Here is a 57,539-nt window from a genome sequence, read left to right as displayed (position 1 = left end):
CCCTGGAATCGCGCTTTTCTACCGCGGCCCAGCAGACCCCGCAGCCGCCGCTCAACCTGCGCGGCGACCGCACGACCAAGATGCGCACGATCAACGAGATCACCAAGATCGCGCAGAGTCAGGGCATGCTGGACGTCGGTTTCGTTGCGACCAAAGAGAAGGGGAACTGAGCCATGGCCTTCAGTTCAGGTGGTGGCCGTGGTCCCATGGCCGACATCAACGTCACGCCGCTGGTCGACGTGATGCTGGTGCTGCTGATCATCTTCATCGTGACCGCGCCGATCATGACCTATCCGATCGACGTGGATCTGCCGCAGCGGGTGATCAACCCGCCGCCGCAGTTGCGCGAACCGCCGCCGCCGATCGATCTGCGCATCGATGCGTCGAACCAGATCTTCTGGAACAACAGCCCGGTGGCGGTGACCGCGCTTCAGCAGATGATGGAAAACGAAGTACAGCGCGATCCGAGCAACCAGCCGGAACTGCGCATCGATGCCAATCCGGATTCCGAATACGAAGTGATGGCCAAGGTGCTGGCCGCCGCCAAGAATTCGGACATGAAGAAGATCGGCTTCGTGCAATAACGCGATACCGCAATACCTCAGTCATGACGCGACTGCGAACGCCACCGGAAACGGTGGCGTTTTTTTTGCTCCGGCGTCGCGCGCGACGGCAGAGCCGAGCGTGGTTCCGATCCGGTTCCGGAAGTATCTTCCTGTCGCTGCTGCCGCGGCGCACGCCCGGATCGTCCAAGCGGATGCCCTACCTAATTACCCGCCTACCTGGCCGCGGCAAGGATCGCCAGATAGGCCCGGACCGTGGCGTCGAGGCCGGCGTACAGCGCCTCGCCGATCAGCGCGTGGCCGATCGAGACCTCCAGCACCTGCGGGACCGCGTCCAGGAACGCGGGCAGGTTGGCCTGCGACAGATCGTGGCCGGCATTGACCCCGAGGCCGGCGGCGCGGGCGCGGCGCGCGGCGTCGGCGAAGGCTGCCGGGGCCGCGGCAGCGCCGCGGTCGAAGGCTTCCGCATACGGCCCGGTGTATAGCTCGACCCGGTCGGCGCCGAGTTCGGCCGCGCGCGCCAGGTCCGGATTGCCGGCGTCGACGAACAGGCTGACCCGGCAGCCCAACGCCTTTAGTTCGGCGACCAGCGGACGCAGGCGCTCGCCGTCGCGGGCGAAGTCGAAGCCGTGGTCGGAGGTCAGCTGGCCGTCGCCGTCGGGCACCAGCGTGGCCTGCGCCGGACGCACCTGCGCGCACAGCGGGATCAGGCCCGGATAGCCGGGCCGCGGCGGCGCGAACGGGTTGCCTTCGATGTTGAACTCCACGCCGTGTTCGCCGGTCAGCGCGGCCAGCGCGAGCACGTCCTCGGCGTGGATGTGGCGCCGGTCCGGGCGCGGGTGCACGGTGATGCCGTGCGCGCCGGCCTGCAGGCACGCGCGCGCCGCATCGAGCACGCTGGGCAGGTCGCCGCCGCGCGAATTGCGCAGCACGGCGATCTTGTTGACGTTGACGCTGAGCCGGGTCATCGGGCGCGCTGCGTCAGGACGAGATCGCGTCGTCGCCCGGCGCGGTCTCGCTCGCCTGGCGCCGCGCGGCGGCCTGTTCGCGCAGGCGGCGCAGTTCCGCCGGGTCGATCAGCGGTGCCGCGTCGCGCTGCGGCGCATCGCCGATCTTGGCCACGTACCAGCCGCGCGCCCAGGCCAGCAGGAACACCAGCGCGGCGAGCAGGGCCAGCACCAGCAGCGACATGTGCGGCGTGGTGAATGCCAGAACGAAGGCGCCCAGCGCGAGCGGCAGAAAGAGCCAGTACATGGACGATCTCCCCAGGAATCGCCGCAGTGTAGCGCTGCCGGGGCCGCCGGTTCCACGGCGAACCGGCCCGGGCGGCGCCCTGCGCGCGCGCCTGCGGCCGCTGAGGTCGGCAGCCGAGTGCTGGGGCGTGCCGCGCAGCTGGGTCATCGACCGCGCGCCGTCGATTGCAGCGTCGCCGCTGCGGCGATCGGGCTGTAAGAGCCTGAAGCCCCTCTCCCACCGGGAGAGGGGTTGGGGTGAGGGTACGACCGCACTGGACATCGCCCAGCGCCCATCCCCAAAGCCCTCCCCGGCAGCTCGCTCCGCTCCGTCGCACCCTCATCCGGCGCTACGCGCCACCTTCTCCCGATGGGAGAAGGGAAAGGCATCCGCTGACGGCGTGGCAGCCAGCGCAGCACCAGGCGATGCGCTAGGGCGCAGGAAGCCGGCGGCGGCCCCGCCTTCGCATCGCCGTCGGGCGCCGGGGAGACCCGGTTGGGGCGCGTAGCGCTGCCTACAGCAGCGGCGAGGTCAGCCGCGCCATCGCTTCCGGCAGGCGATAGCGCCACAGCGAGCGCTTGCGGTCGTCGCGCACGCGCACCGCCTCGGCCATCTCGCCGGCCATCAGCGTGGCCAGCTCGCCGGTCAGGCCGCGGTCGCGGAACATCGCCGAGACCTCGAAATTCAGGCGGAAACTGCGGTTGTCGAAGTTGGCGCTGCCGACGATGCACAGGTCCTCGTCGGTGATCAGCGCCTTGATGTGCAGCATGCGCGGGCCGTACTCGTAGATCTTCACCCCGGCCTGGAGCAGCTCGTCGAAGTACGATCTGGCCGCCAGCGTGACCAGCCGCGAATCGCTGCGCTTGGGCACCAGCAGGCGCACGTCCAGCCCGCCCAGCGCGGCCGAGGTCAGCGCCATGCGCCCCGCTTCGCCGGGCACGAAATACGGGGTGATCAGCCATACCCGCTGCCTGGCCTCGTGGATCGCCGCCACGTGCATGCGGTGGATGCTCTCCCACGACGAGTCCGGGCCGGAGGCCAGCACCTGCGCGTCGATCGTGCCGTCGGCGCGGCCGGGCATGTCGTGCGGCCAGATCTGCGCCATGTCGAAGGTCTCGCGGCCCTGGCCGGTGGCGTACAGCCAGTCCTCGACGAACACCAGCTGCAGGCTGCGCACCACGTGGCCCTCGATGCGGATGTGCAGGTCGCGGTAGGCGTCTGCGCGCAGCCGCTCGTTCTCCTCGTCGGTGACGTTGATGCCGCCGGTGAAGCCGACGCGGCCGTCGACCACCACGATCTTGCGGTGGGTGCGCAGGTTCACCCACGGCCGCTTGAACTTGAACGGGCGCAGCAGCTGCGCCGGATGGAACCACGCCACCTCGCCGCCGGCCTCCAGCAGCGGCCGCAGGAACCGCCGGGGCACCTGCGAGGAGCCGACCGCGTCGAGCAGCAGGCGCACCCGGACGCCAGCGCGCGCGCGCTCGACCAGTGCGTCGCGGATCCGCGTGCCGGTGCGGTCCGGGTTGAAGATGTAGTACTCCAGGTGCACGTGGTGCCGCGCGGCGGCGATGTCCTCGACGATCGCGTCGTAGGTCGCCGCTCCGTCCACCAGCCAGCGCGCCTGCGTCGCCGAACTCGGCGGCAGGCCGGTGGTGGCCTGGGCGATCTTGGCCAGTTCGGTGCAGTCGGCATCGGGCGGGCAGACGCTGCTGTAGTGCTCCATGCCCGAGCGCGATCGGCCGCGGCGCAGGCGCTGCCGCTTCACCTTCTGCGGCCCGAGCAGGTAGTAGATGACGAAGCCGATGTACGGCAGCGCCGCCAGCGACAGCACCCAGCTCAGCGTCGCCGCCGGCTCGCGCTTCTGCAGCACGATCCAGGCGCTCAGCCACAGGATGTACAGCAGGTAGGCGGCGGTCATGTACGCGCCGAAATGCGGGATGCCGGTCAGCCAGTCCCAGGTGTTCTGCAGGGTCGCGAATACGAACATCGGCGGATTCTACGGGCAGCGGGGTGACAGCGCTAAGCGCGTTCGCCGCCGCGGCGCAAGCGCCGGCGGTGAAAGGTTCAGCGCGGCCGCCGCACCCGTCGCTGCGGCTGAGACCGCGGCGGCGTAGCCTATGCCGATGAGTACGCCGATCAAGGGCCGCGGCGCCGGCAGCCACCTGCCCGGGCGCTTCGAACGCACCGTCAGCGAAGCGGTGGACGATGGCTGGCAGCCGGAGGACGGCGAGGAATTCGCCGCCCCGCGGCTTCGCACCGAGGTGCGCGAGGAAATCGCGCGCAGCATCATCAGCCGCAACCAGTCGCCCGACGTGGGCTTCTCGCAGTCGGTCAATCCGTACCGCGGCTGCGAGCACGGCTGCAGCTACTGCTTCGCCCGGCCCAGCCACGCCTACCTGAACCTGTCGCCGGGGCTGGACTTCGAGACCCGGCTGTTCGCCAAGACCAACGCGCCGGAGCTGCTGCGCCGCGAACTGGGCAAGCCCGGCTACGTGCCCAGCCCGATCGCGCTGGGCATCAACACCGATGCCTACCAGCCGATCGAGCGCAAGCTGCAGCTGACCCGCCGGCTGATCGAAGTGCTGTGGGACGCGCGCCATCCGTTCACGCTGATCACCAAGAACGCGCTGGTCGAGCGCGACCTGGACCTGCTCGCGCCGCTGGCGCGCGAGAACCTGGTCAGCGTGCACTTCTCGGTGACCTCGCTGGACCCGCGGCTGTCGGCGCGGCTGGAACCGCGCGCCTCGGCGCCGCACGCGCGGCTGCGCGCGATGCGCACGCTGCACGAGGCCGGGGTCCCGGTGGGCGTGATGGTGGCGCCGGTGATCCCGTGGATCAACGACCACGAACTGGAGGCGGTGCTGGAGGCGGCGCGCGATGCCGGCGCCGATTCGGCCGGCTACGTGCTGCTGCGCCTGCCGCACGAGGTGGCGCCGCTGTTCCGCGACTGGCTGCAGGCGCACCACCCCGACCGCGCCGCGCACGTGATGAGCACCGTGCAGCAGCTGCGCGGCGGCAAGGACTACGACAGCACCTTCGGCAAGCGCATGCGCGGCGAAGGCGTCTATGCCGACCTGCTGACGCGGCGCTTCGCGCTGGCGCACAAGCGGCTGGGCTACGCGCAGCGGCGTCCCCCGGAACTGGACTGCAGCCGCTTCGTCAGGCCGGTGCCGCCGCGCGCGGCTTCGCCGCAGGGCGAGTTGTTCTGAACTGCGGTCAGGCCGTGCCGGAGGCAGTAGCGCCGATCCACCGGCGCAGGTGCGCGGCGTAGTCGTCGGCGATGCGCTGCGCGGCGGCGGCATCCAGGTCCGTCGCGCGGTAGGCGATGAACGGATCCGACCACGACAGTGCGCAGCGATGGGCGGTGGCGTGCAGCGGGCGCAGCAGTTCCGGCAAGGGGAACAGGTTGATTCCGCTCGGCGTATAGGCTTCCGGCGTGTTGCCGGCAGTGACGCCCAGCAGCAGCGGCGTGCCCTGCAGCCGGCGGCCTTCTTCTTCGTAGCGGATATAGAACATGCGCGTCAGCACTTCGTCCTGCCACGCCTTGAGTAGCGGCGGCGTGGAGTACCACTGCACCGGAAACTGCAGCACGACGCGATCGGCGCGCAGCAACTGCGCCACTTCGTGGTCCAGATCGAAGCGGCCATCGGGATGGCGAGCGTACATGTCCACCACCGCGCAACCGGATATCGCGACAGCGGCCCGGGCCATTGCCGCGTTGGCGTGCGAGGTGGACAGATCGGGGTGGAACAACAAGATCAAGGTATTCATGGAGCGCTCCTCGGCGGACCAGGGAAGCCTGGCCGCCCCGCCCTCATCCGTCCAACGGATATTTGCTATGTTGGATCATGGATCTGAGGAATATGCGCTCGGTCGATATGAACCTGCTGGTGGTGCTCGACGCACTGCTGGACGAAGCGCATGTATCGCGGGCGGCGCAACGGCTGGGGCTGTCGCAACCGGCCGCGTCCAATGCGCTGGAACGCTGCCGTGCGCTGTTCGGCGACCGGCTGCTGGAACGCGCGCGCGGCGGCATGCGCCTGACCCCGCGCGCCGAGGCCTTGCGCGGGCCGCTACGCGAACTGCTCGACGGCGCCCGACGCCTGCTCAGCCCTGCGCAGTCGGCCGACCTGCGCACGCTGCGCCAACCTGTACACATTGCGATGGCGGATCCTCCGGCGGGTTTGCTGGGACCACCGCTGCTGCAGCGGCTGCAGGCGAGCGCGCCGGGCATCGACCTGGTCCTGCACCCGTGGCGCAGCGCCGATGCGGCGTGGCACGCGCTGGCCGCCGGCGAGATCGACCTGGCGCTGTCGGTGCTGCCGCAGGCGGACGTGGACTTCCAACGTGTCCCCCTGTTCGATGAGCGTTACCGGGTACTGATGCGGCGCGGGCATCCGGCCGCGCGCGGCTTCGACCTGGAGCGATGGTTGGCGTACCCGCATTTGCTGGTTTCGGCACGCGGCGCCTCGCGTGGGCCGCTGGACGAGGCGTTGCAGCGCATCGGCAGGGCGCGTCGGGTGGGGATGGTGGTGCCCAGCTTCACGATGGCGGTGTCGATGCTGGAGCGATCGGACCTGATTGCGCTGCTGCCCAGCCTGTGCCTGCCGCCGCAGCGCGACCGGCGCTTCGTCGCATTCGATCCACCGTTGCCGATGGAAGGCTTTCCCCTGCATCTGGCCTGGCACCGGCGCCGCCATGGCGATGTCGGCGTACAGCACGTGGCTGCGCTGCTGCAGGGCCTGGTCGCAGCACTGCGGCAGCGCCGCGCGGCGCCGCGACTGACCCGGGCGTCCGCTCAGCCGGCGCCGTAGAGCTGCTGCGCCGTCTGGAACAGCACCCAGCTGGTGGCGATGAACTTGTCGCCGCCCTGTGGACGGTTGCCGCGGTGGGTGTGGGTGAAGGCGGTCGGCGCGATCAGCAGGCTGCCGGCAAGTGGGGCGATCTTGCGCTGCTGGAACAGGAACTCGGTCTCGCCGGCATCGAAGTCGTCGTTGAGATACAGCGTCCACAGCAGGTGCCGGTGCAGCGTTTCGGCGCCGGGATCGCGCGGATACAGTTCGCAATGCCAGTACGGGTAGCCGCCCTGGCCGGCGTCGTACCACTGCAGGTTGATCGCGCCCGGGCGCAGGCAGGTGCGCGCCAGGTTGGACAGCGCCGCGTCGTCGAGCAGCGAGAAATCCTCGGCGCCGAGCCGATGCGGCTGGCCGTCGGGCCCGGGCACCTGCAGCATCAGCGGCGACAACAAGGCCTGCGGATACTTGCGCAGGTAGCCGAGCACGCCGGAGAACACCGCCTGCTGCAGGCGCTGTTCCACATCGCGCCAGGCGTCCAGCCCGCTGATGCGCAGGTCGCGGCTGCGCTTGAGCTCGGGGAACACGCCGCTGCCGACCTGACCGGGCTGCAGCTGCTCGCTCCCGCGCAGGCGCCGCACGATGGCCGCGCACTCCTCGCGCGCGAGCGCGTTGTCGAAGACTTCGATGAAATCGTGATCGGGCATGCCGCGACCTTACCAGCGATCCCGCGCAGTCGCAGCCGTTGTGGCTGGCATGGACAACCGCGCTCGGCAACGCGCCTGCGGCGATCCGCGCACTATCCTCCACCCGGCGTTGCGCATCTGCCGGCCGCGTCCGGTGCGCTCCAGGTCTCGCACTACGCGCGGCCGCCGGTGAAACGCCGGCTAGCGACCGGCGATGAACGCGCGCTGCAGGAACCGCAGGCTCGACAGGATCTGCTCGACCCGCCGCTGCGAGAGCGTGCCGACGCAGTCGCCGAACTGCGCTCTGTCGACCGAGCAAATCTGCGATGCCAGCACGACGCTACGTCGCGCGAGCCCACCCTCTCCCGCGTCGAGAAGCACCGTGCCGGGCTCGGAGGCGCGCGTGAGGTTGGAGGTGATACCGCACACCACGATGGTGGCCACTCTCGACGCATTGAACAGGTCGTCCTGGACGACGACGTGCGGATGCCGGATGGACGGAACCGACCCATGCGGTCCGTCGGGGGCGAGCCAATAGATATCGCCGCGGCGGACGCCCCGATTCGGCAGCGTCTCCGGCTGGGCGTCCGCGGCGCCCGGCGGCGACTTGACCATGAACGCAGACGACGCAGGGCACAGCCCGGAAAACTGGGCGGTGCCGGCGATTGCGGCCGGCGCCTGGTCGCGCGCCAGCGGACGGTAGCCGCGACGCTCGAAGAACGCCGACGCCGTGGTGGTGAGCAGGTAGACGGCACGGACGCCCTGAGCGGCGGCATGGCGCTCGGCATGCGCCACCAGAGCCTCGCCGAGTCCGTTGCCGCGCGTGGCGTCGGCCACGGCCAGCGACCTCAGCAATGCGACGGGCCCATACAGTTCCAATCCGACCACGCCGAGCGTTTGCGCACCCGACACGCAGCCGAACAGCACCACCTCGGAACCGTCTTGGAGATCGGAAACGGGCAGGCGGTTCGCTTCCAGCAGCGCCTGCACGCTCGCATTCGGTTGCAGCGGCTGGATGGAATGCTTCATGGGTCCAATGCCTGCGCAGCGGCGCCAGCCGAGCCGGCTTGGCTAGCGCTTTCCGGGGGACGACGCGCCGCCACGCACCGAGTAGCCGAGCAGGACCAGCCAGGCGGCCAACGCCAGCAGCGTCGGCAACTGGAACTTGCTGGACGTGCCGATGGTGAAGCTCCTGGCGGCAAAGAAGATCAGGACCCACAGCGCCAGGTTGACCGCCACGATCAACCGGCGCGACTTGTGCCGGGTGAACAGGGAAATGACGCTCGGCATCAGCGCGATCGGCCCGGTCGCGAAGAAGAACATGAGAAAGACCATCTGGTTCATAGCGTTCCGTTTTTCTCCTCGGTTCCTTCGGACGGACCAACGCTTGGACCATGCCGGCATGCGGAGCGGCATCGGTTCGATCGGCGCGAACGGCGTCGCCCACGCACCGAGCTTAGCGCGCCGCGAACCGGTTGCCCAATGAGGCGATGCCACACGCCGCGAGCCACGCGAGCGCCAGCCAGAACACGACCAGAAAAACCCAGCCGCGCACGGATGGCGCGCACCAGCCCCAGCCGCACATGCCCTCGTGCTCGAGCAGGCCGGGAACGCCGGCCTGGTCGAACACGTAGATCGACAGGCCAGGAACGACCAGGAGCAGTCCCGCTGGCGACTCGGCGTAAGGTGGCCAGAGGAAGCAGGGAATGACCAGCAGACCGTAGCCCAGCAACAGGCCCATCAGGATCTTGAGGGTGCGTGGCTCGAGCATTGGGTGGAAGCTTGCTGTCGGTCAGGGTTCGTCATGGATGGAACCGGATTGGAGCACCCGCCAGGGCAACGTCCTAGCACTGGAGGAAGAAGGACGCGAACGCCAGCGCCAGGCCACCGACCCACACCACAAGCATGCCGGCAACCCCGAGAACGACAACGGCGCAACGCAACGCCCAGCGCATGCCCCGCGATCGCCTGACGAGCCAGGCGAAAAGCAGCACGCCGACCACGATGCCCACGGCGACGACCAGCCAGCCGAGCATGTCGACGAGCGGATCCTTCGGACCGAACTCGGGCGGGCATTGGCGCGTCGCCCAGGCCGGTGCGGAGAACGCGAGCAGTGCGGCAAGAAGCCCGCCGCTTTCCGAAGAACGTCGCCGAAATGCCATGCGCTGGCGGCGGGTTTCGCCGGACCGCCAAGCGGCGTCGGCTCGAACGTCGTCAGGCCCCAGCCCATCCCGTGGCGCACCGGACCGGCACCCTGCCGCGATCATGCAGAAACCGAAACAGGTGGCAACGACGTGGCGAACCCACCTACGAAGTGCCAGGCAGGCAGCGGCGGAACGCGCAAGCAACCGGGTCTTCCACGCGCAGTACCGGTGGCAACACAGGGCCGCGCGCTGTCGCGGGCTCGGCCCGAATCCATCGCTTGAACGAACGTCCCTTGCTGCAGCATCAGCGCGTTGCCGCCGGGGACCCGGCTGGCGAAGACGTGGGCGCTGCGCTCTTCTGCTTCGGCGCTGCGTTCAAGTTGTCCATGTCGGAAAAGATCAGCCAGGGTCCGCCGGGAGTGCGACGCAAAGTAAGGGTGAACTTGCCCGCGTCGCCGGGCGTATTGCCGTAGCCGTACGCACCGATGATGTAGCCGGTCGTGTCCGTGCTGGAAAAGGCGAGTGCGCGTAGCCGCAATGGACCGCCCCCTTCGCCCGCATAGGCGGCCCGGATGGCCGGGCGGCCGCGGACGGGGGGGCGATTGCTTTGCAGCACGAATCCATCCTCCGCAAAAAGCGCGGCGAGCGCCGCCGCATCGCCCGCGCGCCATGCGCGCTCGTAGTCGCGAAGCACCCGGTCCAGCTCAGGTGGCAATGGGACGTCGGGCAACGCCGGGGATGGGACTGGCTCTTTTGCGGCGTCCTGCGCAAAGATGGAGCCCGCCACCAGCATGAAGCCCAGGACGACGATAGCCAGGATGCAACGGTCCATATGTCTCGATCCCACTGAAGTCCGGAGGCCGCTGCCTAAGCTACACCACGCACGCATCGGCATCGGCTCGAATGAACCGTCAGGTGCCGGTGTGAGCACTCGTGTCCCACTCGCCCCAGCGCCGAATGATCCTGCCATCGCGAACCTCGACGATCTCTATGCCACGCAGTTCGGTCAGCTTACCCGTGGGGCCCACGCCCAGGAACGATCGTGCGTTGGTACCCCGGCTGGTCCACCGCACCGCCACCGTCCGCCGTTCAACATCGACCACAAGGTCGTCCACTACCGTTTCGAGGTCAGGGAACGCTTCCGTCATGGCCTTCAGGCCGGCCGCGAAACCGGCCTTCGTCGCAGGTCGTCCTGCCGCCGCCAAGTCCTGAAAGTCGTCGGCGTGCAGTGCCTCGAACAGCGCCCAGTCCACCGGACATGTCCATAGGCTGATCCACTGCCTTGTCAGCTCTTCAAGCGATTTGCGATCTTTCATAGGCTTCTAATCCTGAGTTAAGTTGAAGACGACACAGGAAGAAGGACATGTACTCAAACACTTGAATCAAGCCACTCTCGAACGGATTCGGCTCGAAGAACTATTAGGGCTCGAGTTTGCGATCTCGCGAGCCTTTGAACAAGAACCAGCCGAAGGTCATGAATACTCCGGTGCAGGCGAGCGTGACGAGGAGGACCAGCATTGCAGCAATAGGCTCTTCCGAGAAGGCGAACCATGCTTTTGGCCCATGCCTGCCAATACCAACGGTTCCATGAACGATTGCGAGGTAGATGATCAAGGCCGCGCCAACTACACCATGGAGGGCCACATATCCACCGAAAAGCATGCCCGCAAGTCGCCCTCTTTCCTCCCGTGACCTGTCAAAGAAGAGAGGAATGATGAGAGGCAGAATGCATCCCGCTAGAAGAGCGAACCAAGCGACCATTCATGGGCCTACGTCTGAATTAAGCCGAGCCGCGAAGCGGGTACGGCTTGAATGAATTGTCAGGCAACATTGCAGCATCCACCGCCGGCTCCTCGCCCGCACGCAGCGCCCTGACTCGCCGCGCAGTCAATGCATATCGTCCAGGGAGCACGCAACAAATTTTTACCCGCACTACCGCCGTGAGCATTCCAGGTTAACCGCTAAGCAGTACACTGCGAGAAGAGCGGTTGAGTTCAGTTCCATTGCAAGCTTCCGAGCAAGTACACATCTTTTTGAGCTGCCACATTAGCCAATTACCATGGACCGCCCAACGTGGCATAACGCCATCCTTCCCGACGACCGCAGGTTCTTCAATTCCCATCGATAGTTGAATCAACAAGCACCTTGAGAAGCCAAACCCGTTCGAGAAGAAGCTTACCCTAAGGTGTAACGATTACACCCGCCCGAAGGCGGGTGCACGGAAGACGCTCGCTCGTCGAAAAAGCGTGCAGAAACTCAGCCGTTCGCCTCGTCGTAGTCCACGTGATACCGCACCGCCTGCGCCACTTCGTTCTTCGAGCCGAGGAACACCGGCACGCGCTGGTGCAGCTGGTCGGGCTGGATGTCGAGGATGCGTTCGCGGCCGGTGCTGGCGGCGCCGCCGGCCTGTTCCACCAGCAGGCCCATCGGGTTGGCTTCGTACATCAGGCGCAGCTTGCCGGCCTTGCCCGGGTCCTTCTTGTCCCACGGATAGATGAAGATGCCGCCGCGGGTGAGGATGCGGTGCACGTCGGCGACCATGCTGGCGATCCAGCGCATGTTGAAGTCCTTGCCGCGCGCGCCTTCGCTGCCGGCGAGCAGGTCGGCCACGTAGCGCTGCATCGGCGCTTCCCAGTGGCGCTGGTTGGACATGTTGATCGCGAACTCGGCGGTGTCCTCGGGAATGCGCATGTCGGCCTGGGTCAGCAGGAAGCTGCCCTCCTCGCGCTCGAGGGTGAAGGCGTGGGTGCCGTGGCCCAGGGTCAGCACCAGCATCGTGCTCGGGCCGTAGATGCAGTAGCCGGCGGCGACCTGGCGGGTGCCCGGCTGCAGGAAGTGTTCGTCGCCCGGCTTCTGCGTGCCGGCCGGCGCGCGCAGCACCGAGAAGATGGTGCCGACGGAGACGTTGACGTCGATGTTGGAGCTGCCGTCCAGCGGATCGAACAGCAGCAGGAAGTCGCCGCTGGGGTACTGGTCGGGCACCGGCTGGCTGTGGTCCATTTCCTCGGACGCGCACGCGGCCAGGTGGCCGCCCCAGGCGTTGGCTTCGAGCAGGATGTCGTTGCTGAGCACGTCCAGCTTCTTCTGCGCCTCGCCCTGCACGTTGCCGGTGCCGGCGTCGCCGAGCACGCCGCCCAGCGCGCCCTTGCTGACCGCGATGGAGATGCGCTTGCACGCGCGGGACACGATCGTGATGAGCTGGCGCAGTTCCGGGCCGATGCGGCCGGCGTGCTGCTCTTCGATCAGGAAACGGGTAAGCGAGGTTCGCGTCATGCGCAGCGGTTGCCTTGCGTGGGAGGGGGCGCCATTGTCGCATCGGGACGTTGCGCGGTCATGCGCGGGTCTCAAGGGACATCGCCTGCGTACAGCCATGGCCGGATGACGCGCTCGTCGGTACAACGGCGACATTCATCGGCGAGCCGGGTTCGCACGACGTCAGGTCGGCAAGGCCGGGTTGAAGTCCTTCCGCGGCACGCGGCGCATATCTGCCGCTGGGCGTGGCGGTCGTGCGCCGACAGGATGGACAAGCTGCGTCCGCTGGCCGAGCCGCCCGGCGCGCAGCGGGCGGTCGGGCAGCGCCGGAACGACCGGCAGGCATGGCCAACGCATGCAATAAAAAACCCCGGCGTCGTCACGACACCGGGGTTCTGCGTTGGCGCCCTGACGCGGCCTCGGGCGGCTCAGCCCTTGGCTACCGTCGCCACCGCGCTGGCCACGTAGTCCAGATTGTTGCGGCTCAGCGCGGCCACGCAGATGCGGCCGGTGCCGACGGCGTAGATGCCGAACTCGTCGCGCAGGCGATCGACCTGCGGCTTGCTCAGGCCCGAGTACGAGAACATGCCCGCCTGCTGCTGGATGAAGCCGAACTCCGGCGCGCCCAGGTCGGCCAGCTTCTGCACCAGGCCGGCGCGCAGCGCGTGGATGCGCTCGCGCATCTCGGTCAGCTCCTGCTCCCACATCGCGCGCAGCTCGGGGCTGCCCAGCACGCCGGCGACCAGCGCCGCGCCGTGCGTGGACGGGCTGGAGTAAATGGTGCGGATGATGCGCTTGACCTGCGACTGCACCGCCTTGGTCTCGGCCGCGGTGGCCGACACCACCGACAGCGCGCCCACGCGCTCGCCGTACAGCGAGAACGACTTGGAGTAGGAACTGGCGACGACGTAGGCGTCCACGCCGGCCTCGGCCAGCAGGCGCACCGCGTAGGCGTCCTCGTCGATGCCCTTGTCGAAGCCCTGGTAGGCGATGTCGACGAACGGGAACAGGTTGCGTTCCTTCAGCAGCGCGGCGACGGTGCGCCACTGTTCCTGGGTCAGGTCGGCGCCGGTCGGGTTGTGGCAGCAGGCGTGCAGCAGCACCACGGTGCCCGGCTCGAGCTTGTTCAGGTCGGCGAGCATGCCGTCGAAGTCCAGGCCGTGCGTGGCCGGGTCGAAATAGGTGTAGTCCACCACGTCGAAGCCGGCGGCCGAGAACACCGCGCGGTGGTTCTCCCAGCTCGGGTTGCTGATCGCGATGGTCGAGGTGGACAGCAGCTTCTTCAGCAGGTCCGCGCCCACGCGCAGCGCGCCGCTGCCGCCGATGGTCTGCGAGGTGGCGACGCGGCCGGCGGCCAGCAGCGGCGAGTCGGCGCCGAACAGCAGTTTCTGCGTGGCCAGGTCGTACGCGGCCAGGCCGTCGATCGGCAGGTAGCCGCGCGGCTTGGCGTCCTGCGCCAGCTGCTGCTCGATCTGGTAGACGGCGCGCAGCAGCGGGATGCGGCCGTTTTCGTCGTAGTAGATGCCCACGCCCAGGTTGACCTTGGTCGGGCGGGTGTCGGCGTTGTAGGCCTCGGTCAGGCCCAGGATCGGATCGCCTGGAACCTGTTCCACGTTTGCAAAGAAGGACACGGCGGTACTCGTTGTTGACGAAGGTGGGGGGCCGGACGCAGGTTCGCCGGCGGGGTCAAACGCCCCATCGTAACAAAGCCAAGCGCCTTGCGTGGCACGGCTTTCCGTACCGGGCAGTGCGGTGGCGCGGCAGTTGCGCGATGATGCGCGCATGCCCAATCGCCATCCCCTCGCCCTGCTCTGCGGCCTGTTCGCCCTGGGCCTGGCCCCCGTCGTCCGCGCGGCCGAGGCCGCTGCCGATCCCGCCACCCTGCCCGCGGTCCAGGTCCAGGCCGCGCGCGTGAGCGGCGTGGACGATTTCGACCTGCCGGCCTCGCTGACCCGGGTGCAGCTCGGCGACAGCGCCCGCACCGGGGTGCAGGTGTCCGAAGCGGTCGCCGGCGTTCCCGGGCTGCTGGCGCGCGACCGGCAGAACTACGCGCAGGACACGCAGCTGTCGATCCGCGGCTTCGGCGCGCGCTCGGCGTTCGGCGTGCGCGGCGTGCGCCTGTTGCTGGACGGCATCCCGGCGACCATGCCCGATGGCCAGGGCCAGCTGTCGCACTTCAACCTGCTCGGCGCCGAGCGCATCGAGGTGCTGCGCGGCCCGTTCTCGGCGCTGTACGGCAATTCCTCCGGCGGCGTGGTGCAGCTGTGGAGCGCCGACGGCGAACCCGGCGACCCGTGGCGGCTGCGCACCACCGTCGGCAGCAACGGCAGCTACAGCGTCGGCGCGCAGCTGCAGGGCCAGGAAGGCAGCGTCCACTACAACGTGGCCGCCACCCATTTCCGCACCGATGGCTACCGCGACCACAGCCGCGCGCGGCGCGAGTCGGTGAACGCCAAGTTCGGCTTCGACCTGGCCCCCGGGCGGCGCCTGGACCTGGTACTGAACCACCTGGACGCCCCGCACGCGCAGGATCCGCTGGGCCTGACCCGCGCCCAGTTCGCCGCCGATCCGCAGCAGGCCACGTCGGCGGCGGCCCAGTTCAACACGCGCAAGTCGGCGCGGCAGTCGCAGGCCGGGGCGATCTTCACCCAGGACGTGGGGCAGCAGACCCTCCGCCTGATGGCCTATGGCGGCCATCGCGACGTGGAGCAGTTCCTGTCGGTACCGGTGGCGGTGCAGGCCAATCCGCTGCACGCCGGCGGGGTGATCGACCTGGACGGCGACTACGGCGGCGTGGACGCGCGCTGGGCCTGGCACGGGCAACTGGCCGGGCGCCCGCTGGAACTGACCGTCGGCGCCAACGCCGACCGCCAGAAGCAGCACCGCACCGGTTACGAGAACTTCGCCGGCGGCACGCTCGGGGTCAAGGGCGCGTTGCGCCGCGACCAGCAGGACCGGGTGGAGAACGTGGACCAGTTCGCCCAGGCGTGGTGGCAGTTCGGCGAGCGCTGGTCGGTGCTGGCCGGGCTGCGCCACAGCCAGGTGCGGTTCCGTTCCGAGGACGCGTACGTGGCCGGGCGCAATCCCGACGACAGCGGCCGCACCGACTATTCGGCGACCACGCCGGTGGCCGGGGTGGTGTTCCGCGCCAGCGACGCGCTGCGCCTGTACGCATCGGCCGGGCGCGGCTTCGAGACGCCCACCTTCAACGAACTGGGCTACCGCAACGACGGCGGCGCCGGGCTGGCGTTGAACCTGGACGCGGCCAGGAGCGAGAACCTGGAGATCGGCGCCAAATGGCGCGACCAGGCCGGCGCGTCGTGGGAAGCGGCGCTGTTCCGCGCCAGCACCGACGACGAACTGGCGGTGGCCAGCAACACCAACGGCCGCAGCACCTACCGCAATATCGGCCGCACCCGCCGCCAGGGCGCCGAGGCCAGCTACCTGCTGCCGCTGGGCGAGACCGCGCAGTTGCAGCTGGCCTACACCTGGCTCGACGCCACCGTGCGCCAGGCCTACCTCACCTGCGCCAGCAGCGGCTGCGCCACGCCCAGCGCGGTGGTCGCGGCCGGATCGCGGCTGCCGGGCGTGCCGCGGCAGCTGTTCTTCGCGCGCTGGCAATGGCAGCCGCGCGCCTGGCAGTTCGCGCTGGAAGGCGTGGCCGCCGGCGATACCGTGGCCAACGACCTGGCCACGGAGAAAGCGCCCGGCTATGCGCTGCTGAACCTGGAAGCCTCGCGCCGCTGGACCACCGCGCACGGCGCGCTGCGCACCTTCGCCCGCATCGACAACGCGCTGGACCACGACTACATCGGCTCGGTGATCGTCAACGACGGCAACGGCCGCTACTACGAGCCGGGACCGGACCGCAGCTATACGGTCGGATTGCAGTGGGATTTCGCGCGGTGAGCGTGGCGCACGGCCGCGCGCCGTCGCCGCATGCGCCGCGCCGGTGCGCAGCGCGCGGCGCGCAATGCGGCCGGCGGCGTGCGTCGCCGACACGCGCATCCCTGGCGCGGACGGTGCTGCCGCTCCTGCTGCTGGCGGCCACATGGGCGCCGGGCAGCGCATGGGCCGACGCGGTCACCGGCACGCTGGTCGGCGGCGGCGGCACGGACGACATGCGGATCGTCGTGCGCCCGGCTTCCGGCCAGGACGTGGACGCGTATTGCGTGAGCCGATGCGGCGACTGGTTCGAGGCCCAAAGCGAGCAGACCGACGTGATCGTGCTGAAGAAGGCGATGATCGGCAGGCGCGTCGTGGTCGAGTACGCCACCGAAGCCAACGGCGAGCGTATCGCCGGACCGGGGCCGGACGATCGGCTGCGGTTCGTGAAGAAGGTCCGCTTGCTGCCCTGAGCGCCATGCGTGCGTCGGGGCACTCCAGATAGCCGGACAAGAAGCAGCGCGCCGCGGTCGCGGCGCCACGGCCATCAGGACGCGGAGGCGACGTCGATCCGCGCTGCACAACAGTTCGCTTGGCCAGCGGCAACCAGTTGGGTTGAACTTCGTTCTCCCCTTGCCCGCCCGCGCCTGTTATCGCGTTGGGCGAAGCCGGCAGCGCCTGCTACATTCCGGCGCCGCCCCAAGGAAGAACCTTCATGCCCCTCGGAGAGATCGTCGAAGCCACGTTGGGCGGCGCGCTGCGCTGGTTCGGCCGCGTGGTGGTCGAGCTCGTGTTCGAAATCGCGATCCAGGGCAGCGGCCACCTCGTGCTCAAGGCGCTGCGGCCGCACCGCGAACCAGGCGAGACCGCCGCGGCGATCGTCGGCCTGCTGGTCTGGTTGGTGCTGGGCGCCGGTGCGTTCTGGCTGTACCGCATCGCCGCCTGACGTCGTCGCATCGGGATCGCTGCGCTGCGCTGCTGCCACCGAGCGAGCGGGGTACGAGCCGGCGGCTCGCCACACGAGCCCGACGCAAAGGCGGCCGAATCGCTTGGGAGCGACGCCAGGCGACGTTGGCTGATCCGCCGCGACGGCTGGGTGCTGTCGCCATCGGTAGCCGTGCCCCCCTCGAGTCGTTGCCGACATCCCAGCTCCGAGCACCGGAACCGATTGCCCTGACAAGCCTGCCGCGAGGGTGCGAAAAACGCTTCGAGGCGCAGCGACGCCTCAGCCTTTTTTGCCCAGCCCCAGCTTGCGATACAGCGTGCTGCGGCTGACGCCGAGCTGGCGCGCGGCGCGGGCGACGTTGCCGCCGCAGGCGTCCACGGCGCGGCGCATCGCGCCCAGGGTCAGGCTGTCCAGGTCGGTGGCCTGCGGCAGCGCTTCGGCAGGCACTGGCGCATGTCCGGCATGCGCGGCCGGTCCCGCGCGCAGCCCGCGCGCGCCCGGCAGGTACGCCGGCAGCGCGTCGGTATCCACCTGCGCGTCGCGCTCGCTCAGCGCCACCAGCGTGCGCAGGCAGGCGCCGAGCTGGCGCAGGTTGCCGGGCCATGGGTAGTCCGCCAGCGCGGCGAGCGCGGCGTCGGTGAGCCGGCGCCCCTGCCCCACCCTCGCCCACAGTTCCTGCACCAGCGCGCGGCGGTCGCCGTGCTCGCGCAGCGACGGGATCAGCACGCCGTGGTGGGCGATGCGGTAGTACAGGTCCGGGCGGAAGCGCTGCTCGGCCATCGCCGCGTCCAGGTCGCGGTGGGTGGCGCAGATCAGCGCGAAATCCAGCTTGACCGGCTTGCCGCCGCCCAGCGGCAGCAGTTCGCGTTCCTGCAGCACGCGCAGCAGGCGCGGCTGCAGCGCCAGCGGCATGTCGCCGATCTCGTCGAGGAACAGCACGCCGCCGTCGGCCTGGCGCAGCAGGCCGGGATTGCCGTGCCTGCGTGCGCCGGTGAAGGCGCCGTCCTCGTAGCCGAACAGTTCGGCCTCGATCAGGCCCTCGGGCAGCGCGGCGCAGTTCACCGCGACGAACGGCTTGCCGGCGCGCGCGCTGCGCCGGTGCAGTTCGCGCGCGAACACTTCCTTGCCGGTGCCGGTCTCGCCCTGCACCAGCACCGGCAACTGCGCGTCGAGCACGCGGCGCGCGCGTTCCAGCGCCTGCTCCATCGCCGCATCGAACAGCGGCGCGTCGGCGTGCGCGTGCCGCACCGCGGCCGACACGGTGATCGGCGGGCGCGCCGGGCGCCGCCGCGGGCGGTCGTCGCGGGCTTCGTCGATGCGGCCGTGCAGCGCGCGGCCCTGCAGGTCGAACACGCTGCCGTCCTGGCGCAGCCGCGACAAGGGCTCCTCGAACAGCGCCTCGTACGGGGCGCGGCCGAGTTCGCAGCGGTCCAGGCCGAACAGCCGCAGTCCGGCCTGGTTGGCGGCGACCAGCTTGCCGTTTCGGAATGCGAGCAGGCCCTCGCGCGCGGTGCCCAGCAGCGCCGGATCGTGGTGCAGGCGCAGCAGTTCGCAGCCGGGAATGCCGTCGTCGAAATAGCGGTGCTCGATGTTGGCCACCGCCATCCGCGCCAGCGCCAGCGCATGCACGTGCGGCACGCCGGCGTCGCCGGAGATGTCGAGCACCCCGGCCAGCTGGCCGTAGGGATCGAAGATCGGCGCGGCGGCGCAGCTGAGGATCTGGTGCGGGGCGAAGTAATGCTCGCCGCCGCGCACTTCAATCGAGCGGCTCTCGACGATGGCGGTGCCGATCGCGTTGGTGCCGACCAGGGTCTCGCTCCAGCACGCGCCGGGCATCAGCGCCACGCGCCCGGCCTTGTCCAGGAAGCGCGGGCTGCCTTCGGCATCCAGGATCCAGCCGGCCTCGTCGGTCAGCAGCACGATGCTGCCGGTGGCGGCGACGTCGGCGGCCAGGCCTTCCAGTTCGGCGCGCGCCAGCCGCCACAGGCGTTCGTGCCCGTCGCGCAGTTCGCGCAGGCGCGGCGCGCTGACCGGCTCGATCGGCGGCGTGGCCTGCGCGGCCAGGCCCAGGCGCTGGCAGCGCTGCCACGAATGCAGGATCGCATCGGGCACCTGTCCGACCGGCGCGCCGCCGCGTTCGAAGAACGCCCGGCGCGCCTGGCCTAGGCGGTGTTGCGAGGGCAGTTGGGTCACGGCCGTGCTCCTGTGTCGCAAATTGCGACACCTGTTCGTGCGAGTGTTCCGATAAACACCACATCACCGCCCGCGGCGCAATCGCTGTCCATGTTGCTGCGCAACAGGAAGCGGCAGCACATGCCGGCGCAGCGGGGTGCGACCGCTTGACGCAGCGCAGCACCGAAAACCTGGCACGCGACCTGCGCCCATCGGCTACCCGGACGCTCGTCCGCGACACCTTTTCGCCAGGAGACACCGATGAACGCCGTCACCACCGCCAAGCCGCACGCCACCGATCCGCAGTCCATCTTCAAGTCGCGCTACGGCAACTTCATCGGCGGCCAGTGGGTGGAACCCAGCAGCGGCCAGTACTTCGAGAACAGCACGCCGATCACCGGCAAGGTGTTCACTTCGGTGGCACGCTCCAACGCGCAGGACATCGAGGCCGCGCTCGACGCCGCGCACGCGGCCAAGGACGCCTGGGGCAAGACCTCGGCCACCGAGCGCAGCAACGCGCTGCTGAAGATCGCCGACCGCATCGAGCAGAACCTGGAATTGCTGGCCTATGCCGAGACCTGGGACAACGGCAAGCCGGTGCGCGAGACGCTCAACGCCGACGTGCCGCTGTGCGCGGACCACTTCCGCTACTTCGCCGGCGCCATCCGCGCGCAGGAAGGCGGCATCTCCGAGATCGACCACGACACCATCGCCTACCACTTCCACGAGCCGCTCGGCGTGGTCGGGCAGATCATCCCGTGGAACTTCCCGCTGCTGATGGCGTGCTGGAAGCTGGCCCCGGCCATCGCCGCCGGCAATTGCGTGGTGATGAAGCCGGCCGAGCAGACCCCGGCCAGCATCCTGGTGCTGATGGAGGTGATCGGCGACCTGCTGCCGCCCGGCGTGCTCAACGTGGTCAACGGCTTCGGCCTGGAGGCGGGCAAGCCGCTGGCGTCGAGCCCGCGCATCGCCAAGATCGCCTTCACCGGCGAGACCACCACCGGCCGGCTGATCATGCAATACGCCAGCCAAAACCTGATCCCGGTGACGCTGGAACTGGGCGGCAAGTCGCCGAACATCTTCTTCGCCGACGTGATGGCCGAGGACGACGACTTCCTCGACAAGGCGATCGAGGGCTTCGTGCTGTTTGCCTTCAACCAGGGCGAGGTGTGCACCTGCCCGTCGCGCGCGCTGATCCAGGAATCGATCTACGACAGGTTCATGGAAAAGGCGCTCGCGCGCGTAGCCGCGATCAAGCAGGGCAATCCGCTGGATCCCAATACCATGGTCGGCGCGCAGGCCTCCAGCGAGCAACTGGAGAAGATCCTGTCCTACATCGACATCGGCCGCCAGGAAGGTGCCGAGGTGCTGATCGGCGGCGAGCGCAACACGCTGGACGGCGAATTGGCCGGCGGCTTCTACGTCAAGCCGACGGTGTTCAAGGGCCACAACAAGATGCGCGTGTTCCAGGAGGAGATCTTCGGCCCGGTGGTGTCGGTGACCACGTTCAAGGACGAGGCCGAGGCGCTGTCCATCGCCAACGACACGCTGTACGGCCTGGGCGCCGGCGTGTGGAGCCGCGATGCGGCGCGGCTGTACCGCATGGGCCGCGCGATCCAGGCCGGGCGGGTGTGGACCAACTGCTACCACGCCTATCCGGCGCATGCCGCGTTCGGCGGCTACAAGCAGTCGGGCATCGGCCGCGAGAACCACAAGATGATGCTCGACCACTACCAGCAGACCAAGAACCTGCTGGTCAGCTATTCGCCCAAGGCCCTGGGCTTCTTCTGAGTCACCGCTGCAGCGGGGCTGGCGGTTCCGCTCGCGGCGCCGCGGGCACGCCCATGCTCACGCCGGGCGCCGCGGCATAGGCGCACGGTGGCGCATGGCGATGCCGTGCGCCTACGCCCGCGCGCCGCGCGCGGCCGGCCATGGCATGCGCCGGTCCGCGACCGGTTTCTGATCTGGATCAAAGCGCGCCACCGCCGGATCAGCGATGGTGCTGTCACCCGTTCTCCAGGAGTGTTCGATGAACAAGACGATGAAAGCCGCCGTGGTGCGCGAATTCGGCAAACCGCTGACGATCGAGGAAGTGGAGGTGCCGAGGCCGCAGGCCGGCGACATCCTGGTCAAGATCGAGGCCTGCGGCGTGTGCCACACCGACCTGCACGCGGCCGAGGGCGACTGGCCGGTGAAGCCGAATCCGCCGTTCATTCCCGGCCACGAGGGCGTGGGCCACGTGGTCGCGGTCGGCGCCGGGGTCGACCACGTCAGGGAAGGCGACCGGGTCGGCATCCCGTGGCTGTACTCGGCCTGCGGCCATTGCGAGCATTGCCTGGGCGGCTGGGAGACGCTGTGCGAGGCGCAGCAGAACTCCGGCTACTCGGTCAACGGCGGCTTCGCCGAATACGCGCTGGCCAACGCCGACTACGTCGGCCACCTGCCGAAGAACATCGGCTTCGTCGAGATCGCGCCGATCCTGTGCGCCGGCGTCACCGTGTACAAGGGCCTGAAGGTCACCGACACCAAGCCCGGCAACTGGGTGGTGATCTCCGGCATCGGCGGGCTCGGGCACATGGCGGTGCAGTACGCCAAGGCGATGGGCCTGAACGTGGCCGCGGTGGACGTGGACGAGGGCAAGCTGGCGCTGGCCAGGCGCCTGGGCGCCACGGTGACGGTGAACGCGCGCACCACCGACCCGGTGGCCTACCTGAAGAAGGAGATCGGCGGCGCGCACGGCGCGCTGGTCACCGCGGTGTCGCCGAAGGCGTTCGAGCAGGCCATCGGCATGGTCCGCCGCGGCGGCACGGTGTCGCTCAACGGCCTGCCGCCGGGCCAGTTCCCGCTGGACATCTTCGGCATGGTGCTCAACGGCGTCACCGTGCGCGGTTCCATCGTCGGCACCCGCCTGGACCTGCAGGAATCGCTGGATTTCGCCGCGCAGGGCAAGGTCGCCGCGACCGTGGCCACCGACACGCTGGACAACATCAACGACGTGTTCGCGCGCATGCACGCCGGCACCATCGAAGGCCGCATCGTGCTGGACATGGCGGCCTGATGGACGCGGCCGCGCCCGTGTCCGGCGTGCCGCTGCAGGTGCTGGCGACGCTGCCGGCGCTGCAGCTGATCGAGCGGCTGCGCGCGCGGCACGGGCCGCTGCTGTTCCACCAGTCCGGCGGTTGCTGCGACGGCTCCTCGCCGATGTGCTATCCGCAGGACGACTTCATCGTCGGCGACCGCGACGTGCAGCTGGGCGAGATCGGCGGCGCGCCGTTCTACATCAGCGCCCCGCAGTTCGAGTACTGGAAGCACACCCAGCTGATCATCGACGTGGTGCCCGGCCGCGGCGGCATGTTCTCGCTGGAGAACGGCGAGGGCGTGCGCTTCCTGGTGCGCTCGCGGCTGTTCGGCGACGCCGAGTACCTGGCGTTGCAGGCGGCGGGGAAGGTGTAGCGGCAGACGGTGGCAGCACATGCACGCGCTGCCGAGTTCGGGGGCGATTCGTCGGATGGCACGGGTATGAACGCTTCTTGTGGGAGCGACTTCAGTCGCGACGGGCTTTACCTATGAGGCCGGTCGCGACTGAAGCCGCTCCCACACAGTTGCGGCGGTCGCCACGGTTTCCTGGAGACTCGCAGTGTCGCCTTTGTAGGAGCGGCTTCAACCGCGACCGGGATGTTTCGGCTACCTGTCGCGGCTGAAGCCGCTCCTACAGACGGCGGCACCAGCACAACGGCCGGCCGCCGCCTACGGTGCCTTGGACGGCACGAACGGCGACACCGGGTCGCTGGCCGGAAAGGTCTCTTCCAGCGCTTCGTCCTGGTTCTCGTCGGCCCGGCGCTGCGCATCGGCGGCGTCCGGCGCCGCGGCGCCTTCCGGCGCGGCGCGGTCGGCGCCGGTGCGCGGGGCTTGCTCGACGATGGTTTGCGGCGTGTCGCCGGCGCCGCGGTCCTCGAAATCCTGGGCGTCGTGCTTGCCGCGTTGCTCGCCGCGCTGGGGTTTGTCGCTGCGCAAAGGGTCGCGTGTCATGGCGTGCTCTCCGGCTCGAGGGGAAGCGGCATGATGGCGCAAGCGCGGTGAGGAAATCGCGAATCGCGCCATCTAGACGCGTTTGTCACCGATGGCTAACGCGACCGGCGCTACTGCTGGCGGCCCTGCCCCCGCAAGCCGCCCGGAGCCGTGCCATGTGCCCCAGCGCCCGCCGTCCCGATCCGCTGCTGTTCAACGCCCACCTGGACCCGCTGCCGCCGCGCCGCCGCCGCCGGCACGACGCCGAGCCACGGCCCCACGATGCGCTGGACTACCGCCAGTACAGCCTGGCCGACTATCGCCAGCGCCGCGCCCGCCACGGCCTGCCGTGGCGCGACCTGTGTCCGGCGTACGCGTTCGCGCTGACCACCCACGCCGGCGGCTGGCCGCGCGGCCCGGTCGCTGATACCGAGGGCGAGATGGCCGCGCACTGGGAGCAGATGCGCGGCGAGTCGCGGCTGGAGTGGCGCCAGGCGCGCGGGGTGATCGAAGACGCCTGGCAGGCGCTCGACCACCTGCCGGCGTCGGCGGTGCCGCAGGCGGCGCACTGATGGCCGGCGTTCTGCGAGTGCAGCGACTGCCCGGCGAGGCGCCGGCACGGCGCGCGGCGGAGTAGGGCATGTCGTTGCGCGACTATGTCCGCAAGCGCCGCTTCGACGACGGCACCCCGGAGCCGGCCGGCGACGAGGCCGCCACGGCAGGCCCGTCGCGGCGCCCGATCTTCGTGGTGCAGCTGCACCACGCCAGTTCGCGCCACTACGACTTCCGCCTGGAGGCCGACGGCGTGCTGAAGAGCTGGGCGGTGCCGAAGGGGCCGTCGCTGCGTGCCGGCGAGAAACGCCTGGCGGTGGAGGTGGAAGACCATCCGCTGTCCTATGCCGGCTTCGCCGGCGACATCCCGCAAGGCCACTACGGCGCCGGCCATGTCGAGGTGTTCGACCATGGCACCTGGGACTGCGCCGGCGACCCGCTGCAGGCGCTGGACGCCGGCAAGCTGGAGTTCGCGCTGCACGGCGAACGCCTCCACGGCGCGTGGACGCTGGTGCGCACCGCGATGCGCGGCAAGCAGCGGCAGTGGCTGCTGATCAAGCGCGACGACGCGCACGCCGCCGACCGGGAGGCCGACGACCTGGTCCGGGGCGCGGCCGCCGCGGCGCCGGCCAGGCGTACGCCACCCCGCGCCAGGGCCGCCGCCGCGAGCGCGGCGCCGGCGGCGCGCAAGGTCGCGCGCCGCGGCAGCTCCACGCCTGCGCGTCCGCCACGCAAGCGGCGCGACGCCGACGCGGCATGGCGCCAGCGCGCGCTGGCGCTGCCGGGCGCGGTGGACCGGCCGTATCCGGCCGGGTTCCAGCCGCAGCTGACCGCCAGCCGCGAGGCCGCGCCGAGCGGCGAGCAGTGGCTGCACGAGATCAAGTGGGACGGCTACCGCCTGCTCGCCGACCTGGTGGACGGCACCGCCACGCTGCGCTCGCGCAGCGGGGTGAACTGGACCGAGACCTTCCCCGACGTGACCCGCGCGGTGCAGGCGCTGCCGGTGACCGACGCGCGCCTGGACGGCGAGCTGGTGGTGCTCGACCGCCAAGGGCGCAGCGACTTCACCGCCTTGCAGAAGGCGATCGACGGCAGCGCCCCGCAGCCGCTGCGCTACGTGGTATTCGACCTGCCCGGCGTCGCCGGCGTGGACATCTCGCAGGCGCCGCTGCTGGAGCGCAAGCAGCTGCTCAAGGCGCTGGTCGGCGATACGCCCGGCATCGTCGCCTACAGCGACCATGTGCTCGGCCGCGGTCCGGAGGTGTTCGCGGCCAGCGGCGAGAAGGGGTTCGAGGGCATCGTCAGCAAGCGCATCGATGCGCCCTACACGCCCACGCGCGCGCCGGCCTGGGCCAAGATCAAGCATGAGAACACCGACGACTTCGTGGTGGTCGGCTATACCGGGCCCAAGGGCGCGCGCACCGGCTTCGGCTCGCTGCTGCTGGCGCAGCCGCAGGCCGGCGGCGGCTGGCGCTACGTGGGCCGGGTCGGCACCGGGTTCGACCAGGCGATGCTGGCGCAGCTGCTCGAGCACATGCGCCCGCTGGAAGCCGCGCGCGCGGCGCTGAGCCTGCCGGCGCACGTGCCGTTCGCCGCGCGCAGCGTGCGCTGGATCGAGCCGAAGCTGGTGGCGGAGGTCGCGTTCCGCGGCTGGGCCAAGGAAGGACTGCTGCGCCAGGCCGCGTTCAAGCGGCTGCGCGACGACAAGCCGCTGCAGGAACTGGTGCCGGCCGCGGCCGCGACGGCACCGGCGCCGGCCGCGCCCACGCCCAGGCCGACCGCCAGCGCGACGAAGGCCAAGCGCGCCTCGCGCGCGGCGCCGAAACCGCGTGCCGCTGCCAAGGCCGCGCGCCCGGACCGCCCGGCGCCGGCCGCCGCCGCCGACGCGGTGACCATCACCCATCCCGAACGCGTGGTGTACCCGCAGGCCGGCGTCACCAAGGGCCAGGTCGCCGACTACTACCGGCAGGTCGCGCGCTGGGTGCTGCCGGAGATCGCCGGACGGCCGCTGTCGCTGCTGCGCTGCCCGGATGGCGTGGAGGGCGAGTGCTTCTTCCAGAAGCACCAGGGCCGCGGCCTCGGCGCGCACGTGCACGCCATACCGCTGCAGCAGAAGAGCGGGCGCGAGGACTACGTCTATGTCGAGGACGTCGCCGGGCTGCTGGAGCTGGTGCAGATGAACACCCTGGAACTGCATCCGTGGGGCTCGCGCATCGGCGCCCCGGAACAGCCCGACCGGCTGGTGTTCGACCTGGACCCGGGCGAGGGCGTGGACTGGGCGCAGGTGCAGGACGCGGCGCGCGAGATCCGCGCGCGGTTGCGCCAGGCCGGGCTGGAGAGCTTCGTGCGGTTGTCCGGCGGCAAGGGCCTGCACGTGGTCGCGCCGATCGTGCCCGGGCCGGACTGGGATGCGGTGCGCGCGTTCTGCGAAGGCTTCGCCCAGGCGCTGGTGGCGCACGCGCCGCAACGCTACCTGGCGACGATGAGCAAGGCACAGCGCGAGGGCAAGATCTTCGTCGACTGGCTGCGCAACGGACGCGGCAACACCAGCGTGTGCTCGTGGTCGCTGCGCGCGCGCCCGCAGGCCACGGTGGCGATGCCGCTGCGCTGGGACGAGCTGGCCCAGATCGCCGGGCCGGGCGAGTACACGCTCGAACGCGCGCTGCAACGCGCAGCGCGGCTGCGCAAGGACCCGTGGGACGGCATCGACACGCTGCGCCAGGCATTGCCGGGCGGGTAGGGCGCGGTCACGGCGTGGCCGCGGCAACGCCAGCGACTGGGCTCTCAGCGTGCTGTCCGCACGAACGGTATCGAGTGAAGACCGCCGATGCCGCGATAGCAGGCGCCGGCCGTCGCCTGCGGATTGAAGCAGTTCGAGGCGCGCCTTCGCGCGCAGCGCGCCATTCGCGGCGCGCCTCGCCTAGATCTGCGCGGCCCCGCCATCCACGAACAGTTCGCTTCCGGTGACGTAGCTGCTGTCGTCCGAAGCCAGGAACAGCGCCGCACCCGCCGTCTCGGCGGGGTCGCCGAGGCGGCCGAGCGGGGTCGTGGCCTGCACGAACCGCAGCATTTCCTTGTTCGCCTCCTCCGAGGTGGCAAGGCCATGCCATCCCGGGGTGGAGGTGGCGCCCGGCACCAGCACGTTGACGCGGATCCTGCGTGGCGCCAGATCCAGGATCCAGCTCCGCGCGAAGTTGCGGACGGCCGCCTTGCTCGCGCTGTAGACGCTGAACGCCGGGGTGCCGGTGACCTCGGTGGTCGAGCCGGTGAGGATGACCGAGGCTCCGTCCTTGAGCAGCGGGAGCGCCTTCTGCACCGTGAACAGCGTACCCTTCACATTGGTCGCGAAGATGGTGTCGAAATGCTCTTCGGTGATCTCGCCCAGCGCGGCGAATTCGCCGCCGCCCGCGTTGGCGAACAGGACATCGATCGTGCCGGCTTCGTCTTTCACGATGGCGAAGAGGCGGTCCAGGTCGGCGAGGATGGACACGTCGCCCTGGATGCCACGCGCGTTCCCGCCGACCTCGGCCACGGCCGCGTCGAGTTCCTTTTGACGCCGGCCGCTCATGAAGACGCGCGCCCCTTCCTGCGCGAAACGCTTCGCCGTCGCCAGGCCGATGCCGCTGTTCGCACCGGTGATCACCGCCACTTTTCCGTCGAGCCTGCCCATCTGGGGTCTCCTGTCGAGTTCGAAGATCTATTGTGGGCGGGCACATTCTGGTAGGCTAGTACCTACCTAAAGGTATGTGCATGGCCCTAATGGAAAACCGGACGTTTGGCTGTGGGCTCGAGGTCGCCCTGGCAGTTGTCGGCGGCAAGTGGAAGCCGCTCGTGCTGTTCCATCTGAACAACGGGCCGCGCCGGTTCGGGGAACTGAAGCGCCTGGTCGCCGGCATCAGCGAAAAGGTCCTGATCCAGCAGGTTCGCGAACTGGCCGAGGACGGCATCATCGTGCGCCGCGACTACCATGAGGTACCGCCGCGGGTCGATTACGAAATGACCGAGTTCGGCAAGACGCTGGCCAAGGCGCTCATGCCCCTGTGCGCTTGGGGCGACGAAAACCGAGAGCGCGTGGACGGCGTGGCGCGGGGCAAGGCAAAGACCGGATAGACGACCTCTGGCGTCCGATGGGCGGATGCAGGCGCGCGCATTGGCGCCGCTTGTCGATCCGTTACCTGCCAGTAGAAAGCCGAAGCACCCGGCCCCCTTGATTCGAGAAGCCATCATGAGCAACGAAGACTCCCTGTCTTTCACCTGTGGCCTGGTCGTAAAGGCGGGCACCGTCGTCGTTCCTGCACAGTACAACTCCCTGCCGGACGAGCGGATGTCCAGGGTCGCCTTTTGCTTCGACGGAAACTGGGTCTACAACGACGTGGACGACGACGTCATCGGGGCGCTCTGCTTCCGGCGCAGCGACAACAGCCTGTGGATGCTGGGGCGAAACGGCAACCTGCGGCATGTGACGTCTGGCGCGGCGGACTTCACCCTGGCCAACATCCGCGGAAAGTTCGAAGACCATCGCATCGAAACCGACCGGCTTGGCGAGCTGCTGTGCATACGGGAAATCGAGAACGAGCTGTATATCTGCGGCCAGTCGTCCCAGGTCTATCGTTACGCGAACGGGGCCTGGGCGAACATGAGCCCGCCTGGGGCGAAAGTGGGCTCTCCCACCCTGGAGAGCCTGGACGGCCTGTCGCACAACGACATCTACGCGGTGGGCGAAAAGGGCCTCATCCTGCACTACGACGGGTCGCGCTGGAGCACGCTGGATTCCCCGGCCGATCGCCCGCTGTCGTGCGTTCGGTGCAAGAGCGGCGATGAGGTCTACGCATGCGGCAACGACGGTCTGTTGCTGGTCGGCAACCGCAATGGATGGCGTGCGATCGATACCGGCAGGGCCATGAATTTCTGGGACATGGCGCTGTACAACGGGCAGCTGTACATTTCCCACGCGCATGGCCTCGTTCGATACGACGGACAAGACGTCGTCGACATCGACACGGGCATCGTCCCCGCTCCCGGCACCCATAAGCTCGATGCCGGCGATGGGCGGCTCTACTCCTTCGGTGTCGACGACATACTCGCGTTCGATGGCGATCGGTGGGAGCGGGTGCTATGCCCGCACAACACCTGAGTTCGCCCGCCACATCCATAGTTCCGATGCACGTCCATTCTTTCGTCGACGCGCTGCGCAACAGGCGCGGCAACACCGGCGTGTGCGCGTGGTCGCTGCGCGCGCGCCGGCAGGCCACGGTGGCGGTGCCGTCGCGCTGGGAACGCGCTGGCCCGCATCGCCGGGCCGGGCGCGTACCCGCTCGAACGCGCGCCGCAAGGCACATCGCGATTGCGCAGGAACCCGTGGCACGGCATCAACGCGCTGCGCCAGGCGCTGCCGGGCGGGTAGGGCGTGCCGACGCAGTAGCGTGGTCGAGGCGGGTGTCCCGGTGTAGCGCTGGCGGTGTCGGTACCGGATCGGGCTACGCAGGCCGCCGCGCTGCAGGCACGTCGCCGGAGCCGCGAAGCGGCGAATCGGTGCGCGTCACCACACGAACGGCAGCAACCGCCAGCTGCGCGCGGCGTAGTGCGGATACTCGGTGGGAAAGGCGCGGATCAGCAGCGCCTCCTCGACCCGGATGCGGCGCAGGAACGCCCATGTCACCGTCGGCACGATCGCCAGCAGCGACAGGCCGTTGCCCAATCCGATCGCCAGCCCGTAGAACGCCAGCAGCGCGCCGGTGTAGGACGGGTGGCGCAACCGGCGATACGGCCCGTGGCGGATCAGCCGGTGGTCGGCCTGGATGGTCACGTGCACGGTGAACCAGCGGTCCAGCACCCGGATCGCCCACAGCCGCAGCGCCAGCCCGCCGGCGATCAGCGCGCAGCCGGTCCAGCGCAACGGCTCCTGCCACTGCGGCGGGAAACGCCACATGCCGGTGAACGCCAGCAGCACCGCCACCACGACCGCGGCGTAGAGCACGCGCCACAGCAGCTTCAGCGTGCCCTGGTCCTGCGCGCCGCCGTCGCTGGCGCGGCGCCGGTAGCTGAGCAGCGCCTCGTAGGCGCCCCAGCCCAGTCCCAGCAGCATGAACAGCACATCGGACGATCGCATCGCGGGTTCTCCACATCGGCGCAGCGCAGACAACGGTACTGCGGGCCGCGATGTCGGCCGGTGACGGCGGCGCCCGACGCCGCGCAGCCGGGGCCCGCGCATCGCATGCGCACGGCGTCGCGACGACGCGAGCGGCGCTACCTGCCGGAAGTCACTTCCTGCGTCCGCCCCATTGCCGTTGGCGCATGACACGGTCAGCATCCTGGCCATGAACCGATTCCTGCGCGACCTGCTGCGACCGATGAACCTGGCCGGACTGCTGACGGTCGGCGCGGTGGCGCTGTCGTTCGGCTTCGAGCCCTCGCCGCACGCGGCCGCGCGCTGGATCGCGCTGGCGGTGTTCTGCCCGTTGCTGCTGCTCGACGACCTGCTGCCGGCGGCGTGGCGCAACCCGGCGATCCTGGCCCAGGCGGCCGCGGCGCTGGCGCTGATCTGGCTGGAGCCGCGTGCGGGCACCGCGCCGGTGCTGCTGGTGGTGCTGGTCGCGCAGGTGGCGATGGTGTGGGCGCCGGGCCGGGTGCTGGCCCTGGCGTTGGCGGTGAACCTGGGCATGTACCTGTTGCTGCGCCACGCCGGCAGCGCGCGGCCGCTGCTGGTCGTGGCGGTCTACGGCGGCTTCCAGGCCTTCGCCGCGCTGACCGCGTCCTACGCCAAGCGTGCCGAACGCGCCCGCGACGCGCTGACGCGGGTCAACGCCGACCTGCTCGCCACCCGCGCCCTGCTCGCCGACAGCGCGCGCGACGCCGAGCGCCTGCGCCTGGCGCGCGAACTGCACGACGTGGCCGGGCACAAGCTCACCGCGATGCGGATCAACCTGCGCCTGCTGCTGGCCGATCCGCAGCTGGGCGGGCGCGAGGAGATCGTCCAGGCCGAGCGGCTGTCGGCCGAACTGCTCGGCGACATCCGCAACGTGGTCCAGTCGATGCGCGACGACCATGGCCTGGACCTGGAGACCGCGCTGCGCGCGCTGGCCGCGCCGTTCCCGCGGCCGGCGCTGCGGCTGCAGATCGACGCGGACGTGCGCATCGCCGATGCGCAGGTCGCCGAGGCGCTGCTGCGGCTGGTGCAGGAGGCGCTGACCAATGCCGCGCGGCATGCCGACGCCGACGCGGTGACGGTGCGCTTGCGCTGCGAGGACGCGCAGCTGCGCGTGGACATCGAGGACGACGGCCGCCGCGGCGAGCGCATCCGCGAGGGCAACGGCATCGCCGGCATGCGCGAACGCCTGGCCGCGCTGCACGGCGGACTGGAGCTGGGCCACACGCCGCTGGGCGGCATGCACCTGATCGCGCGGCTGCCGGCATGAGCGCCATCCGCGTCGCCCTGGCCGACGACCAGGTCCTGGTCCGCGCCGGCCTGCGCGCGCTGCTGCAGACCCAGGGGATCGCCGTGGCCTGCGAGGCCGACGACGGCGAGGCGCTGCTGGCCGCGCTGGCCGATACCGCCGTGGACGTGGTGCTCAGCGACATCCGCATGCCCGGCATGGACGGCATCCAGGCATTGCAGCGCCTGCGCGAACGCGGCGACCGCACCCCGGTGCTGCTGCTGACCACCTTCGACGACGCCGACCTGCTGCTGCGCGCCACCGACGCTGGCGCGCAGGGCTTCCTGCTCAAGGACGCCGCGCCGGAAGACCTGCGCGAGGCGATCGAGCGCGTGGCGGCCGGCCAGACCCTGCTGCAGCCGGTCAGCACCGATCCGGTGCGCGCGCGCTTCCGCTTCCGCGACGAGGATGCGCCGCGCGACACCTTCAACGCCCGCGAGGTGGCGATCCTGCGCCTGCTCGCCGGCGGCTATTCGAACAAGGAGATCGCGCGCAGCCTGTTCCTGGCCGACGGCACGGTGAAGAACTACGTCTCCACGATCCTGGACAAGCTCGGCACCCGCGACCGCACCCGCGCGGTGCTCAAGGCGATCACGCTGCGGATCATCTGAGGTCGCGCCTGCCATCGCGTCGCCGACCGCGCGGCTCAGGCGATTCGATCGATGTTGCCATCGCGGCACGCATGCCATGCTCCGCGGCTATCCGGCAGGGCGCTGGAACACAAGCGCAGGAGCCGACCGTCGCGGCCGGAACGCCAACGCGGTTTTCGCGCATCGATTTGCCGGCATCCGGATCATGGGCCGCACGCCACGCCGCCGCAAACACCCGGGTCGGGAAGCGCCAACGGCCATCGACGCCCGCCGCGCAGTTCCGGCGTGCGGCCGCATCGATCGCGGCCGCGCGCCGCGACCACGTGCAACGCCGTCGCCCGCATGCGCTCCTGCGGGGCGGTGCAATGCACCGCAGGAGCGCCCGCTGCCCGGGCGGTTACTCGGGCGGCAGCTTGGAGATCGCGATGCCGATGATCAGCGGCTGGTCGGAGGTGGTGGTGCCGGTGAAACTGCGCCCGGACTCGCTCAGGTCCCACCCGGCCTTCTCGATGCCGCCCTCGGCCTCGAAGGTGAACGGGCCGATGCGCAGTCCGGTCGAGGCGCTGAACTTCTCGGAGAACTTGGTGAAGGCCGCCTTGCTGGTGGTGATGGTGAAGGTCGGCTTGTAGCCCACGTACATGCCGGTCTTGAGCAGGCCGAAGAAGCCCTTCTCGCCGAACACGGCCTGGGTGCCGTCGTCGCCGAACGCGCTGTAGCCCTTCACGAACGGGCCGTTGCGCTTGCTGCGCACGAACGGGCCGTTGTACCAGTCGCTGGGCTGGATCTGGATCTGGTCCAGCGCCTCGAACTCCACCGAGACGTTGAGCTCGTTGTCGGTCTCGAACTCGTCGATGCGCTGCCACTTGCCGGCCACGCGCACCTCCCAGAAGAACTGGCGGATCTTGGCCGAGCCGCCGGCCCAGGTCTTGCTGTAGTCGTAGGCCGCATCGCGATTGTTGAAGCCCATGGTGGCGCCGGCCGGGCCCTGGCCGGACTGCACCGCGTCGATCCAGTCGCTGGCGTTCTGCGCCACCGCCCAGTTCGGGACCAGCGGAAACTTGGACAGCGCCGGATCGTTGAGCTTGGCGTAGAAGTCGTGGTTGTTCATCTGCTTCTGCGCATCGCCCAGGCCCGGGGTATTGGCCTGCGCGACCAGGGCGTTGTAGGTGACCTGCGCCTGGTCCATCTTGACCTGCGTGCTGCTGATCTTGGTCTGCCAACCGGCGCCGGCCGGCGAACCCAGCCATTTGGTGAAGGTCGGATCGTTGTCGGTGACGTCGTCCTGGTAGACCGAACGGGCCTGGTTGTAGGCGATGGTGTAGCCATTGCTGGCGGTGGTCAGCGCGTCGTCGGCCTGCTTGATCTGCTGGCGCAACGTGGCGTCGTCGGTGGCCGCCGGGATCACGTTGAGGAATTCCTGGTAGGCCTGGTTGAACCGGTCGCCGCTGGAGACGTAGGCGCCGACCGCGCTCCATTGCGGCGAGGTCGAGCAGAAGTCGTACTGCGCGGTGCCGATGAAGCCCGGCTGCTGCACTGGCCAGGCCCAGGTGGTGAACGGATAGACCATCTGGAAGGTCTCCGGGCTGGCCCCGATGGCTTCGGTCAGCGCGCGGTACAGCAGGCCCCAGGGCTTCTGGTCGTAGTCCACGGCCTGCAGCGCGGCGATGTCGGACTGGCGGCGTTGCACCGCGGTCTGGCGGAACAGCGACACCGGGGAATCGTGTTCCTCGGTGGTCAGGGTGTCGGGAGCGTTGTCGGTACGGGTGAGCATGGGTGCGTCTCGGTTGACCGCAGCAGCCGCCGCGGCAGGTGCCTGGGGCCGCCGGCATTGCGGCGGCGGCGTCCGGTCGGCACAGGGTCCGGACCGCGCCACCGTGCTGCGCCGCGCCTGCTGCCGCCTTACCGCAACCTGCCGGAGCGCAAGTGCATGGCCGGAATGGGATTTTTGCTCGGCTCCGGTGGCATTGGCGGTATCCGTGCCGGCGTGCCGCGCGGGTGCCGGCCCGCGCCGGCGGCAACCGTAAGCTGGCCGTCAGGCCCGCGCGGCGGCCTGCCGGCAGGGTGTCGCGGCGGCCCCTCGTGCCGCCCGGAGACCGCATCGCGCGCTCCGGCCCCTTGACAGGAATACGGCCATGACACTGTTGCGTAACTTCGCCTTGCTGGCGCTGTTGATGTTGTTTGCAGGGTGCAGCGCCCCCGCCCCGCGTCCGGCGCCATCGGCGCCGCCGCAGGCGCTGCTGAAGGACTCGGACGTCTCCGAGAACGATGTGATCGCGCGCGCGGCGCTGGAAGGCTGTCAGCTGATCCCGTACGACGGCAAGCGCCAGACCTGCGTGGACAACAATGCGGGCCTGCACGGCGCGACCGCCTGCGACGCGTTGGCGTGCCAGAGGGCGGCGGGCATCGACGCCAACCGCCTGCGCCTGGCGGCATGGCAGAACTGCGTGAACCGGCGCACGCTGATCAACGGCGCATTCGGCAGCACGGTCACGAACCTGGAGGCCTTCAAGCGCAGCCCGGCCTACAAGGGCTGGGGGCAAAAAGGCAAGGGCGCGATGGCCACGCTGCTCAAGAAGATCGGCGATGGCCAGCCCGGGCACGCGCTCGCGTTGAAGAACGCGAAGAGCACCTTGAGCGAATGCGAGAAGATCGTGGGCTGAGCGTCCGTCCGTGGCGGGCGCGGCCCGCCACGGACGGTGCCCGCCGGGCGGCTAGGGCAGCGGCGTGATCTCCGGATCGTTGCCGACCTGCGGGTCGCAACTGAACAGCTGCTCGCGCTTGTCGTCGTACACCAGCACCGAGAAGAAGATCAGCGTCTGCACGGTGTTGAGGTTGAACACCTCGGCACTGCGCCCGTCCTCGGCGATCGTGGTGCTCTGGATCTGCCCGCGCGCATCGGAATTGAGCACGGCCCTGATCGTGAAGTGCCGCGATACCTCCTTGTCCAGGCGGTAGACCAGGGTGACCGGGGTCTGCCCCTGGCCGACGGTGATCACGTCCGGCGAGAAGCTGTAGAAGTAGCGCCCGCGTCCGGCGTTGCCGCCGAAGACCACGTGCGCCGCGGTGAGGGTGATTTCCACTATTGCCGTCATGACGGGGTCTTCTCCTTGGGTGGCGGGGCATACAGAGCGACGAAGCCCGGATGGCGGTAGCCCGCCTGGTACAGCCATCCGAGCGCTTGCGACACGGCCTGGCGCCGGCCCAGGTGGACCTGCGCGCGAATCCATGGATCGAGCAGCGTCTTGTCGCGCGAGCCGTCGGCGCGCGCGCCGAGCAACTGCACCGCGCGCTGCCATTCGGCGCGGGCATCGGCCGGGGCGCCGGCGGCGGCCAGGCGTTCGCCGCGCCAGATACGCGCATGCGCCAGCGCCGCCAGGCCGAGCAGGTCATCCGGCATGGCGCGGTGCAGGGCTTCCAGGTGGGCCACGATGCGCGCGCTGCGTTCCCGCTCCTCGCGCTCGGGCAACGGCTGGTTCTGCGCGATGCGCAGCTCGATGACCGCGTCCAGCCATCGCCATTCCGGCAGCGGCTGCGCCTGCAGCAACGGCGCCAGCGTGCGCCGTGCCTGCAGAAGCTGCTGCGCCGCCGGCGCGCGCTGTCCGCGCAATGCCGCCACCCACCCGGCCTGGGCCTGGGCGTGCGCCAGATCGCGGCGCCAGGCGCGGTTGTCCGGCTGCTTGTCCACCAGTGCCGACAGCATCGCGGTGCTGAGTTGCGCGTCGGCATCGGCGATGCCCAGGTCGCCGCGCGCCAGCGCCAGGTTGGACGTGCGCAGCAGCGAGGTGGCCCAACGCCTGCGCCACGCGTCGGCATCCGGTTCGCGCTGCACCAACGCGCGCAGCATCGCGATCTGGTCGCGGTAGCCGTGTTCGGCGGCCTCCAGCGCGCCGTGGGATTCCTGCGCCGAACTCAGCCACGACAGGCTGTCGATCAGTTCGTAGCGCACCGCGGCGTTGCCGGGCGCCAGCGCCAGGACCTGCCGCTTCAGCGCGACCGAGCGCGCGAACAGCGCGATCGCCGCATCGTGCCTGCCTTCGCTGCGTGCCAGGCTGCCGAGGTTGTTGAGCGCGTAGGAGACTTCGAGTTTCCAACGCGGCTCGTGCGGCGCGCGGCGCGCCAGCTGTTCGGAGATCGACAGGTACGCCGACCAATGCCGGCGTGCCTGCGACGGGCGTTTGTGCTGGTAGGCCAGGTAGCCCAACCAGTAGGCGGTCATCCCGGTCTCGGCCAGCGCGTCCAGCGATGCCGGCGCGTCGCGGCGCGCCTGGGCGGCGGCGGCGGCCGAGCGCGCGAACGCGGCCTGCGCCTGCGCCAGGTCGCCCTGGTTGGCGAGGACCTCGCCGGTGGTGCGCAGCGCGCGCGCGTGGTTGAGCAGCTCGGCCGGCCGCATGCCGGCGCTGGGCAGCCGCTCCAGATAGGCCAGCGCGCGGCTGCCGACGCTGTCGAGCAGCTTCAGGTTGCCGGTGGTGCGCAATTGCTCGGCCAGATCGCCGAGCAGGTAGCCGACCAGTTGCTGCGCTTCGTCGCGGCGCTGCTCGGCGGCCCGCTGCGCCTGCCGCGCCTGCCAGCCGAGCAGCATCGAGGCGCTCGCCAGCACCGCGAGCATGCCGCCGGCGCTCGCGTACAGCCAGCGGCGCCGGCGGCGCTGGCGTTCGCTGGCGCGCAGGAAGGCGTGGTCGGTGGCGTCGAGATCGTGCGCCAGGCGCTTGGCCGCCTCGCGCGCCTCGCTCAGCGGCCGTCCGCTGTTGAGCAGGTGATCGCCGCGCCGGCCTTCGGCGGCCCAGCGCTGCGCGGCCTGCCGCAGGCGGTTGCGCGCCTGCAGCAGCCGCCGGTTCTCGTGGATCCATTCGGCCGCGCGCGGCCACTGCCGCAGCAACGCTTCGTGGGCGACGGCGAAGCCGGGCCCGCCGGCGGCCAGCTCGCTGACGAACAAGCGCGCCTGCACGAAGGCCTCGGCCATGGCGCGCGCCGCCGGCTCGGCCTGCAGCGCCGACCACAGCACGCGGCGCGAGGTCACCGCGGCGCTGTCCGGATGGATCACGCACAGCCGCGCCAGCACGCCGCCCAGCGATGCCTGCGCCGGTTCCGGCAAGGCGCGGAAGACCTGTTCGGCATGGTGCGCCAATGCGCCCTCCAGGCCGCCGAGCGCATGGTAGGCGGCGAAGGTGAGCATGCCTTCGGCGGTGCGGCGCTCGTGCAGCGCATGCAGCGTGTGCTGCAGCAACGGCAGCGCGTCGGGTTGGCGCGCGGTGGCGTCGCGCAGCACGTCGTCCAGGCGGCTGGCGCTGTCGCGGTCCTCCTGGAACCGCAGCCCGGCCATGGCCGCCGGAATGCGGATGATCTGGCCGATCTCGCCGGCGCGCGGCGCCAGCAGATCGACGTGGCCGTCGCCGCGCTTGAGCTCGGAAACCCCGGGCAGCGATTCGATCAGCCGCGGGTAGAAGTCGCTGCGGGTCAGCAACAGCACGGCCACCTGGGGCGCGGTGCACAGCGCGCGCAGTGCCGCGTCCAGCGCGGCGCGGTCGGCCTCGCCGATGTCCGGCGAGGCCACCATGGTTTCGGCATGGTCGATCACCAGCAGCAGATGGCGCTCGGCCGGTGCGCTGGCGCGCGCCGCCGGGCAACGCAGCAGGGCTTCGGCGATGGCCGCGTGCAACGGCGGCGGATGCTGCAGCCAGGCCGGCAACGAAGCCATCTGCGCCGCGGAAAACACCGCGCGCGTGCCGGGCGTCCACTGCGCCAGCGCTTGCGCGAGCGTCCCCAGCACGTCGCCGCCATGGCACACGGCCAGGTTGCAGTAGGCCACCGCCAGCGCTTCCAGCCCGTCCAGCCCGCCCGGCTGGCACAACAGCGGCACCACGCCGGCGCGCAGCAGCGAGGTCTTGCCGCAGCCGCTGGCCCCGGACACCAGCACCAGCCCGCGCCGGCTCTGCAACTGCGCGCGCAGCGAGCCCATGATCTGGGCGATGGCATGGCTGCGGCCGAAGAACACCTCGGCATGCGCCGGATCGAACGGTTGCAGGCCGACGTAGGGATTGCCGTGCCCCCAGTGCCGCGCGCCGGGCAGCGCGCCGCGGTAGTCGTCGGGAAAGCTGACCTTCGGCAGCAACCGGTAGCCGCGCTTGCGGATGGTCTCGATGTAGCGCGGCTGGCGGCTGTCGTCGGACAGGCGCCGGCGCAGTTGAGCGATGGTCTTGTGCACCGGGTTGTCGCCGTAGAAGCTGCCGTGCCAGACCTCGATCAGCAGCTGCTCGGCGCTGACCACCTCGCCGGCGCGTTCGGCCAGCGCGACCAGCACCTCCATCATCCGCGGTTCCAGTGCGATCTCCGCGCCCGCGTCGATCAGCACCAGCCGCTCCGGCTCCACCAGCAGCGGCCCGAGACGGAACCGCGGCACGGAGCCGAGCTGGGTCACCCGCTCGCTACGCTGCGACATCGATGGGCCTCGGTCCGCGCCGCACGGGCCATGTGCCCGCAGGATGACGGACACGGTGTCCGGCAGGCCCCCCTGCTGTCGCCAGGCGCGCGTCGACGACGGACGATGATGTTCCATAGCCGCGCGCGGTTTCGTCGATTGCATCCAGCTTCGCGGGCCGGGACGTAGACAGAGCGGGGGGCGCCCGGGTGCCGGCGGGACCGGCCTCGGCGCACGAGGCGCTTCCATACGTGTGCGTGTGCAGGCCGCGCCGCTTCATCAACCGCGCCGCAGCCTTTAAGATGCCGCGGGCACCTTGCCGACGAGGAATACACGTTGATCATCCATCCGAAAGTCCGCGGTTTCATCTGCACCACCACGCATCCGCTCGGCTGCGAGCGCAACGTGCTCGAGCAGATCGAGGCCACGCGGGCGCGCGGCGTGCGCAGCGACGGGCCGAAGAAGGTGCTGGTGATCGGCGCCTCCAGCGGCTACGGCCTGGCCTCGCGCATCACCGCCGCGTTCGGCTTCGGCGCCGACACGCTGGGCGTGTTCTTCGAAAAGCCGGGCAGCGACAAGAAGCCCGGCACCGCCGGCTGGTACAACTCGGCGGCCTTCGACAAGTTCGCCAAGGCGCAGGGCCTGTACAGCAAGTCGATCAACGGCGACGCGTTCTCCGACGAGGCGCGCGCCAAGGTGATCGAGCTGATCAAGCAGGAGATGGGCGGCCAGGTCGACCTGGTGGTGTATTCGCTGGCCTCGCCGGTACGCAAGCTGCCGGGCAGCGGCGAAGTGAAGCGCTCGGCGCTCAAGCCGATCGGGCAGACCTACACCGCCACCGCGATCGACACCAACAAGGACGCCATCATCCAGGCCTCGATCGAGCCGGCCACCGAGCAGGAGATCGCCGATACCGTCACCGTGATGGGCGGCCAGGACTGGGAACTGTGGATCGAGGCGCTGGCCGCGGCCGGCGTGCTGGCGCCGGGCGCGCGCAGCGTGGCCTTCAGCTACATCGGCACCGAGATCACCTGGCCGATCTACTGGCACGGCGCGCTGGGCAAGGCCAAGGTGGACCTGGACGACACCGCGCAGCGCCTGGACGCGCGCCTGCGCGAGCACGGCGGCGGCGCCAACGTGGCGGTGCTCAAGTCGGTGGTGACCCAGGCCAGCGCAGCGATCCCGGTGATGCCGCTGTACATCTCCATGGTCTACAAGATCATGAAGGAAAAGGGCCTGCACGAAGGCACCATCGACCAGCTCGACCGCCTGTTCCGCGAGCGCCTGTACCGCGAAGACGGCCAGGCGCCGGCCACCGACGAGCAGAACCGGCTACGCCTGGACGACTGGGAACTGCGCGCCGACGTGCAGGACGCGTGCAAGGCGCTGTGGCCGCAGGTGACCACCGAGAACCTGTTCCAGCTCACCGACTACGCCGGCTACAAGCACGAGTTCCTCAAGCTGTTCGGCTTCGAGCGCGCCGACGTGGACTACGACGCCGAGGTCGATCCGGACGTGCAGTTCGATTGCATCGAGCTGTAGGAAGCCGGGATTGGGGTTGGAGATGCGGCCGGCGCCTGACGCCGGCCGTTTTTCGTTGGGCGCCTGTCGCGGCTGAAGCCGCTCCTACAAGCGCGCGCATCTCCCTGTAGGAGCGGCTTCAGCCGCGACAGGAGCGATGAACGCCTGCGGCGCGAATCGGATTGGAGATGGCCAGCGCCCGACACGAGCCGTTTTTCGGTGAGTGTCCTGCGTCGCGACTGAAGTCGCTCCCACATGGACGGGGCGGGCTGTACATGCGGCTGCCGGAGCTTCTTGTGGGAGCGACTTCAGTCGCGACGCAGTGGAAAAAAGCCGCTGCCAAGGCACTGCGGTCCAGTTTTTCCCTCCCATCTCCTGTCTACCTGTCGCGGCTGAAGCCGCTCCTACAAGGCAGTACGCGCGCTTTGCTGTAGGAGCGGCTTCAGCCGCGACAGGAACCCGAATCGCCGGCAACGCCAGGCCGCCCACAAAAACGCCGCAACCAGCGCCCCCACGAATCTCCAATCCCGAATCCCCAATCCCGGCCCCTCACCGCTTCACATCGAACCGCCCCGTCCCCACGCAGGCCTGCACGTCGGCCACGCCCAGCGGGTTGAAGTCGCCGGGGATCGAGTGCTTGAGGCAGCCGGCGGCCAGGCCGAAGCGGATCGTGGCCGCGTCGTCCCAGCCGGCGATCAGGCCGTGCAGCACGCCGGCAGCGAAGGCGTCGCCGCCGCCGATGCGGTCGACGATGCCGGTCAGTTCCTCGGCCGGCGCCTGCGCCACGCTGCCGTCGCGGCGCAGCAGCATCGCGCCCAGGCTGTGGTGGTCCACGCTGTGCGCCACGCGCTGGGTGCAGGCCATCGCCTGCAGCTGCGGGAACGCGGCGAAGGCATCGCGCGCGCCGGCCTGCACCCGCGCCTGCGCGCTGTCCTGTGGGTAGTCGTGGCCGAGCACCACGGCCAGGTCGCGGTAGTCGGCGAACAGCACGTCCGCCTGCGCCAGCAGCTGGCGCAGGATGCCCGGCGCATCGCCCTGCCACGCGTCCCACAGCTTGGGCCGGTAGTTGCCGTCGAAGGACACGCGCACGCCGAGTTCGCGTGCCGTGCGCGCGGCCGCCAGCGCGGCGGCCGCGCCGCGTTCGCCCAGCGCCGGGGTCACCCCGGACAGGTGCAGCCACTGCGCGCCGCGCAGCAGCGCCGGCCAGTCGTAGGCGTCCGCGCCGGTCAGCGCGAACGCCGAGCCGGCGCGGTCGTAGGTGACCTCGCTGGGCCGGTGCCCGGCGCCGGTGCTGAGGAAATACAGGCCCATGCGCCCCGGCACGGCACGCACCGCACCGGTGTCCACGCCGTGCCGGCGCAATTCGCCGGCCGCCGCCTCGCCCAGCGGGTTGTCCGCCACCACGCTGACCATCGCCACGGCGTGGCCGAAATGCGCCAGCGATACGCCCACGTTGGCTTCGGCGCCGCCGATGTGCACGTCCAGTCGCGGCGATTGCAGCAGCCGCTCGCGCCCCGGCGCGCCCAGGCGCAGCAGCAGTTCTCCGAAACAGACGATGCGCGATGAGCTCATGACACGGGGTTTCCGTCGCTGGGGAGGAGGGAAGGATGACGCCAAGCGGCGCGGCCGCGACATCCGGATATCGTGACCATCGGTGTCATTCTAGCCCGGGGCCAACGGCGGCCGGCAAGCGGCGGCCGCACCGGTCCCGCGGCGCGCCCTGCGCGAAACCCGGGATTTACCGCCTCTTCGTGCTGCGCTGCAAGATGCCGCAACGTTTCACAGCTGTTAACGTCGTTTTTGACCAGCGGTGTCATCCGCGGCAACACCCACCGAAACAACGCAGTTCATGTAACCCTTGGGAGGGGAGGACATGCAATCTCGTACCGCTAGCCGGAAGACACCGGTTACCTTGCTCGCGCTCTCGATCGCCCTGGCCCTGCAGGCCGGCACCGCTTTCGCCCAGGACGCCGCCGCGCCCCAGGCCGCGCCCGCCGCCTCGTCGGACCCGGCGGTCGACCTGGACACCATCACCGTCACCGGGTACCGCGCCAGCGTCGAGAAGGCGCTGGACATCAAGCGCGGCGAAGCCGGCGTGGTGGACGCCATCGTCGCCGAGGACATCGGCAAGTTCCCCGACCTCAACCTGGCCGAGTCGCTGCAGCGCATTCCCGGCGTGGTGATCACCCGTGATGCCGGCGAAGGTCGTGCTATCACCGTGCGTGGTCTGGGACCGGAGTTCACCCGCGTGCGCATCAATGGCATGGAGGCGCTCACCACCGTGGGTGCCGGCGACCAGAGCGGCGGTACCAACCGCGGCCGCGGCTTCGACTTCAACGTATTCGCCTCGGACCTGTTCTCGCAGCTGATCGCCCGCAAGACGGCATCGGCCGATGTGGAAGAGGGCTCGCTGGGCGCCACCGTCGACCTGCGTACCGCGCGTCCGTTCGATTACAACGGCTTCACCTTTGCCGCCAGCGGCCAGGCCAGCTACAACGCGATGGCCGAAAAGGCCAGCCCGCGCGTGGCCACATTGATCTCCAATACCTGGGCCGACAATACGTTTGGTGCACTATTCTCGGTGGCCTATACCGAACGCCAAGTGCTGGAAGAAGGCTCCAACAGCGGCCGCTGGGCCAATGGCCCGAGCAACGGCGGTTTCAGCGCGACTTCGCCATTCGCCGCAGCGCGTTCGGCCGACGTCTACCACCCGCGTTTTCCGCGCTATGTCCAGTTGGAACACGACCAGCAGCGCCTGGGTGTCACCGGCTCGTTGCAATGGAAGCCCACCGACCGTACCACCGTGTCGCTGGATGCGCTGTACTCCAAGATCGATGCCGAGCGCGACGAGCACTACATCGAGGCGATCTCGTTCAGCCGCAGTCGCGATACCGGCGTTCCGCGCCGCCCCGAGCGCGATGGCAAGCCGGCCACGGTCGTGCGCAATGGCGAGATTCGCAACAATGCGTTGGTATACGGCGAGTTCGACAACGTCGACGTCCGCACCGAGAACCGCCACGACGAATGGAATACCGAGTTCAGGCAGATCAGCCTGGATGTCGAACATCGTTTCAACGATGCCTTCTCCGTGTCTGGCCGCATTGGCACCTCGCGCTCCGCGCACGAGAACCCGGTGCAGACCACCATCATCATGGACAAGTACGACGTCGACGGCTACAGCTACGACTACCGCAACAACAGCCGCGCGCCGGTGCTGAACTACGGCATCGACCCGACCGATCCCACCGGTTGGGAGCTGGCTGAAATTCGTCTGCGTCCGCAGTCGGTAGACAACGACTTCGATACCGGCCAGATCGACTTCAACTGGAACATCAGCCCTGGCTTCCGCCTCAAGGGTGGCGTGCTGGCCAAGGACTACACCTTCAGTACCGTCGAACTTCGCCGGGCCAACGAGGGGGCCGTGCCGACCTTCGCCAACGGCACGCGCATCGTGCCCGCGGACCTGACCGAACAGGCCGGGCTCAAGGGTATCAACGGCAGCCCGGGCAATTGGGTGGTGCCCAACCTGGATGCAGTGGCCGACCTGTTCGACATCTACAGCAACAGCGGCATCTTCGCCGTGGCCCCGCGGGTCAACAACAGCCGCAGCGTCGAAGAAAAAGACCGCGGCGCATGGCTGATGGGTGAGTTCTCCACCGACCTGGGACCGATCCCGCTGTCGGGCAACTTCGGCGTGCGCTACGTGCGTACCGAGCAGGAATCCACCGGCTATGCGCTGATCAACAACGTACCTGCGCTGACCACCGTGAGCCGCAAGTACAACAACACGCTGCCCTCGTTCAACCTGGTCGCCGAGTTGAACCCGGACCTGCTGCTGCGTCTGGGCGCGGCCAAGGTGATGTCGCGTCCAGGCCTGGGTAGCCTCACGCCCGGCGTGACCGTGGCCGTGGCCGGGGGCGCGCGCACCGTGGCCGGCGGTAATCCGGATCTGGACCCGATCGAAGCCACCAACGTCGACCTCGGCCTGGAATGGTACTTCAACGAAGGCGCGATGCTCGGTGTGGGCCTGTTCTACAAGGACATCGAAAGCTTCATCCAGACCGCGCGCGAGGTACGTCCGTACTCAAGCAGCGGCCTGCCGGCCTCGTTGCTGGAAGGCACCGGAGCGGGCGTCAACGACGATTTCACTTTCAGCATCCCGTTGAATACGCCCGGCGGCGAGCTCAAGGGTGTGGAAGCAAACTACGTACAGCCATTTACCTTCCTGCCGGGCAAGTGGGCCAACCTGGGCGTGCAGCTCAACTACACCTGGGTCGATTCGCAGATCCAGTACCTGGCAAGCAGCGGCGCCCCGGTGATGAAGAACGACCTGCTCGGGCTGTCGCGTTCGTCGTGGAACGCCACGCTGTTCTACGAAGGCGAATCCTTCGCAGCGCGTGTGTCGGCCACCAACCGTGACGACTACCTGACCCAGGCGCCGGGCACCGAAGCGGGATTCAACTTGGATGGCGTGCACGGCATGACCGGCACCACCATCATCGATGCATCGCTGCGCTACAAGATCAGCAAGCAGCTGGAGCTGAGCCTGGAAGGCATCAACCTCACCAACGAAGCTTCCGACGAATGGGTGTCCTCGCCGCGCACCGGCCAGCTGCCTCTGCAGTACACCGAGACCGGCCGCCAGTACCTGCTCGGCATGCGCTACAAGTTCTGAAGTCTGCGCCCACCGGTGTCGCGCCTCGCGCGCGGCACCGGCAGTGCGCCGCTGCCTGCATACTCGCCGGGTCGGGGGTAGCGAGGATCGCCATGCGGCGGCACGCGCACACGGCGATCGCAAAGGAGCGATATGGAAGAGGCAATCCGCCGCAGCGCCGCCCGCGCTGCCACTCGCGCTATCGGCGCCATGACCACAGTGTGGGAGCGACTTCAGTCGCGACGGGCTCTACCGACAAACCCCATCGCAGCCGAAACACCCCCCTGTAGGAGCGGCTTCAGCCGCGACAGGCACCCACAGTCCGCCGATATTGCGCCGCACGCGCAATGGTCCACGCGGACAGGTCTCCACCCGCAACGAAAACGCCCCAGTACCGGCACGCGCATGATGGTCCGCTGCCTGGGCGCGCTGTCCTGCCTGGCACTCCCGGCCGTCGCCGCACCCGCACCCACCGCAGCACCCGAACTCCTGTTCCGCGTCTCCGCCGACCAAGGCTTCGACGCCGACATCGCCCAAGGCGACGCCAAACCCAATTTCCGCGACAAGGTCGCGCTGGTCCCCACCGGCGTCAAAGGCCAGGCCATCGAATGGGCCGACGACGGCGTCCTCGCCTGGAACGCCCCCGGCAACCTGTACACCCAGCGCGGCACGCTGTCGTTCTTCTGGCGTTCGCGCTACCCCGTGGGCGAAGCGCCGTTCGTGATCTTCCGCGTCGGCTACGCCGACCACAGCAGCTGGGACATGGCCTGGCTGCGCATCGACTGGAACGGCCACGGCTTCGACGCCTTCGTCACCGACGCCAACCTGGCGCGCACCCGCGTGTCGTTCAAGCTCGACAAGAATCCTGCGGCCAGCGACTGGACGCACCTGGCCTTCGCCTGGGACGAAACCCGCGGCGTGCGCCTGTACGTGGACGGCAAGGAAGCCGCGCGCGCCGAGTGCGCGCAGGCCTGCGCCGATGGCGGCTCGCTCGACTTCGACGCCGCGCTGGACCAGTTCGGCCTGGCCGGGCGGGTGATGTCGCCGCACCAGGTGCAGAGCCGCTACAACTTCCTGCGCGGCAGCGACTTCGACGAAATCCGCATCTACGACCGCATGCTCGACGCGGCCGGCGCCACCGCCCTGGCGCGTCAGCAGGAACCGCGCACGGCCGAACTGCCGCGCGAAGACGCCGCGCGCAACGCCTGGCTGCACCGCTACGGCTGGGACCACGGCCGCGCGCCGCCGGCGCTGCAGGCGCCGTCCACGCGCATCCGCAAGGTCGAGTTCGCCGACGCCAAGGACCTCAAGCAGTGGATGTGGAAGGCCACCGACGGCATCGCCGAGACCACCTGGCCCGGCGTCTACAACCGCTCGCGCCTGCCCGGGCGCGACGACTACTTCCAGCTGCCGGACTGGAACACCTACGTCGAAGGCGGCAAGGCGCTGGACCTGGCGCTGCCCGACGAGCCGTTCAGCCGCATCGAGATCCGCGGCGCCGCGTTCGGCCAGGCCAGCTACGCGGCCGGTGGCGAAACGCCCGCGCCGCTGTTCCAGCGCAGCCAAGGCACCGTGCGCAGCGTCGATGAGTTCGAGCGCCGCCGCGGCGGCACCCTGCGCTTCGCCAACACCGCGCAGGAAACCCCGATCCAGGAGATCTGGGCCTACGACGTCAGCGCCGGCGCACCGCCGCAAGCCAGCGCCACGCTCAGCTACACCGTGCGCAGCGACACCGCCCCGGACTACGCCAACCTGGCCGCCTTGCGCGGCTACATCGCCGGCCGCTACACGCCGGGCGAGCGCAGCACCGTGGTCGCGCTGCCGGCCAAGGCGCCGGCACGCAAGCGCGGCGACGAAACACCCGCCACGCCATCGCGGCCGGTCGTGCACGTGCTGATCCCGTCCAGCCTCGGCGATCCGCCGCCGGACCAGCCGCTGATGCGCAGCTGGTCCTACGGCTGGGAGAACATGCACGACGGCCTGGACGGCATCGCCATCGACCTGCCGGCGCTGGACCTGCCGGCCACCCACGACGGCCTGATCCCGCTCAACCTCCGCATCAAGGACCCGATCTGGCCGGCGCGCGACATGCTCGACGTGTCGGTGTCGGTGGCACCGGGCCAGGCGCGCACGCTGTGGCTGGACCTGCGCGACCGCATCCTCACCGACGACAGCCTGATGCTCAGCATCGCCTCGGCCGCGCCCGGCTTCGACGCGCGCGCGCTGGACGGCGCGCAGGTCCGGCTGCTGTTCAAGCCGCGCGCGCAGGCCAGGGCCGAGCACGTCGCCGACCGCTTCAACCAGGTCAAGGACAACTGGGGCTTCCTGGTCGAGGAACACACCACCTCCAAGCGCCAGCTGCTGTACAAGCGCCTGGACGCGGACATCACCGACCTGCTGCGCGTGGACCCCGACAACGCGCTCGGCCGCGAATACTGGAACGACATCAGCTACGGCAACCAGGGCGCGTTGCCGGTCGAACTGCCCACCCCGCCCAAGGGCGTGCCCGGCTGGGCGTTCTGGCAGCTGGAAGACCTCAAGGCCACGCGCCGCTACATCCGCTGGTGGATCGACCAGCGCCAGGTGGACTACGGCGACTTCGGCGGCGGCATCTCCGACGACTCGGACCTGGTGCAGCAATGGCCTGGCGTGGCGCTGATGGGCGTGGACCCGGACAAGCTCAACGCCTCGATGCGCGCGCTGTCCGAGGCCAACTACCGCAACGGCATGTTCGCCGGCGGTCTGTCCACCATCGAGACCGACGAACTGCACGCCTACGAGGAAGGCATCAACCTCAACAGCGCGCTGCTCTACCTCAACTGGGGCGACCCGCTCACCGTCGAGCGGCTGATGGAAACCGTCAAGGCCTTCGACAGCGTCATCCAGGTCAACCCGCACGGCCACCTGCTGTTCGCCAGCAACTGGTTCGGCGGGCGCAAGGTCTACCGCGAACCGAACTGGCAGTGGCAGAAACCCTACTCGTTCCCGGTGCTGCACCCGGCGCTGCTGCTGGGCGGCTACAACGCCGACCCCAGCAGCCGCCGCCTCGTCGCCGGCCTGGCCGACGGCTACCTCGCCCACGCCTACACCAATGCCAAGGGCCAGTGGGCGCTGCCCAACGAGATCAACTGGAAAACCGGCAAGACCCGCGGCGGCGAACTGTTCGAAGGCAGCGGCGGCGCCGACACCCTGCACACCTTCTGGGCCGCCTACCGCTGGACCGGCGAGGCGCGCTACCTCAAGCCCATCGACTACCGCGTGGCCAACGCCGGCCCGGCGGGACTGTCGATCCTCAACGAAAATTTCCTCGACCTGCTCGGCAAGCGCGACAGCTGGGGCGCCGACCTGGCCAAGGCCGCCGCCCAGCCCGACGCGGCCCCCGACTTCGCCCACCACGTGGCCTGGGAAGCCAGCGGCGACACGCGCTACCTGGAAGCGCTGTACCGCGCCGAGACCCGCGACAAGCTGCAGAGCTTCTACATGAACACCGAAGGCCACTGGTGGAGCGACCGCGTCGAATCGCCCACCGTGAACCTGCAGCGCGCCCGCCTGGGCGGCGTGGCGCTCAAGCGCAACCAGACCTACCCCGGCCACACCGTCAGCTGGCGCTTCGCCGACCCCGAAGGCGCCGTGCAGGTCGCCCTGCTGCTGCCCAAGCCGCGCCAGGACCGCTTCACCGTCATCGGCCACAACCTCGACGGCAAACTGCAGCGTGCGCAGATGACCGGGTGGAATGTGGCGGCCGGGCAATGGCGCATGCGCTCGGGCATCGATCGCGATGGCGACGGGCGCATCGACGACAAGGCCGCCACGCGCGAGTTCGCGTTCGAGAAGAGTGGGGCGGTGGACGTGGAATTCCCGGCCGGCAAGACGGTGGTGATGGAGTTCGAACTGGTCGCGCCTGCGGCGATGCCCGTCGAGCAGCGGCCGGATTTGGGGATTGGGCGTGGCGATGTGCGGGTGAGCGCCGATGCCATCGAGGTCACCGTGCACAGCCTCGGCCATGCGGATGCGCCGGCGGGGTTCGTGGTGCTGGAAGACGCGCGTGGCCGGGAATTGGCGCGGGCGGCGTTTCCTGCGTTGGAGGCGCCGCGGGATATGGAGGCGAAGACGGCGATGGTGCGGTTGGCGATGCCGGGTGGCGTTAGCGGCGAGGGTGCGCGGTTGCGGGTGGCGACGGAAGGGGAGGTCGCGGAGGTCACGCAACTCAACAACAAGCTCGTTGTGCCATGAACGGATGCCGGCGCGCCCTTGCGCGCCGGTCCGATGCAGATTGGCGGATCTGGCCGCCAGCGTGTTCGCTGCGCGCGCTCGCCTCTTTCTGCTCGTCGGATGGATCGGGATCGCGACAGTGGCGCCGCAGCTTCCTTCGACAGGCTTAAGTTCCGGGAGACTTAGAGCCTAAACCGCGTTCAAGCCGCTCATTGACTCAGCCCGTGCTTTGCCGGCTTGAGCGACGAAAAAAAAACGGGGCCGCCTTCTCGCCCGAGGCCGTTGCGCTTGGGTAGCCTTTCTGTACTATCAGGCGCATGGAGCGCCTCGTTCAAGCTGTAACCGGCGTATCAGCACGTAGCAAGTAAAGGAGTGCTTGTGAAAACCTATAGGCTCTTGATCGCAATATCATTGATTGGTGCGGCCATAATCTTCGCCTGGACGATGTGGCGCGAGAAGGATGAATCCGGAGCGACATTGCCGCCATCGGCGGCGGTCGCGCAGAGCGAGCGCACTATCGGGAACGCACCTCCCCCCTCGTCTCCCCACGGGGATCGCGGTGGCAAGAAAATTTCTCTCGGCACCCCCCTGACTGAACAGCTGGTCTCGCTCGGACACCAGGCCAAAGATGATCCTGCGTTGGCGTATGGCGTCGCAGAAGCACTCTTTAATTGCAGGAACATAGAGGCTGCCGAAGATCAGCTCGTCAATGGCGACATGAACGGCATGTCCGAGCTTCAAAAAGTGTCAGCTGCCAAGGAAATCGACGACGCGTCAGCGGCTTGCGCAGGCCTGGGCGATACGTCTGAAGTTAGATACGACCTCGTTTCCAATGCTGCCAGGGCGGGGATACTGGATGCGCAGATCAATTATCGGGCCATTGCCGCCGATTTTGTTGCGTCGGAAGCAGCCCTGAAAAGAGACGATACTTCTAGGGAATTCAAGCGAAACGCGGTCTTTTTTGCCGAGACTGCCGCTCGGACTGGCAGGGCGGACGCTTTGTACAACGCCTACGATATCTATTCTTCGGACATTTTCGGGGTAAGAGATCCGGTTGTGGCCCATGCGTACCTGCTTGCATACCAGAAAAAGGCTCGAAGCAACGGCGCAGCCAGTCTGGTGCAGGCGGAACAAAAACAACTGTCGGCTCAGCAGCTGGAGCGCGCGCGGCGTTTGGCGGGTTCAATGTAGTCAACACAAGGAGAGTCCGATGCAAAAGGTGAAAGTGGGACTGCTTTTGACGTTGCTGATCGGTGGGGTGGTGCTGGCGGGTGAACATGTCGGAATATTCAGGGGGTGCGACGATTGCTCGCTGGGCTCGTTCTCCGGCCCCGAAGAGAGCATCTTTATCCGAACCACGGTCAATCAATCCGTCAATAGCTGGATCGATGGCAAAGGCAATCCGCGAGAAGTGACTCTTTGCAATGGCAGCCGCATGTGCGGAAGATATCAATACATAAAGCTCAGCGGCATGTTTCAACGATTAGGGACGCGGTTCCCGGATCCTAAATACGGCAACTGTGGCACGGGTGCAAATTGCCTGCCCATGTGATGCTTGGGGCGAGCCGGAAGCATCTGCACTTGGCGGGCGCGAGCTCGCCAAGTGCAGTCGTAGCCGCCTGCCTGCGCGCCTGGAGCGCGTACTTGGCCAAGGCCGCCGCCATGCCCGACGCGGCCCCCGACTTCGCCCACCACGTGGCCTGGGAAGACAGCGGCGATACCCGTTACCTGGAAGTGAAAGCGCTGTACCGCGCCGAGACCCGCGACAAACTGCAGAGCTTCTACATGAACACCGAAGGCCACTGGTGGAGCGACCGCGTCGAATCGCCCACCGTGAACCTGCAGCGCGCCCGCCTGGGCGGCGTGGCCCTCAAGCGCAACCAGACCTACCCCGGCCACACCGTCAGCTGGCGCTTCGCCAACCCCGAAGGCGCCGTGCAGGTCGCCCTGCTGCTGCCCAAGCCGCGCCAGGACCGCTTCACCGTCATCGCCCACAACATCGGTAGCAAACTGCAGCGGGCGCAGATGACCGGCTGGAACGTCGCCGCCGGGCAATGGCGCATGCGCTCGGGCATCGATCACGACGGCGACGGGCGCATCGACGGCAAGCCCGCCATGCGCGAATTCGCGTTCGAAAAGAGCGGGGCGGTGGACGTGGAATTCCCGGCCGGCAAGACGGTGGTGATGGAGTTCGAACTGATCGCGCCTGCCGCGGTGCCGGTCGAGCAGCGGCCGGACCTGGGGATTGGGCGTGGCGATGTGCGGGTGAGTGCGGATGCCATCGAGGTCACCGTGCACAGCCTCGGCCATGCGGATGCGCCGGCGGGGTTCGTGGTGCTGGAAGACGCGCGTGGCCGGGAACTGGCGCGGGCGGCGTTTGCTGCGTTGGAGGCGCCGCGGGATTTGGCGCCTAGGATCGCGAACGTGCGGCTGGCAGTCCCGGGGGACGCCACTACAAAAGGAGGCCGGTTGCGGGTGGTCAGCGAGGGTGAGGTGGACGAAGTGACGCAGCGCAATAACACGATGGAGTTGCCTTGATAAGCAGGGCATAAGCCAACAGCACCCCTTCTATAGCGGGAGGCGTCGTCACAAGGAAGCGACTTCGGGACAGAATTTACATTTGTCTCCACACGCCGCACTGCGTCGTGCTACAACAGAATCGTCTATCTGGGAGAAGGGACTCCCATCGGACCTTTTGAATGGTTGCGCGTGCTTGCGGTGTGCGGCGCACACCTCAGTACGCGCCAGGAAAGCTAGAACTCGACATTTCTCAGGGGGAATCGATGTTCACCAGAGTTTCGATCATTGCGGCGATAGCTGGGTTCGCCCTGTTCCCGACCGCCCCATCCGCGGATGCCCGGGTACGCGCGTTCGGCGCATATCACACATCTAGCCACGGTGGGTCAGTACCCGTCGGGCCACGGCTCTTCGCATAAGGGCGGTAGTTATCATAGTCCGAGCACCAACAATCAATACCGTCGGCATAAGTCCTAGTTCCATAGCTACGACTTAATGGCGTAAAGCGCAACTGGTCAGATTGCGGTTCTCTGACTCTGGCACCATACAATAAACCACCGTCGGCACATGAATAATCCTTTATTACGACTTCCCTCTCGATATGAAGACCTCGATCCAGCATTTAGAGGTCGCCTCCGACCAAACGCTGACCTTATCGCGCTAGTCCAGCGCTCTTTTCAAAGCATGCGTATGGGGGGCGGTATCCGATTTCTTCCCCTGTATGGAATTAGCGGAGCGGGCAAGAGTTCGGCAGCCTTGGAACTTGAGACCCATCTGCCTGAGTCCAAAGTTGTGCAGTTGAGCCGTGCAGCCGTCCAAAGCAGGACTGTTCTGGAACACGAAATTGCGGATGCACGCTCACGCCTCCGGCCTGACCAGTTGCTTATAGCGGTTATCGATCAACATGAAGAATCGGTGGCTGAGCGAGGCAATATTCCGACCGCGTTCGTCGAGTCTTTGGCGCTGCTGGATCGAGGCACGCTACGCATGACACCGGTGCTTTTCATTTGGCTCACGACCAGTCGTGAGTTTCAGTCTCACTTAGCCGACGCCACCAATCGAAATCAGCGCATTCTAGTTTCGCGAGATTTCTCGCTTTCCGGACCGGAAAAAGGAGAATGGCCGGCCATTATTGAAGACACGTTCCGCTTTCACAATGGTGGTAGAGACCTGGCTGACTATGAAGTCCTTACTCCAGACCTTATCGAAGTTGCTCACGCCGGCCACTCCCTAGGCGAAGCGATTGCGACCACTGGCGAACGGCTTTATGCCTTCAACCCCAGTTTGCACGATCTTTCGCAATACATGGTCGTAATGCTATGGCCGGTCTGCGACGGGCTTCGTATCCAGCGAGTCCAACAATTTACAGACGCGCGCCAAGGCTACAAGCTGGACTGGAACGCGTGGTATAGAGATCTCAACAACGAAGACAAGAAGCAGCTACCACTACAAGCTTTAAATCGGGCTCGGCTGTATTTCGACTTGCGACTGGTGCCAATTGCAGCCGCTGACCTCTACCCCCTTTGCCAGGAACTGGATAACGATTCTTTCCGCCTGCATCGTACGTACTTGGAGCGATTGGGCAACACACACTTCGTTACAATTCTGAGGGACGAATGGAATCCTGATGGGTATGCGCCGCTTCGCGAGCGCGAATCGCAACGCGCGACTCGTGCTAAGGACTGGTACGAAACGGTAACTAGCTCGCCTACCAAGCTTGGGCAACGTATTGCGCGAGCGCTCAGAGATATTAGCGTGCAAGCACAACATGAAAGAATGGTTGAATCGCCGCACTCGCGGGTTCGAGCAGACGTCTTTGTTACTCGACAGCCTACGCCCCCGAATGTAATCGTCGAGCTAAAGGCATTCTCGTCGGCAAACACGATGCCATCAACCATTAGCGATGCAATCAAGACCACACTTAGAAGGCATGCACAACTTGCTGGATTCCTTCCGCGGCAGTAAAGCAAACGAGGGCTACGGCGCACTTCTTCTGTGCCCGGCATCCTAAAAGTGCACTCTGACGCGGGATCTCGCTCTATCTCAACAAACAAAGTACGGAGGTAATTAAGCGACCAGTTCTTATTGGCTGTCGCGATAGTGTCTGATTGCACGCGCAGTAGGCGACGAGCAGGCTTGCATCGTCCTCATCGCCATTCATTAACCGAACCCGCTTCGCGGTTCGGCTTAACTCAGTCGCTAGACGGCTTATCAAGCAATGTAGCAGCTCCATCTCATTCAATGTGGTTTCATGGAAATTATTATTTTAATCAACCCAATAGGAGAAATGAATGCCTAACGAAACCGTGAGTGTCACTGGTCCCGTCCGTGTCCAGTCGGATTGTAAGGAGCGGGTGGCGCTTGACCTCGCTCAACTCATCGCTACGCATTCCAGGATCGACTTCGATCGAAAGGATCAGGCATACTGGCTTTCCCTCTACGCCGAGTGTCTACGCGTCACTAAGGGCGGAACCCCAGCCTGAGCCGTCAAAAATTCATTCTAGCCAAAACTGGAAAATAGTGGGAAATAGGGTTCAGAGTACAATTTTCTTTTCTGTCTGGCACCATAGAGAATGCACTCTGCCCTACCCTGAAAGCCTTGATGGCTATGGTTTCATTAGGTGGCTGAAGGGGTCGCCATAACCCCAGAACGTACCACCGAGACCAATAGTGGGAGGTCCAAAAAGAGCACTGCGCAATGAAAGATCTACCTCTACCCACTCCGCGTTGTGGACATAATGAAATAGCTGTAAGGCAAGAAATTGGGCGGCTACTGCGTTAAGCGCCGACTCTAATGATGCGCTGGATAGATGTGCAAGTCTCTGATGCTTGAGTTTATTATATCCCTTGCTCCACCAAGGTGGCCTTTGAGCACCAGTCCAACCTCGCCATGGTTGAACCCTAATCATGTAACGAGAGATCTCAACCTGACAACTGCATAATTCGGGAAATTTCTTAGTAAGTATGGGGTAGTATTCGGAAATAGTACCGGCTTTCTCGGATGGCGCAAGGATTGCACATATGTCGCGATGAATTGAATCAACCTCAGAAGCGGCAAGAAGTATTATCTTTGCAAATTCATTTGAATAGCACGAGAAATTCTTCTCAGAAAACTCTACGTAACGTGTGCACGTAACAAGTTCGGCCTCAACTGCCAAAAAATAGTTCCAATGCTTAGGCTGCCTTGGCATATCGCATCAACGCATCATTTGGTTATGCATCATATACGTCAAACACCGCTTGCGAGCGAGAGTGGGTGTGCCAGATCCTCGCGCTCTCATCTTGCTAGTTGACATTTCATGCAGCGAGTAGCAATCTCTAAGCCAAGGAGCGTAGAAACTCCTCTAACAGCGGTACCCACCTCCGACAAACCGGTGGGTTTTTTGTGCCTGATCATCAGGTGCAACCGACGCGATGCCTGCGTCGGGAGGGCGGCTAATACAACACCCTTCGGGGAAATACGCCCGCCGTCTGTTAGCGGTTTCTAACCTCCCGACATCCCGTCGCCGGTCGGCGGCGGGTTTCTGGCCGTCAAGGAGGGCTTCGCCATGCGTCAACCGTCATCCCGCCCCGCCACCGCGCGCAAGCGTGCATCGCGTCACTCGCACTGCCCGAACTGGCGCATCGTGGAGCCTACGCTCAGCCCCATGCTGACGCCCGAGCAGGTCGCCGCCGCCAACGCAGCCGATCTTGCCCGCCAGCAGCGCGCCCCTCGCCGCCCGCGCCCGCCGCAGCAGTGCACCATTGGCAGCGGCCCCGGCGCCAACGACACGAGCGTGCCCGCGGTGCGCCTGTCCGGCCGCTGGCTGGAGGAACTGGGCTTCGCCATCGGCCAGAAAGTGCACGTGCGTGTGCGCCGCGGCGAACTGGTGGTGAGCGTGGCCGCCGAAGGCTGACGCGCCCGCGCACCTGCTGCCATCAACGCGCCCGGCCGGCCGCGATTCGGCGGCCGCCTGCCTCGGCGCTCCCGGGAGGTCTCGTCATGCCGTGTCCGGCCCTGTCCCTCATCCGCTGTCCGCTGGGCGCCCTGCCCGCTGTCTCCCCGCCGGGTGCCGCCACGCCCCATCCAGCGCGGGGAGACCGCTGACATGGCCCCCGATCCGGTTGTCTTCGGCCTCACCCTCGACCAGCTCGATACGCTCGATCGCCTGGTCCGCACCATCGCGGCCCACGGCGACATGATCGCCACCGGCGCAGGTGCCTGCCTGGATGCGCAGACCCTGCCTGCACTGGGCGACGCCATCTACGATGCCGCCCGCGCCGCGCGCGGGATCCTCGACCAGGTGGGCGAGCAACGGCTTGAAATGTCTGCAGCCGCAACAAAGGTGCCGGCGGAAAGGTCCAGCTGAGTTGGGTGCCATCAGTCCTCTACTGGATCGCACTACAGCTAAATGGCCGCACATCGCCGAGCCCGCGGCACCAAGTGCCCTCGGCTGATAGGCGGCCCTGTCAGGTATTGATGCCGGCCGATAGGGTGAGGTGAGTCACGTTTACTGGCGCCGTCCACAAGATGCTCCAAATATCAGAATTTCCCTACCCTTCAAAGGGTAAACGGGGTCAGAGTAGATTTTCCCTGTGATCGGCACTATAAAAAGCGCACTCTGACCCCAGTTCTTGTGGCTGAACGATCACATCGCTGGGCGGATTTAGGGTTACGTGGCAGTCACTTTAACTATTCCGCCTCGCCTATTCGCACATGCCGCTTTTCGAAGCCAAAATTCTTCCCAACTCAACCATGTCGCATACATACTACTCACAGCGAATAGGAACTAACCCCAACCTATCCGGTCTTCCCCTTCCGGATGTTATCGGTCTTTTTATTCGGGTTTTCGACCAGCTTCGCAATGAGGGCTACTTCCACGAGTCTTTTGGATACGAGTGTGTTGATGCGGGCGACATTCAAGGTCTCGTCAAAGATATTGAGTTGGAGATGCTTCTTACCATTCGCAAAAAGCATCTTTGGCCCATGCATGAAAATGCAAAAATCTATACGGAAGATGACTTCTTCGATATGGTTGAGTTTTTATACCAACACGTTTCGAAACCAATTGATGGCGATTATCACGGTTACGGCGACTGTGGAATGCATTGGAACACTTTTAACAAAATGCAGGGGCAGGCAGAGTATCGAAATAGGGTTAATACGGTGCTCGCTCATTATGTAAAAGCGTTTGAGGTGTCTCCTAATGGAGAGGTTCTACAGAAGCCGGAGGCTGGGTTTGAGCAGATTTTTGACGCAGACATTCCCGCTAAGGATGCAAATGTCGCAGAGCGACTGAAGGCAGCGATACTGCGCTATCGGCGGCATGGATCAACCATAGATGATCGTCGCCAAGCGGTGCGTGACTTGGCTGATGTGCTGGAATATCTCAGACCTAGGGTAAAATCTTTGTTGACGTCTTCAGACGAGCGTGACTTATTCAACATAGCAAACAACTTTGGTATAAGGCACCATAACGATCAGCAAAAGACGGGCTATGACGCTAGCATCTGGCTTAGCTGGATGTTCTATTTCTACCTCGCAACAATACACGTTGTAATGCGGAAAATTGATAAGCAAGGGAGGTAAAGATAGTAACTTTCTGGAAGCTGGATTGCTTGGCGAACAAGAACGGGGATTGGGTTCTTAAGAAATCAACCTGACCCCGTTTCCTCACATTGCGGCTGCGCAGGCCGCTTACTGAGGTGTTAAGCCACATGGCCGACTCTCACATCGATCTTATCAAGCATGTTATCCCACTCTGGTATGCCAATGTCGCCTGGGCTAAAGAGCTGCATGTTCGTGCGTTTGGTTTAGCGGAGCCTCAAGACATTCTTAGCCGGGAGCATCGCCACTTTCATGCCATTCCGAACACCTGCTGGTTTATCCGGTCGCACGGAGAACAGGGGTCAGAGTCTGAGGTATCCCCACGTTTTCCCGAGTAGGATCAACCGGCTAACGGCGGCCCGGCTGGAAACAGGTG

General features: G+C 67.7%; 48 protein-coding genes and 3 pseudogenes (1 of these 51 running past the window's edge). 30 read left to right on the top strand and 21 right to left on the bottom strand.

The window, feature by feature from the left end:
- Both JR065_RS09175 and JR065_RS09170 read left to right on the top strand, forming a co-directional pair.
- Positions 1–170, top strand: the 3' end of a protein-coding gene (locus tag JR065_RS09175) for an ExbD/TolR family protein (RefSeq protein ID WP_206233769.1). Its footprint begins 256 nt before the window's first position; only the last 170 of its 426 coding nucleotides appear in the window; its start codon lies beyond the left edge, outside the window; its stop codon occupies positions 168–170.
- Between the two features lie 3 nt (positions 171–173).
- Entirely contained in the window at positions 174–584 is a 411-nt protein-coding gene (locus tag JR065_RS09170; RefSeq protein ID WP_206233768.1) for an ExbD/TolR family protein, read from the top strand.
- A 194-nt stretch (positions 585–778) separates the two neighbouring features.
- On the opposite strand, the gene JR065_RS09165 is transcribed toward JR065_RS09170, so the two are convergent.
- The 3 genes from JR065_RS09165 to cls form a co-directional block, all read right to left on the bottom strand.
- Positions 779–1,531: a pyridoxine 5'-phosphate synthase gene (locus tag JR065_RS09165; RefSeq protein WP_206233767.1), complete on the bottom strand. Its 753-nt coding sequence runs from the start codon at positions 1,529–1,531 to the stop codon at positions 779–781.
- Positions 1,532–1,544: 13 nt separating this feature from the next.
- A complete protein-coding gene (locus tag JR065_RS09160; RefSeq protein WP_206233765.1) occupies positions 1,545–1,817 on the bottom strand; it encodes a hypothetical protein in 273 nt (90 codons plus the stop codon).
- Positions 1,818–2,310: 493 nt separating this feature from the next.
- The gene (gene cls / locus JR065_RS09155) at positions 2,311–3,783 is read right to left on the bottom strand and encodes a cardiolipin synthase (RefSeq protein WP_206233764.1); all 1,473 of its coding nucleotides are present in this window, start codon (positions 3,781–3,783) and stop codon (positions 2,311–2,313) included.
- A gap of 136 nt (positions 3,784–3,919) precedes the next feature.
- Here cls and JR065_RS09150 point away from each other — a divergent pair, with 136 nt between their 5' ends.
- Positions 3,920–5,005, top strand: a complete 1,086-nt coding sequence (locus JR065_RS09150; RefSeq protein WP_206233763.1) for a PA0069 family radical SAM protein — start codon at positions 3,920–3,922, stop codon at positions 5,003–5,005.
- Positions 5,006–5,012: 7 nt separating this feature from the next.
- Here the strand turns inward: JR065_RS09150 and JR065_RS09145 are convergent, their stop codons facing one another.
- A complete protein-coding gene (locus tag JR065_RS09145; RefSeq protein WP_206233762.1) occupies positions 5,013–5,567 on the bottom strand; it encodes an NAD(P)H-dependent oxidoreductase in 555 nt (184 codons plus the stop codon).
- Between the two features lie 92 nt (positions 5,568–5,659).
- On the opposite strand from JR065_RS09145, the gene JR065_RS09140 reads away from it, so the two are divergent.
- Positions 5,660–6,610 carry a LysR family transcriptional regulator gene (locus JR065_RS09140; RefSeq protein ID WP_206233761.1) on the top strand — a complete coding sequence of 317 codons (951 nt, stop codon included), beginning with the start codon at positions 5,660–5,662 and terminating at the stop codon, positions 6,608–6,610.
- Here JR065_RS09140 and JR065_RS09135 read toward each other — a convergent pair.
- From JR065_RS09135 to JR065_RS09105, 7 genes are all read right to left on the bottom strand, one after another.
- On the bottom strand, positions 6,595–7,296 hold the full coding sequence (locus tag JR065_RS09135) for a 2OG-Fe(II) oxygenase (protein WP_206233760.1): 702 nt from the start codon (positions 7,294–7,296) through the stop codon (positions 6,595–6,597). The genes JR065_RS09140 and JR065_RS09135 overlap by 16 nt on opposite strands.
- A 180-nt stretch (positions 7,297–7,476) precedes the next feature.
- Positions 7,477–8,304, bottom strand: a complete 828-nt coding sequence (gene arsN2 / locus JR065_RS09130) for an arsenic resistance N-acetyltransferase ArsN2 (RefSeq protein WP_206233759.1) — start codon at positions 8,302–8,304, stop codon at positions 7,477–7,479.
- A gap of 42 nt (positions 8,305–8,346) precedes the next feature.
- Positions 8,347–8,619: a hypothetical protein gene (locus JR065_RS09125; protein ID WP_206233758.1), complete on the bottom strand. Its 273-nt coding sequence runs from the start codon at positions 8,617–8,619 to the stop codon at positions 8,347–8,349.
- Positions 8,620–8,731: 112 nt separating this feature from the next.
- Entirely contained in the window at positions 8,732–9,046 is a 315-nt protein-coding gene (locus JR065_RS09120; protein ID WP_206233757.1) for a hypothetical protein, read from the bottom strand.
- A gap of 73 nt (positions 9,047–9,119) precedes the next feature.
- A complete protein-coding gene (locus tag JR065_RS21490) occupies positions 9,120–9,542 on the bottom strand; it encodes a hypothetical protein (protein ID WP_241093507.1) in 423 nt (140 codons plus the stop codon).
- A gap of 181 nt (positions 9,543–9,723) precedes the next feature.
- Positions 9,724–10,212, bottom strand: a complete 489-nt coding sequence (locus JR065_RS09110; RefSeq protein ID WP_429001849.1) for a YybH family protein — start codon at positions 10,210–10,212, stop codon at positions 9,724–9,726.
- 118 nt (positions 10,213–10,330) lie between these two features.
- The gene (locus JR065_RS09105; RefSeq protein ID WP_206233755.1) at positions 10,331–10,735 is read right to left on the bottom strand and encodes an ester cyclase; all 405 of its coding nucleotides are present in this window, start codon (positions 10,733–10,735) and stop codon (positions 10,331–10,333) included.
- A 22-nt stretch (positions 10,736–10,757) separates the two neighbouring features.
- On the opposite strand from JR065_RS09105, the gene JR065_RS09100 reads away from it, so the two are divergent.
- Positions 10,758–11,111: a hypothetical protein gene (locus tag JR065_RS09100; RefSeq protein ID WP_206233753.1), complete on the top strand. Its 354-nt coding sequence runs from the start codon at positions 10,758–10,760 to the stop codon at positions 11,109–11,111.
- A 564-nt stretch (positions 11,112–11,675) separates the two neighbouring features.
- Here JR065_RS09100 and JR065_RS09095 read toward each other — a convergent pair.
- Together JR065_RS09095 and JR065_RS09090 are read right to left on the bottom strand one after the other, a co-directional pair.
- On the bottom strand, positions 11,676–12,692 hold the full coding sequence (locus JR065_RS09095) for a class 1 fructose-bisphosphatase (RefSeq protein ID WP_206233752.1): 1,017 nt from the start codon (positions 12,690–12,692) through the stop codon (positions 11,676–11,678).
- Between the two features lie 407 nt (positions 12,693–13,099).
- Complete coding sequence (locus JR065_RS09090) at positions 13,100–14,302, bottom strand: aromatic amino acid transaminase (RefSeq protein WP_206233751.1); 1,203 nt, start codon at positions 14,300–14,302, stop codon at positions 13,100–13,102.
- 151 nt (positions 14,303–14,453) lie between these two features.
- Between JR065_RS09090 and JR065_RS09085 the strand changes: the two genes are divergently transcribed.
- The 3 genes from JR065_RS09085 (at position 14,454) to JR065_RS09075 (ending at position 17,502) form a co-directional block, all read left to right on the top strand.
- Entirely contained in the window at positions 14,454–16,580 is a 2,127-nt protein-coding gene (locus JR065_RS09085; RefSeq protein WP_206233750.1) for a TonB-dependent receptor family protein, read from the top strand.
- Positions 16,577–17,029: a hypothetical protein gene (locus JR065_RS09080; RefSeq protein ID WP_206233749.1), complete on the top strand. Its 453-nt coding sequence runs from the start codon at positions 16,577–16,579 to the stop codon at positions 17,027–17,029. The genes JR065_RS09085 and JR065_RS09080 overlap by 4 nt, the downstream gene beginning before the upstream one ends.
- Positions 17,030–17,271: 242 nt before the next feature.
- A complete protein-coding gene (locus JR065_RS09075; protein WP_206233748.1) occupies positions 17,272–17,502 on the top strand; it encodes a hypothetical protein in 231 nt (76 codons plus the stop codon).
- Between the two features lie 279 nt (positions 17,503–17,781).
- Here the strand turns inward: JR065_RS09075 and JR065_RS09070 are convergent, their stop codons facing one another.
- Positions 17,782–19,695, bottom strand: a complete 1,914-nt coding sequence (locus JR065_RS09070) for a sigma-54-dependent Fis family transcriptional regulator (protein ID WP_206233747.1) — start codon at positions 19,693–19,695, stop codon at positions 17,782–17,784.
- Between the two features lie 240 nt (positions 19,696–19,935).
- Between JR065_RS09070 and adh the strand changes: the two genes are divergently transcribed.
- The 3 genes from adh to JR065_RS09055 all read left to right on the top strand — a co-directional run bounded on the left by adh (position 19,936) and on the right by JR065_RS09055 (position 23,127).
- Positions 19,936–21,465, top strand: coding sequence for an aldehyde dehydrogenase (adh, locus tag JR065_RS09065; RefSeq protein ID WP_206233746.1), 1,530 nt, complete (start codon positions 19,936–19,938; stop codon positions 21,463–21,465).
- Between the two features lie 238 nt (positions 21,466–21,703).
- Entirely contained in the window at positions 21,704–22,732 is a 1,029-nt protein-coding gene (gene adhP, locus JR065_RS09060) for an alcohol dehydrogenase AdhP (RefSeq protein WP_206233745.1), read from the top strand.
- Positions 22,732–23,127 carry a DUF779 domain-containing protein gene (locus tag JR065_RS09055; protein WP_206233744.1) on the top strand — a complete coding sequence of 132 codons (396 nt, stop codon included), beginning with the start codon at positions 22,732–22,734 and terminating at the stop codon, positions 23,125–23,127. Before adhP ends, JR065_RS09055 begins: the two co-directional genes overlap by 1 nt.
- Positions 23,128–23,421: 294 nt before the next feature.
- Here the strand turns inward: JR065_RS09055 and JR065_RS09050 are convergent, their stop codons facing one another.
- Positions 23,422–23,703, bottom strand: coding sequence for a hypothetical protein (locus JR065_RS09050; RefSeq protein WP_206233743.1), 282 nt, complete (start codon positions 23,701–23,703; stop codon positions 23,422–23,424).
- Between the two features lie 155 nt (positions 23,704–23,858).
- Here JR065_RS09050 and JR065_RS09045 point away from each other — a divergent pair, with 155 nt between their 5' ends.
- Both JR065_RS09045 and ligD read left to right on the top strand, forming a co-directional pair.
- Complete coding sequence (locus tag JR065_RS09045; protein ID WP_206233742.1) at positions 23,859–24,254, top strand: hypothetical protein; 396 nt, start codon at positions 23,859–23,861, stop codon at positions 24,252–24,254.
- A 68-nt stretch (positions 24,255–24,322) separates the two neighbouring features.
- Entirely contained in the window at positions 24,323–26,974 is a 2,652-nt protein-coding gene (gene ligD / locus JR065_RS09040) for a DNA ligase D (protein WP_206233741.1), read from the top strand.
- Between the two features lie 180 nt (positions 26,975–27,154).
- Here the strand turns inward: ligD and JR065_RS09035 are convergent, their stop codons facing one another.
- Entirely contained in the window at positions 27,155–27,904 is a 750-nt protein-coding gene (locus tag JR065_RS09035; RefSeq protein WP_206233740.1) for an SDR family NAD(P)-dependent oxidoreductase, read from the bottom strand.
- Between the two features lie 80 nt (positions 27,905–27,984).
- Here JR065_RS09035 and JR065_RS09030 point away from each other — a divergent pair, with 80 nt between their 5' ends.
- The 3 genes and pseudogenes from JR065_RS09030 to JR065_RS21815 form a co-directional block, all read left to right on the top strand.
- The gene (locus JR065_RS09030; protein WP_241093506.1) at positions 27,985–28,344 is read left to right on the top strand and encodes a winged helix-turn-helix transcriptional regulator; all 360 of its coding nucleotides are present in this window, start codon (positions 27,985–27,987) and stop codon (positions 28,342–28,344) included.
- A 115-nt stretch (positions 28,345–28,459) separates the two neighbouring features.
- Positions 28,460–29,368: a hypothetical protein gene (locus JR065_RS09025; protein ID WP_206233739.1), complete on the top strand. Its 909-nt coding sequence runs from the start codon at positions 28,460–28,462 to the stop codon at positions 29,366–29,368.
- Positions 29,350–29,526, top strand: a pseudogene (locus JR065_RS21815) (hypothetical protein); the annotation flags it as partial. The gene JR065_RS09025 and the pseudogene JR065_RS21815, both read left to right, overlap by 19 nt.
- A 247-nt stretch (positions 29,527–29,773) precedes the next feature.
- On the opposite strand, the gene JR065_RS09020 reads toward JR065_RS21815, so the two are convergent.
- Positions 29,774–30,343 (bottom strand): methyltransferase family protein, encoded by a 570-nt coding sequence (locus JR065_RS09020; protein WP_241093505.1) that lies wholly within the window; start codon positions 30,341–30,343, stop codon positions 29,774–29,776.
- 208 nt (positions 30,344–30,551) lie between these two features.
- On the opposite strand from JR065_RS09020, the gene JR065_RS09015 reads away from it, so the two are divergent.
- Both JR065_RS09015 and JR065_RS09010 read left to right on the top strand, forming a co-directional pair.
- Positions 30,552–31,649 (top strand): sensor histidine kinase, encoded by a 1,098-nt coding sequence (locus JR065_RS09015; RefSeq protein ID WP_206233738.1) that lies wholly within the window; start codon positions 30,552–30,554, stop codon positions 31,647–31,649.
- Complete coding sequence (locus JR065_RS09010) at positions 31,646–32,278, top strand: response regulator (protein WP_206233736.1); 633 nt, start codon at positions 31,646–31,648, stop codon at positions 32,276–32,278. Before JR065_RS09015 ends, JR065_RS09010 begins: the two co-directional genes overlap by 4 nt.
- A 376-nt stretch (positions 32,279–32,654) precedes the next feature.
- Here JR065_RS09010 and JR065_RS09005 read toward each other — a convergent pair whose 3' ends face one another.
- Positions 32,655–34,028 (bottom strand): hypothetical protein, encoded by a 1,374-nt coding sequence (locus JR065_RS09005; protein ID WP_206233735.1) that lies wholly within the window; start codon positions 34,026–34,028, stop codon positions 32,655–32,657.
- Positions 34,029–34,413: 385 nt separating this feature from the next.
- On the opposite strand from JR065_RS09005, the gene JR065_RS09000 reads away from it, so the two are divergent.
- Positions 34,414–34,917: a hypothetical protein gene (locus tag JR065_RS09000; RefSeq protein WP_241093504.1), complete on the top strand. Its 504-nt coding sequence runs from the start codon at positions 34,414–34,416 to the stop codon at positions 34,915–34,917.
- 51 nt (positions 34,918–34,968) lie between these two features.
- Here the strand turns inward: JR065_RS09000 and JR065_RS08995 are convergent, their stop codons facing one another.
- A complete protein-coding gene (locus JR065_RS08995) occupies positions 34,969–35,349 on the bottom strand; it encodes a hypothetical protein (protein WP_206233733.1) in 381 nt (126 codons plus the stop codon).
- Positions 35,346–38,693, bottom strand: coding sequence for a winged helix-turn-helix domain-containing protein (locus tag JR065_RS08990; protein WP_206233732.1), 3,348 nt, complete (start codon positions 38,691–38,693; stop codon positions 35,346–35,348). Before JR065_RS08990 ends, JR065_RS08995 begins: the two co-directional genes overlap by 4 nt.
- A 315-nt stretch (positions 38,694–39,008) precedes the next feature.
- On the opposite strand from JR065_RS08990, the gene fabV reads away from it, so the two are divergent.
- Positions 39,009–40,214, top strand: coding sequence for an enoyl-ACP reductase FabV (gene fabV / locus JR065_RS08985; RefSeq protein WP_206233730.1), 1,206 nt, complete (start codon positions 39,009–39,011; stop codon positions 40,212–40,214).
- Between the two features lie 528 nt (positions 40,215–40,742).
- Here the strand turns inward: fabV and JR065_RS08980 are convergent.
- Positions 40,743–41,765 (bottom strand): sugar kinase, encoded by a 1,023-nt coding sequence (locus tag JR065_RS08980; protein ID WP_206233729.1) that lies wholly within the window; start codon positions 41,763–41,765, stop codon positions 40,743–40,745.
- Between the two features lie 301 nt (positions 41,766–42,066).
- On the opposite strand from JR065_RS08980, the gene JR065_RS08975 reads away from it, so the two are divergent.
- The 10 genes and pseudogenes from JR065_RS08975 to JR065_RS08935 all read left to right on the top strand — a co-directional run bounded on the left by JR065_RS08975 (position 42,067) and on the right by JR065_RS08935 (position 57,145).
- Entirely contained in the window at positions 42,067–44,868 is a 2,802-nt protein-coding gene (locus JR065_RS08975) for a TonB-dependent receptor (protein ID WP_206233728.1), read from the top strand.
- Positions 44,869–45,252: 384 nt separating this feature from the next.
- Entirely contained in the window at positions 45,253–49,080 is a 3,828-nt protein-coding gene (locus JR065_RS08970; protein WP_206233727.1) for a LamG-like jellyroll fold domain-containing protein, read from the top strand.
- Between the two features lie 357 nt (positions 49,081–49,437).
- Complete coding sequence (locus JR065_RS08965; protein ID WP_206233726.1) at positions 49,438–50,250, top strand: hypothetical protein; 813 nt, start codon at positions 49,438–49,440, stop codon at positions 50,248–50,250.
- Positions 50,251–50,269: 19 nt separating this feature from the next.
- The gene (locus JR065_RS08960) at positions 50,270–50,611 is read left to right on the top strand and encodes a hypothetical protein (RefSeq protein ID WP_206233724.1); all 342 of its coding nucleotides are present in this window, start codon (positions 50,270–50,272) and stop codon (positions 50,609–50,611) included.
- Between the two features lie 80 nt (positions 50,612–50,691).
- Positions 50,692–51,597 (top strand): annotated as a pseudogene (locus JR065_RS08955) (LamG-like jellyroll fold domain-containing protein); the annotation flags it as partial.
- Between the two features lie 245 nt (positions 51,598–51,842).
- Positions 51,843–52,053, top strand: a pseudogene (locus JR065_RS21810) (hypothetical protein).
- A gap of 279 nt (positions 52,054–52,332) precedes the next feature.
- Complete coding sequence (locus JR065_RS08950) at positions 52,333–53,541, top strand: hypothetical protein (RefSeq protein ID WP_206233723.1); 1,209 nt, start codon at positions 52,333–52,335, stop codon at positions 53,539–53,541.
- A 1,583-nt stretch (positions 53,542–55,124) separates the two neighbouring features.
- Entirely contained in the window at positions 55,125–55,472 is a 348-nt protein-coding gene (locus tag JR065_RS08945) for a SymE family type I addiction module toxin (protein ID WP_206233722.1), read from the top strand.
- A gap of 192 nt (positions 55,473–55,664) precedes the next feature.
- Complete coding sequence (locus tag JR065_RS08940; RefSeq protein ID WP_206233721.1) at positions 55,665–55,925, top strand: hypothetical protein; 261 nt, start codon at positions 55,665–55,667, stop codon at positions 55,923–55,925.
- Positions 55,926–56,272: 347 nt separating this feature from the next.
- A complete protein-coding gene (locus JR065_RS08935; protein WP_206233720.1) occupies positions 56,273–57,145 on the top strand; it encodes a hypothetical protein in 873 nt (290 codons plus the stop codon).
- Positions 57,146–57,539 lie beyond the last annotated feature (394 nt).

This window comes from Xanthomonas sp. (assembly GCF_017163755.1).
Lineage (GTDB): Bacteria > Pseudomonadota > Gammaproteobacteria > Xanthomonadales > Xanthomonadaceae > Xanthomonas_A.
This window is presented reverse-complemented; position numbering and strand designations above follow the sequence as displayed.

Excerpts from the sequence above, each read along its gene's own strand:
- JR065_RS09165 (WP_206233767.1), bottom strand. The coding sequence starts at position 1,531 with ATGACCCGGCTCAGCGTCAACGTCAACAAGATCGCCGTGCTGCGCAAT.
- JR065_RS21490 (WP_241093507.1), bottom strand. The coding sequence starts at position 9,542 with ATGATCGCGGCAGGGTGCCGGTCCGGTGCGCCACGGGATGGGCTGGGG.
- cls (WP_206233764.1), bottom strand. The coding sequence starts at position 3,783 with ATGTTCGTATTCGCGACCCTGCAGAACACCTGGGACTGGCTGACCGGC.
- JR065_RS09045 (WP_206233742.1), top strand. The coding sequence starts at position 23,859 with ATGTGCCCCAGCGCCCGCCGTCCCGATCCGCTGCTGTTCAACGCCCAC.
- arsN2 (WP_206233759.1), bottom strand. The coding sequence starts at position 8,304 with ATGAAGCATTCCATCCAGCCGCTGCAACCGAATGCGAGCGTGCAGGCG.
- JR065_RS09105 (WP_206233755.1), bottom strand. The coding sequence starts at position 10,735 with ATGAAAGATCGCAAATCGCTTGAAGAGCTGACAAGGCAGTGGATCAGC.
- JR065_RS09140 (WP_206233761.1), top strand. The coding sequence starts at position 5,660 with ATGCGCTCGGTCGATATGAACCTGCTGGTGGTGCTCGACGCACTGCTG.
- JR065_RS08960 (WP_206233724.1), top strand. The coding sequence starts at position 50,270 with ATGCAAAAGGTGAAAGTGGGACTGCTTTTGACGTTGCTGATCGGTGGG.
- JR065_RS09145 (WP_206233762.1), bottom strand. The coding sequence starts at position 5,567 with ATGAATACCTTGATCTTGTTGTTCCACCCCGATCTGTCCACCTCGCAC.
- JR065_RS09125 (WP_206233758.1), bottom strand. The coding sequence starts at position 8,619 with ATGAACCAGATGGTCTTTCTCATGTTCTTCTTCGCGACCGGGCCGATC.
- JR065_RS09075 (WP_206233748.1), top strand. The coding sequence starts at position 17,272 with ATGCCCCTCGGAGAGATCGTCGAAGCCACGTTGGGCGGCGCGCTGCGC.
- JR065_RS09020 (WP_241093505.1), bottom strand. The coding sequence starts at position 30,343 with ATGCGATCGTCCGATGTGCTGTTCATGCTGCTGGGACTGGGCTGGGGC.
- JR065_RS09035 (WP_206233740.1), bottom strand. The coding sequence starts at position 27,904 with ATGGGCAGGCTCGACGGAAAAGTGGCGGTGATCACCGGTGCGAACAGC.
- JR065_RS09015 (WP_206233738.1), top strand. The coding sequence starts at position 30,552 with ATGAACCGATTCCTGCGCGACCTGCTGCGACCGATGAACCTGGCCGGA.
- JR065_RS08945 (WP_206233722.1), top strand. The coding sequence starts at position 55,125 with ATGCGTCAACCGTCATCCCGCCCCGCCACCGCGCGCAAGCGTGCATCG.
- JR065_RS09050 (WP_206233743.1), bottom strand. The coding sequence starts at position 23,703 with ATGACACGCGACCCTTTGCGCAGCGACAAACCCCAGCGCGGCGAGCAA.
- JR065_RS09150 (WP_206233763.1), top strand. The coding sequence starts at position 3,920 with ATGAGTACGCCGATCAAGGGCCGCGGCGCCGGCAGCCACCTGCCCGGG.
- JR065_RS08975 (WP_206233728.1), top strand. The coding sequence starts at position 42,067 with ATGCAATCTCGTACCGCTAGCCGGAAGACACCGGTTACCTTGCTCGCG.
- JR065_RS09110 (WP_429001849.1), bottom strand. The coding sequence starts at position 10,212 with ATGCTGGTGGCGGGCTCCATCTTTGCGCAGGACGCCGCAAAAGAGCCA.
- JR065_RS09095 (WP_206233752.1), bottom strand. The coding sequence starts at position 12,692 with ATGACGCGAACCTCGCTTACCCGTTTCCTGATCGAAGAGCAGCACGCC.
- ligD (WP_206233741.1), top strand. The coding sequence starts at position 24,323 with ATGTCGTTGCGCGACTATGTCCGCAAGCGCCGCTTCGACGACGGCACC.
- JR065_RS09120 (WP_206233757.1), bottom strand. The coding sequence starts at position 9,046 with ATGCTCGAGCCACGCACCCTCAAGATCCTGATGGGCCTGTTGCTGGGC.
- JR065_RS08995 (WP_206233733.1), bottom strand. The coding sequence starts at position 35,349 with ATGACGGCAATAGTGGAAATCACCCTCACCGCGGCGCACGTGGTCTTC.
- JR065_RS09160 (WP_206233765.1), bottom strand. The coding sequence starts at position 1,817 with ATGTACTGGCTCTTTCTGCCGCTCGCGCTGGGCGCCTTCGTTCTGGCA.
- JR065_RS09010 (WP_206233736.1), top strand. The coding sequence starts at position 31,646 with ATGAGCGCCATCCGCGTCGCCCTGGCCGACGACCAGGTCCTGGTCCGC.
- JR065_RS09055 (WP_206233744.1), top strand. The coding sequence starts at position 22,732 with ATGGACGCGGCCGCGCCCGTGTCCGGCGTGCCGCTGCAGGTGCTGGCG.
- adh (WP_206233746.1), top strand. The coding sequence starts at position 19,936 with ATGAACGCCGTCACCACCGCCAAGCCGCACGCCACCGATCCGCAGTCC.
- JR065_RS08980 (WP_206233729.1), bottom strand. The coding sequence starts at position 41,765 with ATGAGCTCATCGCGCATCGTCTGTTTCGGAGAACTGCTGCTGCGCCTG.
- JR065_RS09170 (WP_206233768.1), top strand. The coding sequence starts at position 174 with ATGGCCTTCAGTTCAGGTGGTGGCCGTGGTCCCATGGCCGACATCAAC.
- JR065_RS08990 (WP_206233732.1), bottom strand. The coding sequence starts at position 38,693 with ATGTCGCAGCGTAGCGAGCGGGTGACCCAGCTCGGCTCCGTGCCGCGG.
- JR065_RS09030 (WP_241093506.1), top strand. The coding sequence starts at position 27,985 with ATGGCCCTAATGGAAAACCGGACGTTTGGCTGTGGGCTCGAGGTCGCC.
- JR065_RS08970 (WP_206233727.1), top strand. The coding sequence starts at position 45,253 with ATGATGGTCCGCTGCCTGGGCGCGCTGTCCTGCCTGGCACTCCCGGCC.
- JR065_RS08940 (WP_206233721.1), top strand. The coding sequence starts at position 55,665 with ATGGCCCCCGATCCGGTTGTCTTCGGCCTCACCCTCGACCAGCTCGAT.
- JR065_RS09085 (WP_206233750.1), top strand. The coding sequence starts at position 14,454 with ATGCCCAATCGCCATCCCCTCGCCCTGCTCTGCGGCCTGTTCGCCCTG.
- adhP (WP_206233745.1), top strand. The coding sequence starts at position 21,704 with ATGAACAAGACGATGAAAGCCGCCGTGGTGCGCGAATTCGGCAAACCG.
- JR065_RS09025 (WP_206233739.1), top strand. The coding sequence starts at position 28,460 with ATGAGCAACGAAGACTCCCTGTCTTTCACCTGTGGCCTGGTCGTAAAG.
- JR065_RS08935 (WP_206233720.1), top strand. The coding sequence starts at position 56,273 with ATGCCGCTTTTCGAAGCCAAAATTCTTCCCAACTCAACCATGTCGCAT.
- JR065_RS09135 (WP_206233760.1), bottom strand. The coding sequence starts at position 7,296 with ATGCCCGATCACGATTTCATCGAAGTCTTCGACAACGCGCTCGCGCGC.
- JR065_RS09005 (WP_206233735.1), bottom strand. The coding sequence starts at position 34,028 with ATGCTCACCCGTACCGACAACGCTCCCGACACCCTGACCACCGAGGAA.